The organism is Actinocrinis sp. (assembly GCF_035605935.1).
In the GTDB taxonomy this organism is placed as follows: domain Bacteria; phylum Actinomycetota; class Actinomycetes; order Streptomycetales; family Catenulisporaceae; genus Actinocrinis.
Window position 1 is genome coordinate 1 of the sequence record NZ_DATNGK010000062.1, and the last position, 57,278, is coordinate 57,278.

Here is a 57,278-nt window from a genome sequence, read left to right on the forward strand (position 1 = left end):
ACTCCGGGTGCACATCGTGCTTCTGCGCCGCCTCGGCGTCGTGGAAGAGGTCGAACATCCGCTTGCCGACCAGCATGTGCTGCCACAGCGGCACCGGACGGTGCTCGCTGACCATCACCCCGGTCTCGCCGCGGACGGTGACCAGCCAGTCGGCGAACTCCTCGGCGTTGGACACCGTCGCGGAGAGGGAGACGAGCGTCACCGACTCGGGCAGGTGGATGATCACCTCCTCCCAGACCGCGCCGCGGAACCGGTCGGCGAGGTAGTGCACCTCGTCCATGACCACGTAGCCGAGTCCGTCGAGCGCCGAGGAACCGGCATAGAGCATGTTGCGCAGCACCTCGGTGGTCATCACCACCACCGGCGCGTCGCCGTTGATCGAGTTGTCGCCGGTCAGCAGGCCGACATTGTCCGCGCCGTGCCGCTTGACCAGGTCGCCGTACTTCTGGTTCGACAGCGCCTTGATCGGCGTGGTGTAGAAGCACTTGCGGCCCCGGGCCAGCGCCATATGCACGGCGAACTCGCCGACCACGGTCTTACCGGCACCGGTGGGGGCCGCGACCAGCACCCCGTGCCCCTCCTCAAGGGCCCGGCACCCGTCGAGCTGGAACTGGTCTAGGCCGAAGGGATAGAGCTGGGCGAAACCGCTCAGCTGCGTCCGCTCCTCGGCCTGGCGGCGGCGGGCGGCGGCAAACCGCTCGGCGGGCGAGGTCATGCCTCAATCCTAGGCGACGCCGCAGACAGGCCGCTGATCGTTTTGGAAGCGCGCCGTTCTGAAGCGCAGTCGAGGCTCGGTCAGGCCGCGGGCGCCGGGCCGGGTACGTACGCGCGCAGCGCCCGCGGAACAGTCTCGACGCGTGCGGGCAGCACCCCGGCCCACTCGCCGTCGGCCCAGATCGAGACGATCTGCTCTGGTCGCCCCGGCTCGGTGCGGCAGGAAAGCTCGACGGCGCTCGCGTTCTGGACGTGCACCCGCGGATGGGCGACATGCCGCCCGCTGAACACCTTCGGGAAGATCCGCAGCAGCGTCAGCTTGGCGACCCGGTCAACGCTGGTGATCTGGAAGATCCCGTCGCGCGGATCGGCCTGCGGGCAGATTTGCATGCCGCCGGCATAGGACGGGCCGTTGCCGACCGCGATCAGCATCCCGTCGAATTCGACGCGCGTCTGGCCATCGGCTTGGAGGGCGAACGGGATCGCCCTGAACGGGCCGAGTTCGGCGAGTAGCGCGAGGGTGTAGCGCGACGGCCCGCGCGGTCGGCGCATCCGGTTGGCCCGCTCGTTGACCTTCGAATCGAGACCGCAGGCGAGAACCGTGCCGAACCAGCGCGCAGTCAGCGAGCCGGGGCCGCTGATCCGGCCGAGGTCGAAATCGTCGGTGTGCCCGGCAGACACGATGCCGACCGCAGCCTCCGGGTCACGCAGCGGCAGGCCGAGGTACCGCGCGACGTCGTTGCCTGTACCGGCTGGAATCACGCCGAGCGGGATGCCGGTCCCGGCGACCAGTTGCAGGCCGAGGCTGACCATGCCGTCGCCGCCGACCACAACGACGCTGTCCGCATCATCGTCGAGAAGCGCACGGGCGGTCTTCGCAGCCTGCTCAGCACTTTGCTCCATGACCAACCGAACGTCATGTCCCGCGGCTTCAAGCGCGGCTCGCGCACGCTCGCCGTACTGGCGGCCCCTCCCCTTGCCGGAGGTCGGGTTGACGACGAGCGCGAGCCGACGTGGCGCGCTCACCCACGACCCGCGGTCACGAGATGTCTTCGAGGCTGTCGGTCCGCTCTACCGGCGCGGGCGTCAGGTCGAGCGACGAGGCTTCGTCCGGGGAGAGCTGGTGGATCGGGTCGGCGGCCCGGCGCGCGGCGCGGCGCTTGTCATTGGCCAGCGCGATGCCGATGGCACCGAAGTACAGCAGGCAGATCGGGACGGCCAGCACGCTCATGCCGATCGGGTCGCCGGTGGGCACCGCGATGGCGGAGAACACGAAGATCGCCAGCACGACGACTCGCCAGGACTTGCGCATCCGATCACCGCTGAGGATCCCGATGAAGTTGAACAGCACCAGGATCAGCGGCAGCACGAAGGAGGCGCCGAAGACCACCATCATCCGCAGGAAGAACACCAGGGTGGTGTCCAGCGGCAGCTGCGCGGCCACACCCGCGGGCACGAAGCCCATCAGGACTCGAAGGATGGTCGGGAAGAAGATGTAGCAGAGCGTCGCACCGGCGGCGAACAGCGGGATGGCCGCGCCGATGAAGGTCAGGCTGTACTTCTTCTCCTTCTTGTACAGCCCCGGCGCGAGGAACGCCCACAGCTGGTACAGCCACACCGGTGCGGCCAGCACGATCCCGGAGAACATCGCGATCTTGAACGCCAGGGTGATGCCCGCGCTCGGACCGATCAGCACCAGCACGCCGTTGCGGCAGTCCTTGGTGGGCTGCCCGACCCCGTGGATCGACTTGATGTTGCAGATCGGAGTCTCGAGCACGTTGACGATGTGGCGGTAGAAGATGAAACCGACGATCCCGGCGACCACGATCGCCAGCGCCGACCTGACCAGCCGCGAGCGCAGCTCTCGGATGTGCTCCATGAGCGGCATCCGCGCCGCGTCATCCGCCGAGCGTCCGGCCTTACCAGTCACGTCCGGTGCCACCCGTTCTCGTCGTCGTGATGGTGCTGCCTGTCATTTCTTCGGGCGTCCGGAAGCCGGGTCGACGACATCCTCCGGGTCCGCCACGATGGTGCGCTTCGGCGGCGGCGGGACATCGTCACGCAGCGCCTGCGCCTCGGCTTTGAGGATACGGCGAGTCTTGCCGAGATCGCGCATCGCACCAGGTAGCCGCTTCCATCCGAACAGGATGAGGCCGATTGCGATGAGAACGAACAGCCCTTCAGCACGAAGCAACATCGTGACGCGCCCTTTCAACGGCAGGTCCGCGGGCACGGCGGACCGATTCGCCATGCCGCCTTAACGTTTCAGCCGGTCGCGGACCTTGTCAACGGTCGGGCCGGGAGCCGTTGCCGAGCTGTGCTTGTGCGAGACCGGCCTTGATCGGCTCGGCGGCCTGCGACACCACCCGACTGGCTCGGCCCAGTTCCCGGGAGAGGTCCTTGGCGGCGCGGAACACACCGAAAGCGAAGAAGCCGATCGCGGCGAGCGCTGCTACGGCGAGACTCGCCCCAACGATGACCCAGACCATCACGGAGACGACCCTACCGGCTATCGGCCGTCGTAACGCAGCGGCGTCTCCACGTGCACCACGCTACGCATCCGGTACAGCGCATGCGCTACTTGCGCCGCCCTCACCAGCCACACTCAACTCCGCCGCTCCGGCATCGCGCAGCGCGTCGCGCAACGCCTCGTCCGCCGACCTACGCACCCGTAGGCCGCAGTCCGGACAGCTGAACATGTACTCCCAGCGCCCGGACCGCCCCACCAGCCGCACCGAAGCGAGCGTGACGACGCGCGGCCCGCATACCTCGCAACGCACGCGCACCGCCGTCGCGCCGTCCGGACTCTCGGTCACGCCACGGCGTCCGCTCCGTAGGCAGCCAGCGCCGCTGAGGCCGTGTCGCGCACCCGCGCGGCGAACTGCTCCGGCCCCAGTACCCGGGCCGCGCCGCCGAGCCGCAGCACCAGCCTTCTGATCCGATCCTGGTCCGCCGCGCGCAAGGTGACCCGCAGCCAGCCGTCGCGCTCCGCGTCCTCCTCGACGGTTTCGCAGGGGTAGTACTCAGGCACCCAGCGAGCCTCCGGCGCCAGCTCCAGCGTCACCAGCGGAGCGTCCTCGCTCACGCGCAGCGCCGAGGCCGGCGCCTCCTCGGTGAGGTCGAGACCCTTGGCGTCCGCGGGCGGCTCGGCCGGAAGGTCCAGCACCTCGATCCCGACGACGCGGTCGAGCCGGAACACCCGCACCGCCTGCGAAACGCGGCACCAGCCCTCCAAGTACGCCCGGCCGGCCAGCAGCGCGACGCGCATCGGGTCCACGTCCCGCTCGGTCACCTCATCGCGAGATGGCACGTAGTAGCGCAAGTGCACCAGGCGCTTGTCTGCCAGTGCCCGCTGCGCCGCCTCGAAGACCACGTCGCGTGCCTCGAAGGCCACCGAGAGCCGCTCGGCCACCCGCCCGGCCTCACCGGTCGCGCTCTCCAGCTTGGCCAGTGCGCGGTCCAGCGCGTCACGGTCGGCGATCCCGGGCACCTGCGCCAGCGCCCGCAGCGCGACCAGCAATGCGACCGCCTCCCGGGTGGAGAGGCGCAGCGGCCTGACGATCGGCTTCGCGGCGTTCTCCAGGTGGATCGCGCCGCCCTCCTCGACGTGCGCCTCCATCAAGTCGTCGGCGAAGCCACCGGGCAGCCCGCAGAACCACAGCACGTTGAGGTCCTTGGCGACCTGCTTTGTGGTGACCCCGAACTCCTCGGCGACCTGGTCAACCGTGCTGCCAGGGTGGCTGAGCAAGTAGGGCACGAGGTTCAGCAGCCGCTCGACCTGCGAGACCGCGGTGCTCACGACGCCACCTCAAGCCGCTTGTGATGCTTCCCGGTTCCGACCCCGTCGACCGGCAGCACCGGGCCGTTCTCCTGAGCCAGCGCGCCGGCCGGAGTCGAGACCGACGCCGCGATCGCACGCAGGTTGCTGATCACTGCCGCGCGCAGCGACGGCGGATCCAGCACCACCACGTCCGCACCGTACTCGGCCAGCCAGCCGGCCGTATCGGCGTAGGCGGTGATCACGATCGTGTCCCAGCCATCGTCGCCCTCGGCGATCGAGGTGGCGCCCCGACGCAGCGGAAAACAGGTGCCCTCGCGTACCCGCAGGGTCGCGGGGCCAAGGTCCGCGCTGCTGCGCTCGGCGAAGGTGTCCACGTGCGCACGCACGTCGAGCCGGTCCGGCACCTTGTGTTCTGGCGCGCGGCCGGTCAGCAGCACCGGACTGGTGATCCGGTCGAGCCGGAACACCCGCGCGTCATCGCGGCCGAGGTCGAACCCGGCCAGGTACCAGCGTCCGCGCCAGGAGTCGATGGTCCACGGCTCTACCTCGCGTACCCGCACCTCGCCGTCCGAGCGGCGATAGGAGAATCGCACCACCTGACGGTCATACACGGCCTCGAGCAGTGGCTCGAAGGCCGGGGCCTCGATCCGCACCCGTGGCTCGATCCCGGCCGGCGCGGCCTCCCCGATGTCCAGCCCGGCTGCCTTGAGCTTGAGCAACGCCGAAGACGCGGCTTGCGCCAGCGTCGCCTGCTGCCAGAACCGCGCGGCCACCCCGATCGCCGCGGCCTCGTCCGGCTCCAGGTGCAACTCGGGCAGCGCGTACTCCCCGGGGGCGATCCGGTAACCGACCTCGTCCTCGAAAAGCGCGCTGACGGTGCCCACTTCAAGCGGGATGCCGAGTTCCCGCAACTCCTCCTTGTCCCGTTCGAACATCCGCTCGAAAGCCTCATCAGTCGGACAGTTGCGATACGGCTCCAAAGTCGCGCGCAACCGCTCCTTCGTGACGAAGGTCCGCGACGCGAGCAGGCAGATCACCAGGTTGACCAGCCGCTCGGTCTTGCTCGCTGGCATACGCCGACTCCCTCCTCGTCGTCGCTGCACCCCGTTGCCAACGGTGCGCCTCCGACGCTACTGCGTCCGTACGGACTTCCGCATCAAAGGCACTTCGAACGCAACCAAGGGACGCACAATACCCAATAGGCTTGACCGCCGTGATCAGTTGGCGAGCAGGACGCGTTACCGCCCTCGGCCGCGCCTGGCGCGGAGCACGGGAGTTGACCGCCGACGTGGACGGTACGTCAGTCAAGGCGCTGGCTTATCCGCTGCTGACCGGCGAGCCCGCGGTCGGCGACCGCGTACTGCTCAACACCACCGCGCAGACGATGGGCCTCGGAACCGGTGGCTATGCGATGGTAGTCGCTCTGCCCGATCGGCTGCCCGAGGACGCGCCATCGGGGCCGGGCCATCTGGTCAAGGCGCGCTACACGCCGCTCCAGGCCATTGTGTTAGGAGCGGACGAACAGGACTCCCCGCACCACGAACTCCTTCGCGACGCCGATTCGCTCGACGGCATGCCGGTCGTCGCCGCCGACCTGCACTCGGCGCTGCCGGCCGTGTGCGCCGCGATTCTGGCCGATCGGCCCGGCACCCGCATCGCGTATGTGATGAGCGACGGCGGCGCGCTACCGCTGTGGTTCTCGCGCACTGTCGCAGGGTTGCGGGACGCCGGTTGGCTGATCGGCTCAGTGACGGTCGGCCAGGCACTTGGCGGCGACCTCGAAGCCGTCACCGTGCACACCGGCCTGCTCGCCGCGCATCTGATCCTGCGCGCGGACATCGCGATCGTCACCCAAGGCCCTGGGAACCTCGGGACCGGCACCCGCTGGGGCTTCTCCGGAGTGGCCTGCGGCGAGGCGGTGAACGCGGCCGGCGTGCTCGGCGGCCGGCCGGTCGGCGTGCTGCGGATCTCCGAAGCCGACGCGAGGGATCGGCACCGCGGCCTCAGCCATCACAGCCTGACCTCATACGGCCGCGTTGCCCTCTCCCCTGCTGAATTAGCCGTGCCTTCAGAGTCCGGTGCGTTCTGGGATGCGGTCCGTGAGCAGGCCAAGGAACTGACGCCGCGTCACACCGTGCACGAGATCGACTGCACGGGTCTCGACGAGGCGTTGGCAACCAGCCCGGTCGGCCTCTCCACGATGGGCCGCGGGCCGGACTCCGATCGGGCGAACTTCCTGGCCGCGGCCGCCGCGGGGCGTCTGGCGGCGAGCCTGCTGGATCGCTGATCCGGCCGAACGCTGCCGCGTCCGCGCGCCCCTGGCGGTGCGACCGTCCCTGCCCGCCGGCCGCCCGGCTATGGCAGGGTAGGACGGACAGATGATCGACCGAGAGGAACGAGCCGAGATGGCACTGCAGAAGCCGGAGATCGACTTCCCGGACGGCCCGCCGCCCGCCGACCTGGAGATCAAGGATCTGTGGGAGGGCGACGGCCCGGAGGCGGCCGCCGGTCACAACGTCACTGTGCACTACGTCGGCGTCTCGCACGCCAGCGGCGAGGAGTTCGACGCCTCCTGGAACCGCAACGCCCCGTTCCAGTTCCCGCTCGGCAAGGGCCGGGTCATCGCGGGCTGGGACCGCGGCGTGGCCGGGATGAAGGTGGGCGGCCGCCGGCAGCTGACCATCCCCGCACACCTCGCCTACGGGGACCGGGGCGCCCCGCCGGTCATCAAGCCGGGCGAGACGCTGATCTTCGTGGTGGACCTGCTCGGCGTCAGCTGACACCAACACCAGGCGCCCTCGGCGGCCTTCATGGCCGGCCGAGGGGCCCGAAGTCTCACAGCGCGTCGATGATGTCCACGACGAAGACGAGGGTGTCATTCGCGCCGATTCCGGCGTCGGCTTGGCCGCCTGACGGCCCGTAGCCCAACGCCGGCGGGATCACCAGCAGCACCCGGTCGCCGACATGCTTGCCGACCAGGCCCTGATCCCAGCCCTTGATCACCTTGCCGGCGCCGATCACGGTGCTGAACGCCTGCTTGTGGGTGAATGAGGAGTCGAAGTTCTTTCCGGTGTTCCAGTCCACGCCGGTGTACTGCATGACCAGGGTCCGGCCGCTTTGCACCGTCTCCCCGCTGCCGTGGATCAGCGTGTCCGAGACCAGCGAAGCCGGCGGTTTGGTGCCAGACGGAATCGTCACCTGGGGATTGCCGGATCCGGGGTCACCAGTCACCTTGGGCAGCGCCGCGCCGGCCTGACCGCTCTGCTTGCCGGTGATGTCCGCGGTCGGCTGGTAGCCCCCGACGACGTCGAGCACGAACACCAGGTCGTCAGTCGGGCCGACCCCGGCCTGCGCATTGCCCTGGCTGCCGAAGGCGTCGGCGGGCGGCGCGACCACTTCGATCCGGCTGCCGATGCGCGCGCCGGTCAACGCCGTGTTCCAGGCGGGCAGCAGGCTGTTGGAGCCGAGGGTGACCACCTGCGGCTGGTTCGGCGTCTTGCCGCCGTCAGTCGAGTAGGTGTTGCCCAGTTCCTTCGCCCCGGTCCAGTTCAGGACGGTGTAGTTGACCGCCGCGAGCTGCCCGTTCGCCAGGGCCGCCCCGCTGCCCTGCACCAGAGTCTTGGTCTCCAGCTTGGCCGGCGCGGCAGTACCGCTCGGCAAAGTGATCGCGGCCTTCTGTCCGACCGGCCCGCTGACTTGCGGGAACGCTCCTCCCGAGGCCTGAGTTGAACTTGGGCTCGAGCTGCATCCCGCCGCGAGCGCGCCTGCCAGCGCCAGTGGCAAGACCGACAGCGCGGCCTTGGTGAGGGCGGCCGTGCCGCGATGCGCCGTGGACCGGGCCCGCTGACTGATCATCCGTCTTTCATCCAACACGGGCCCAACCCTACAAGGCCGCTACATCGACGCGATAAGTTTCTCCACACGTTCGTCCACGGAGCGGAACGGGTCCTTGCACAGAACCGTGCGCTGAGCCTGGTCGTTCAGCTTCAGGTGCACCCAGTCCACGGTGAAGTCCCGGCGCTGCTCCTGCGCCCGCTTGATGAACTCGCCGCGCAGCTTGGCCCTGGTGTTCTGCGGCGGCACCGACTTAGCCGCGAAAATGTCCAGGTCACGCGCTGTGCGATCAACCATCCCACGCCGCTCGAGCAGGTAGTACAGGCCCCGGCGGCGGCTGATGTCGTGGTAGGCCAAGTCCAGCTGCGCCACTCGCGGGTGCGAGATCGGCAGGTCGTACTTCTCCTGGTAGCGCTGGATCAGCCGGTACTTGATCACCCAGTCGATCTCGCGCTCGATCTTGGACAGATCACCCATCTCGATCGCGTCCAGGGTGCGCTCCCACAGGTTCAGCACCCGCGCTACCGAGTCCGTGCGCAGATCGCGCCGGTCGGCGAAATCCGCGGCCTTGCTCAGGTACTCGCGCTGGATCTCCAGCGCGGAGACCTCGCGTCCATTGGCGAGCCGGATCCGGCGCTGCCCGGTCAGGTCGTGGCTGACCTCGCGGATCGCCCGGATCGGGTTCTCCAGGGTCAGATCGCGCATCACCAGCCCGGCCTCGACCATGCGCAGCACCAGGTCGGTGGCCCCGACCTTGAGCATCATCGTGGTTTCGCTCATATTCGAGTCGCCGACGATGACGTGGAGGCGCCGATAACGCTCGGCATCAGCGTGCGGCTCGTCCCGCGTGTTGATGATCGGGCGGGAACGCGTGGTCGCGGAGCTGACGCCTTCCCAGATGTGCTCGGCCCGCTGGCTGACGCAGTAGACCGCGCCGCGCGGGGTGGGCAGCACCTTTCCGGCGCCACAGATCAGCTGACGGGTCACCAGGAACGGGATCAGCACGTCGGCCAGCCGGGAGAACTCCCCGTGCCGGGTCACCAGGTAGTTCTCGTGGCAGCCGTAGGAGTTTCCGGCCGAGTCGGTGTTGTTCTTGAACAGGTACACATCCCCGGCGATGCCCTCTTCGTGCAGGCGGCGCTCGGCATCGACGAGCAGACCCTCCAGGATCCGCTCGCCCGCCTTGTCGTGCACGACGAGTTCCTCGATCGAGTCGCACTCGGGAGTCGCGTACTCAGGGTGCGAGCCGACGTCCAGGTACAGCCGGGCGCCATTACGCAGGAACACATTGGAGGAACGGCCCCAGGACACCACGCGGCGGAACAGGTATCGGGCCACTTCGTCCGGGGACAACCGCCGCTGCCCTCGGAAGGTGCACGTGACGCCGTATTCGTTCTCTAGTCCGAAGATCCGACGGTCCATCGGTTCCCCACCGCCCTCAACTGTCCTAGGGGATATGTGGACTCTTACAAATACCTATCCATTGCCGCGCACTGCCAACCCGCCACGTCGCCAGCTGGGGTGATGCCTCAGCCGCGCGAACCGGCCTCGTCGTCTCCGTCCTCGAGCACGTCGTCGATATCGTCCAGAATGTCGCCCTGCTCGGCCGAGGCACCGGACTTCGCACCACTCTTGCCGCCACCGGAGGCGGGAGCGGTGCCACCCTCGCCAGCCGTCGGCGCACTCGCGGCCGCGTCGGCTCCATCTGCGTCGCCGCCGTCGCCGGTCCCGTTGTCGCCGTTCCCGTTGTCACTGACGGCAGCCTCATCCGCGCCCGGCTCGTCCGCTAGCAGCCGGGACAGTTGCGCGCCGACCAGGCGACGGAACTTGCGGTCCCGCTTGCGGCTTCGGTCGAGGACCGCGACCTCAAGTTGAGTCGGGGACAGCTCGCGGGTCTCCGTACCGTCACGCCCGAGCGCCGCGACGGCCGTTCGCAGGGCCGCACCGAGGTGAGCGCCCTCGGCGTAGCTGCCCTCAAGCACCCGGCTGACCTCGTCGGCCGCGCCGCCGATCACCACGAAACCGTGTGCGTCGGCCACCGAGCCGTCGTAGGTAAGCCGGTAGATCTGATCCTGCTCGGGGCGGTCGCCGACCTCGGCGATGATCAGCTCGACCTCGTACGGCTTGCCGCCCGCCTCGGAGAAGATGGTGCCGAGGGTCTGCGCGTAGGCATTGGCCAACCCGAGCGCCGAGACGTCGCGCCGGTCGTAGAGATAGCCGCGGGTGTCCGCGAGCCGCACCCCGGCCTGTCGCAGATTCTCGAACTCGTTGTACTTACCGGCCGCCGCGAAGCCCACCCGGTCGTAGATCTCGCTGATCTTGTGCAGCACCCGGGAGCGGTTCTCCGCAACGAAAAGGATGCCGCCGTCGTAGTTGAGCACCGCCACCGAGCCGCCGCGCGCGATGTTCTTGCGCACATAGTCGGCCCGGTCCTTCATCAACTGCTCGGGCGACACGTAGAACGGGGTCGTCATGGATTCCTCGTCGTCTGTCGGTCTGAGAGGGAGTGAGGCGCGCGGCGTTTAGCGCAGCGGGGCCTGCGGACCGTCCGGGGAGCCGTAGCGCGCCTCGACGATCTCGTGGACCAGTACGGAGACCTCGTCCTCGGGCAGCCGGCGGTAGCCCTCCTCGGTGACGACCGCGACCACCGGGTAGATCTTCCGGGTCAGGTCCGGGCCACCGGTCGCCGAGTCGTCGTCGGCCGCGTCATAGAGCGCCTGGATGGCGGCCGTCGCCGCGCCCGTGGCGTCCAGGTCGCTGCGGTAGAGCTTCTTCAGCGCACCGCGCGCGAACACCGAACCGGAGCCGACGGAGAAGAAGCCGTGCTCGGGGTACTGCCCGCCAACCGGGTCGTAGCTGAAGATCCGGCCCTCGCCGCTCTCCAGGTCGTAGCCGGCGAACAACGGCACCACCGCGAGCCCTTGCATGGCCAGGCCGAGGTTGCCGCGGATCATGGTCGCGAGCCGGTTCGCCTTACCGTCCAAGGACAGCTCGACGCCCTCGATCTTCTCGTAGTGCTCGAGCTCGACCTGGAAGAGCTTGACCATCTCCACCGCGATGCCGGCCGTGCCCGCGATGCCCACGACCGAGTACTCGTCGGCGGGAAAGACCTTCTCGATGTCGCGCTGCGCGATCATGTTCCCCGCGGTAGCGCGCCGGTCCCCCGCCATCAGCACGCCACCGGGGAAGGTGAGCGCCACGATGGTGGTCCCATGCGGCAGATCGAGAGGCACGGAACCTCCTGTCCTCCCGAGCGCGGCCATTCGCCGCCCGGGCAGATATTCGGGGTTATACGCCGCGAGGAACTCGGTGAACGAGGATGTACCGGATTGCATGAAAGCGCCGCCCATCAGGCCGCCGCCAGTCCCGGCAGCCTGCCCTGGAAACCGTCCAGCCCCTTGCCCTTCCACGAGCTCCCTCTCATCAGGTAGTTGACCGCACGCATCAGACTACGTATGTCGTCCGGAAGTTGCCGAGTCCTTGGTTGCAGTTGAAGCACAGGATGCCTCGTACCTTACCCGTCTCGTGGTCGTGATCGATGTGTCCGGGCCGGGCCGCTCACAGATCAGGCAACTGTCGCAGAGTTCCGAAGTCCGAAGCGGTCACGGCAGTACAGCGCGTGGCTGTCCTCGGACGCCTTCCGCTGCAAAACTCCACGATCGGCTTCGTCTCGCCGCAATCCCTACAACTTTTCTCCCCGTACCTTCCGTCTCGCATCCCCGCTCATCAGCTTCCTGATTACCTAGCGCTACACTCGCAGTTCATAGCGTCATTGGCCGCCCTTCTGTACGAACGAGCGGACGAACGACTCCGCGTCCGTCTCGAGGACCTCGTCGATTTCGTCCAAGACGTCGTCGACATCCTCGGAGAGCTTCGCGTGACGCTCCTTCAGATCACTGGTCTCGTCGACGAATTCCTCGTCGACCTCTTCGCTCTGCTTGGAGGCGCGCTCCTGCCCGCCGCTGTCCTTGGCCGCCACGGTGATCACCCGCATTCATCGAGAAAAACAGACACTGTGAGAAGAACAGACACTGTCGTGCCAGGTCGTTGCGACGCTTCCGGGCCGTACGAAGGGACCGGAGGCCATGATCAGACACTACGCCGCAGCACCGACAAAAGCAGGGGCGAAAATCGGTCCCGCGGCGGCCCACCCACGGCCTTTGATCACAGCTTCCCCCGGCGCGTCCGGTTCACACGTTCGGACGCTGTGGGCGAACTCGGCTGTGTCGAGGAGACTGGCCGGGGTGGTCGATGGGCTCTGGGCGCGTTCCGGCTCAGTTGCCGGTGATCTCGCGCACTAGATCGGTAGCGGTACGGCAGCGGTCGATCAACGCTTCGACGTGCTGCTTGGTGCCGCGCAGCGGATCGAGGGTCGGCACGCGCTGCAACGATTCGCGGTCCGGCAGGTCGAAGATGACCGAGTCCCAGGACGCCGCCGCGACCGAGTCCGCGTACTTGTCTAGACACCGGCCCCGGAAATAGGCGCGGGTGTCCGCTGGAGGCTGGTCTACGGCCCTGCGGATCTCCGCGTCGGTGGTGATGCGCTCGAAGCGGCCGCGGGCCGCCAAGCGCTGGTATAGGCCCTTTGCGGGCCGCACATCCGCGTACTGGAGGTCGACCAGATGCAGCCGCGCGTTGTCCCAGTCGATCCCGTCCCGCGTGCGGTACCCCTCGAGGATTTCCAGCTTGGCGACCCAGTCCAGTTCCCGGTTCAGCGACATCGGGTCGGTCTCGAGCCGGCTCAGCACGGATTCCCAGCGGTCGAGCACGTCCCGGGTGACCTCGTCAACGTCCGTGCCGTACTTGTCCTCGACGTACTTGCGGGCCTGCTCGAAGTACTCCATCTGCAGCTGAACCGCCGTCAGCTTCCTTCCGGAGCGCAGCGTCACCAGATGCTTGAGGCTCGGGTCGTGGCTGACCTCATGCAGCGTCTTGACCGGCTGGTCGACCGAGAAGTCGACGGACATGAACCGGTCCTCGATCATGGCGAGCACCAGGCTGGTGGTGCCCATCTTCAGGAACATCGAGACTTCGGCCAGGTTCGCGTCGCCGATGATGACGTGCAGCCGGCGGTAGCGCTCCGGGTCCGCGTGCGGTTCGTCGCGCGTGTTGATGATCGGGCGCTTGAGCGTGGTCTCCAGGCCGACCTCGACCTCGAAATAGTCCGCGCGCTGCGAGATCTGGAAGCCGTTGGCCCGGCCGTCCTGGCCGATGCCCACGCGGCCGGCTCCGGCGACCACCTGGCGGCTGACGAAAAACGGGGTGAGGTGCCGCACGATGTCCGCGAACGGCGTCGTACGCGCCATCAGATAATTCTCGTGGGAGCCGTAGGAGGCGCCCTTGTTGTCCGTGTTGTTCTTGTACAGGTTGATCGGCAGCGAGCCGGGCACGGTCGCGGCGTGCCGAGCCGCCTCGGCCATGATCCACTCACCCGCCTTGTCCCAGATCACCGCGTCGCGCGGGTTGGTGACCTCGGGGGTGGAGTACTCGGGGTGGGCATGGTCGACGTACAGGCGGGCGCCGTTGGTCAGGATGACGTTGGCCAGACCCGAGTCCTCGTCGGTCAGCTGGCTGGCGTCGGCAAGTTCCCGGGCCAGATCGAAGCCCCGGGCGTCACGCAGCGGGTTCTCCTCCTCGAAGTCCCAGCGTGCGCGGCGGGCCCGGTGCATCGCGGTCGCGTAGGCGTTGACGATCTGCGAGGAGGTGAGCATCGCATTGGCATTCGGGTGCCCTGGTACCGAGATCCCGTACTCCGTCTCGCTGCCCATCACGCGCTGTACGCTCATGACGACAAGCCTATGCCGACGCACGGACGATCGGGACCAAGTACGGGCACGAGTTCTCCCCGGGTCGAGCCGACGTGGGACGGCTTCGCCCCACGTCGGCGACGGATGTGACACCGCGGCACGATTGCGCCTACCGGTACAGGCGCCGCGGGTTCACAAGTACTCCCCGGCACCTCACAGGTACTGCCCGGTGTTGCTGACGGTGTCGATCGAACGGCCGGTCTCAGCACCCTTCTTCCCGGAGACGAGGGTGCGGATGAACACGATCCGTTCGCCCTTCTTACCGGAGATCCGGGCCCAGTCGTCCGGGTTGGTGGTGTTGGGCAGGTCCTCGTTCTCCTTGAACTCGTCCACGCAGGCACCCAGCAGGTGTGAGACGCGCAGGCCCTTCTGCCCGTGGTCGAGGAAGTCCTTGATCGCCGACTTCTTCGCCCGGTCCACGATGTTCTGGATCATCGCGCCGGAGTTGAAGTCCTTGAAGTAGAGGACCTCCTTGTCGCCGTTGGCGTAGGTGACTTCCAGGAAGCGGTTCTCGTCGGTCTCCGAGTACATCCGCTCCACGGTGCTCTGGATCATCGCGCCGACGCACGCGCCCTCGTCGCCGCCGTGCTCCTTGATGTCGTCCGGGTGCAGCGGAAGCGTCGTGGTGACGTACTTGGAGAAGATGTCCTTGGCCGCCTCGGCGTCCGGCCGCTCGATCTTGATCTTGACGTCCAGGCGGCCGGGCCGCAGGATCGCCGGGTCGATCATGTCCTCGCGGTTGGAGGCGCCGATGACGATGACGTTCTCCAGGCCCTCGACGCCGTCGATCTCCGAGAGCAGCTGGGGCACGATCGTGTTCTCGACATCGGAGGACACGCCGGAGCCGCGGGTGCGGAACAGCGAGTCCATCTCGTCGAAGAACACGATGACCGGGGTGCCCTCGCTGGCCTTCTCGCGCGCCCGCTGGAAGACCAGGCGGATGTGCCGCTCGGTTTCGCCGACGTACTTGTTGAGCAGCTCGGGGCCCTTGATGTTGAGGAAGTAGCTCTTGCCCTTGTCCTTGCCGTTGATCTCGGCGACCTTCTTGGCCAGCGAGTTCGCCACAGCCTTGGCGATGAGCGTCTTACCGCAGCCGGGAGGGCCGTAGAGCAGCACGCCCTTCGGCGGACGCAGCTCGTGCTCGCGGAACAGGTCCGCGTGCAGGTAAGGCAGCTCCACGGCGTCGCGGATCTGCTCGATCTGGCTGCTCAGGCCACCGATGTCGTGGTAGTCGATGTCCGGGACCTCTTCGAGGACCAGCTCCTCGACCTCGGACTTGGGCACCCGCTCGTAGACGTAGCCGGAGCGCGGCTCGAGCAGCAGCGCGTCGCCGGCCCGGATCACCGAGTCGAGCAGCGGCTCGGCGAGGCGCACCACGCGCTCCTCGTCGGTGTGCCCGATGACCAGGGCCCGCTCGCCGTCCTCGAGCAACTCCTTGAGCATGACGATCTCGCCGACCCGCTCGTAGCCGAAGCCGGCCACGATGTTCAGCGCCTCGTTGAGCATGACCTCTTGGCCGGGGCGCAGCTCGGACAGCTCGATATTCGGTGTGACGGTCACCCGCAGCTTGCGTCCGCCGGTGAAGATGTCGGCGGTGCCGTCCTCGTTGGCTTCGAGGAAGACGCCGAATCCGGAGGGGGGCTGGGCGAGCCGGTCGATTTCCTCCTTGAGCGCGACGATCTGGTCGCGCGCGTCGCGGAGAGTGGCGACCAAACGCTCGTTCTGCGCGGTCAGTCCGGCGACCGTGGCCTGGAGTTCGCCGACGCGCTCTTCGAGCGCGCGGCCACCCCGGGGAACCTCGGCCAGGCGGCGCCGCAGTACGGCGATCTCCTGCTCGAGGTACGCGACCTGGGCCATCGGATCGGGATCGGAACCCATCGGTCCGCCGCGACCAGACCGGGAACCGGGGGTGCGCAACGGCTTGTCGTCTTCGTGGGCTGGCACGGTCCTCACCTCCTCGCGGAGTGTTGCGACGTTACGACCCTACCTGGAGTACGCCCGGCCCAAACTGAAGACTCGCTTACAGCTTGGGTACCGGCGGATCCGGGGACTCCTCGTGGCCGGGTCGCCACCTCGGTCGTCCCCCGTTGAGTCGGCAACACTGCCATCAACACGATTCCCCCTTCAGTGCTCGTTCATGTGAAATGGCGGGCACCCGTTCGGATCAGTGCACCGGAACTCCGGCGGGCGTGATCGCTTGCGGGACTCGATCATTACTCCCCCGTCCTCTACGTGTCCATGCTTATTGTTTCGGCGGGCCCGCCTGTACATGACACGCGGGCGACGCCTACCGGGTTCGACTTGTTAGGGTCGTTGGTAGACCACAACGCGGATGGGATGGTTGGCGTTCCTGATGAGCGGCGAACAGCTAGAAGTTTGGATCGATCAGGACCTGTGCACGGGTGACGGTCTGTGCGCGCAGTACGCCGCCGACGTGTTCGAACTCGACATCGACGGGCTCGCGTACGTGAAAGACGGCACGGGCGAGTTGCAGAGCGCGTCGGGCGCGCGGGTGGCCGTTCCGGCGGATCTGGTGCTCAATGTGATCGATTCGGCCAAGGAGTGCCCCGGCGAATGCATTCATGTGCGCCGGGTGACCGACGGCGCCATGGTCGCCGGCCCGGACGCCGAGTAGCGCGGGCTTAGGGAAGCTCGCCGCGGCGCGCGAGACGCGCCTCGCGGGCAGCGCTCTGGGCTTCACGGTCCTCGCCGGCTCCAGCGGTCTCCGGCGCCCACAGGTCCTCGGCATCGGCGCCCTTGGCCGGACGGCGACGACGCGGCGGCAGGTCGACATCGTCCGCGATGCGGCGCGCAGTGACCAGGAAGCCGGTGTGCCCGACCATCCGATGATCGGGGCGGACGGCCAGTCCCTCCACATGCCAGGTGCGCAGCAGGGTTTCGGTGGCGGCGGGTTCGGCGTAGCGGCCGTGGTCGCGGATGGTCTCCACGGTGCGGGAAAGCTGCGTCGTGGTCGCGACGTAGCAGATCAGGACGCCGCCCGGGGTCAGCACCTTGGCGACCGGGTCGATGCATTCCCACGGGGCCAGCATGTCGAGTACGACGCGGTCGACCTCATCCGGTCGAATGGCGGATGCGAGGTCTCCCACGGTGAGGGTCCACGCCGGGTGTTCCCCACCGAAAAACGTGCGCACGTTCTTCGCGGCGATTTTGGCGAAATCCTCGCGCCGCTCATAGGAGTGGACCGCGCCGCTGTCGCCGACCGCGCGCAGCAGGGTGCAGGTGAGGGCGCCCGAACCGACGCCGGCCTCCAGCACACGCGCGCCGGGGTAGATGTCGGCCAGCGCGACGATCTGCGCGGAATCCTTCGGATAGACCACGGCCGCGCCGCGCGGCATCGACAGGACGTAATCGGCGAGCAGCGGCCGCAGCGCGAGGTAGTCCATACCGCCGCTCGAGCGCACCACGACGCCTTCGGGCTGGCCGATGAGCGAGTCGTGGTCGAAGGAACCCTTGTGAGTGTGGAACTGCTTGCCCGGCTGGAGCGGGAAGGTGTGGTGGCGCCCCTTCGTGTCGGTCAGCTGGACCAGGTCGCCGGGTTTGAAGGGCCCGCGGCGGTGCTCGGCTCCGTGCGGTGCGCTGGGGGTTTCACTCACGGGCGCGAGTCTACCTGCGGTTCGCGGATGTCAATGCGCGGATACCTCGGTTCGTAATATCGCCTGGCCGGCTCTCGGCGAGCCGGCTTCGAACGCGCCGTCAGCCGCGCCGGAATGAGCCGGGTAGGAATCAGCCATGCAGGAAGGCGTGCTCGACGTCGGCGGCGGCAAGTACGCCGAAGATCGAGCCGCCGGGTTCGGTGACGAGGTATTCGGGGGCGGGAACGGCTCGCAGCGCGGTCAGGAGGCGTTCACCGGTCAGTTCGGTGGTCAGCGTCATTCCGGGGCGCAGCGCCCGCGAGAGCGCCCCCACTTGGACCCACGGGTGCCGCTCGGGCGGAGTCGCGGTGACGGAGGCTTCGTGCACGATCGCGGTCGGACGGCCGTCGTGGTCCACGATCACGACGGCGCGTGCTCCGGCGATGGCGGCGCGGCGTAGTGCCTCGGCCAGCGGGAGGTCGGCGGTGACCGGGATGGCCCGCCGGGTCAGTGACCGCACCTGGAGTCGCGGGATGCGGTCGCGCAGCCGGGCGACGGTGAGTGACTGGCTCGCGCCGATCCAGATGAACGAGGCGATGAAAGCGGCCCACATGATCGTGTAGAGGTCGGCGCCGGCGCCGTTCTGGCTGTGCCCCTCCCAGATCGAGGAGAGCAGCACGACCACGGCCAGTGCGCGACCGGTCCAGGCCGCGGCGACGGTGCCGCTCATCGATTTCTTGGTCAGCGCCCAGACGGCCGACCGCAGTACTCGGCCGCCGTCCAGAGGCAGCCCGGGGAGCATGTTGAACACGCCGACCACCAGGTTCGCGGTCCACACCGCGAAAACCAGGTAGATGGCCACCAGCAGACCGGTCGAAGACTGCTCGGAGGTGGAGGGCAGCGCCTCCCAGATGCCCCAGAACGCGGCCGCGAGGATGAAGGAGAGCGCGGGCCCGGCGATGGCCACCGCGAATTCCTGGCCGGGCGACTCGGGTTCCCGCTCGATTTCGGAGACGCCGCCGAGGAAGTAGATGACGATGCGCCGCACCGGCAGGCCGAAGTGCTTCGCGACGACCGAGTGGGCCAGTTCGTGTAGCAGCACGGAGAGGTAGAGCAGCACGGCGAAGCCGAAGGCGACCAGGTAGCGGCCCTCGCCGAGGCGGTCGCCGAGCCGGGTGTTCTTGAACTGGTCGCCGAAGTAGAAGGTGATGAAGGCGGCGATCAGGAACCAGGTCGGCGAGACGACGATCGGGATCCCGAAGGGGCGGCCCATCGCCAGTCCGCCGCCGGAGGGGCGTCCGCCGCCGGGTGGCGGGGACTGCTCCTGATGGCCGCTGGGTTCGCCCTCGTTCGGGTTCGTGTCGCTCACATAGGCGATGCTACGTGGATACGGCGGCGTGGGCGGTGCGGGACCGGGTTTGTCGGTGCTCTGAGCTAGTGTTCCCGGCATGGACGGCACGGTGGCGGCGAGTGGTGCGCTGGACGGAGGCGCCGCGGTGGACGGGGTCGTGTTGGCAGCCGAACCGGCAGATTCGGGCGTGGATACGGCGGACGTGTCTGCGATGGACGTGGCTGCATCGGACGCAGATGCGGTGCGCGTGGCCGAATCTCCAGTGGCTGGGTCGGATTTGAATGGATCGCCGGCGGCAGGCTCGGGCGCCGCTGGATTGGATATCGCCGAGTTGGAAGTCGCGGCGTCGATCAGCACTGGGTCGATCGACGCACTGCCGGACGGCGTGGCGCTCGAGGAGCCGGGCACGGGCTCCAACCCGGCGGTCATCGGAGAGCCCGGATATGGCGGCACCGAGTCCGGGGCGCTCTTCGACGTCGACATGCCGGTGCGGTTGCCGTCGGCGATTTCCCCTTCGCGCGCCGGGGATTTCATGCAGTGCCCGCTGTTGTTCCGGCTGCGCGTAGTGGACAAGGTGCCGGAGCCGCCGAACGCGGCGGCCACTCGCGGGACACTGGTGCACGCGGTACTGGACCGGCTTTTCGATCTGCCCGCCGGCGGCCGCACTCCGGACGAGGCGGCGGCGCTGTTGCAGCCGGAATGGGACCGGCTGCTCGCGAAGACTCCAGGGCTCGCCGAGCTTTTCGCCACCCCCGAGGACCTGGCCGAGTGGCTCGCTTCGGCGAAGTCACTGGTCGGCATGTATTTCACCCTGGAGGATCCCAATCGCCTAGAGCCGGCTGAGCGGGAGTGGTTCGTGCGCACGGTGGTCGGCGACGGCGACGACCGGTTCGTGCTGCACGGCGTGGTGGACCGGCTCGATGTGGCTCCGAACGGGCTACTGCGGGTCGTGGACTACAAGACCGGGAAAGCCCCGCCCGCGGCATACGAGGCGAAGAACCTCTTTCAGATGAAGTTCTACGCCCTTGTGCTGTGGAAGTTGCGCGGCGTGGTGCCCAAGCGGCTCCAGCTGATCTTCCTCGGTAGCGGCGAGGTGCTGACCTACGATCCCGACGAGCGCGACCTGCGCGGCGTGGAGCGGAAGATCACCGCGGTATGGGCGGCGATCCGGGCTGCGGCGCAGCGCAGGGAGTGGCCGCCGAGCCCGTCCCGGCTGTGCGACTGGTGTTCGTTCAAGGACGGCTGTCCGGCGCACGGTGGCGAGGTGGCTCCCGCACCGATTGTGGAGTTCACGCCAGTCCCCTCGGGCAACGCGGGCGCGTCGTAGCCGCGTCGCTAGCGGTCGCCGCGAAACGGAGGGCTATCGCGCCGCGCCGTCAGCGGGAGCAAAGAGCGCACGCAATCGATTGAGGTCCACGTCGGCCAGTGAGTCGGCGACCGAGATCAGCGGATGCGGATCGATGGGCGCTCCATGCGGAATCACCAGCACCGGGCAGCCCGCGGCGGCCGCCGAGCGGGAGCCGTTCGGCGAATCCTCGATCACCGCACACCGGGCCGGTGTCACGCCGAGACTACGCGCAGCCTTCAGGTAGGGCTCGGGATGTGGCTTTCCGTGCGTGACATCGTCCCCTGAGACGATCAGCTGGAAGTGGTCCGCGCCGATCGAGCTGAGGCATGCCTCGACGATGCGTCGGGAGGAGGCGGTGACCAGTGCGGCCGGAATGCCGGCGGCGTCCAGTTCGGTGAACAGCTCCTTGGCGCCGGGTACCAGTTCGATTCCGGCACCGAGGCGCTCCACCATCGCTTCCTCGATCCGCTGGTTGAGCTGCTCGGGGGTCAGCGGGACGCCGCTGACGTCGAGCAGATACTGCACCGCGATCTCGTTTGGTTTGCCGAGCACGTTGACCACGTGTTCCTGGCCGAGCAGATAGCCGTAGTCGGCCAGAATGGAGATCTCGGTGTCGAACCAGATCGGCTCGGAGTCGATCAGGGTGCCGTCCATGTCGAACAGGACGGCCTCGGGTGGTATCGGCACGGTTCTCTTTCTGGTCAGGCACGCCGAGCGGCTCCCGGTTCGGTCGGCGAAGTATTCGCCTCGGCGAGCGGGAACCGCCCGGTTGGTCTCGCGGGATCAGGTGTTGAAGTACTTGGCCTCGGGGTGGTGCACCACGATGGCGTCGGTGGCCTGCTCCGGGTGCAGTTGATACTCCTCGGAGAGGGTGACGCCGATGCGTTCGGGCTCAAGCAGCTCGACGATCTTCGCCCGGTCCTCGAGATTGGGGCAGGCGCCGTAGCCGAGTGAAAAGCGCGCCCCGCGGTATTCGAGCTTGAGCATTCCGTCGATGGTGGCCGGGTCCTGTCCGGCGTAGCCGAGCTCGGCGCGCACGCGGGCGTGCCAGTACTCCGCGAGCGCCTCGGTCAGCTGGACCGAGAGGCCGTGCAGTTCCAGGTAGTCCCGGTAGGCGTTTGCCGCGAACAGTTTTCCGGTTTCCTGGGCGATCAGGCCGCCGACGGTGACCAGCTGGAACGCGACCACATCGGTCTCGCCCTTCGCCTCCTCGGCGCCGTCCTGCGGACGGAAGTAGTCGGCCAGGCACAGGTGCCGGTCGCGTCGCTGCCGCGGGAAGGTGAACCTGGTGCGCTCCGCGCCGCGCTCGTCCAGGACGATCAGGTCGTCGCCCTTGGAGACCGCCGGGAAGTAGCCGTAGACAACGGCGGCTTCGAGCAGGTTCTCGGTGTGCAGCCGGTCGAGCCACATCCGCAGCCGGGGTCGGCCTTCGGTTTCCACGAGCTCTTCGTAGGAGGGGCCATCATCGCCGCGGCTGCCGCGCAGACCCCACTGACCGAGGAAAGTGGCGCGCTCGTCGAGCCAGGAGGCGTAGTCGGCCAGCTGGATGCCCTTGACCACGCGGGTGCCCCAGAACGGCGGGACCGGGATCGGGTTGTCCGTCGCGACATCGGAGCGAGCCGGCAGCTCCTCCGGCTCGGTGAGCACCGCCGAGGCGCGCGGCGCCACCCGGCGCTTGCGCAACTCCGGCAGACTCGCGCCCGGTGCGCCGGTCTTGACGGCCGCGACCGCGTCCATGAGCCGCAGGCCTTCGAAGGCGTCGCGGGCGTAACGCACCTCGCCCTCGTAGATCTCGGCGAGATCCTGTTCCACGTAGGCCCTGGTGAGGGCGGCGCCGCCGAGCAGCACCGGCCAGCGGGCGGCCACGCCGCGCTGGTTCATCTCCTGCAGGTTCTCCTTCATCACCACGGTGGATTTCACCAGCAGGCCGGACATGCCGATCGCGTCGGCGCGATGTTCGTCGGCGGCCTGGAGGATGGCGGAGATCGGCTGCTTGATACCGATGTTGATCACGGTGTAGCCGTTGTTGGTCAGGATGATGTCGACCAGGTTCTTGCCGATGTCGTGCACGTCGCCCTTGACCGTGGCCAGCACGATGGTGGCCTTGCCCGAGGAATCGGTCTTCTCCATGTGCGGTTCGAGGTAGGCGACGGCGTTCTTCATCACCTCGGCGGACTGCAGGACGAAGGGCAGTTGCATCTGGCCGGAACCAAACAGCTCGCCTACCGTCTTCATGCCCTCCAGCAGCACCTCGTTGACGATGGCAAGGGCCGGGCGGCCGGCCAGCGCCTCTTCGAGGTCTGCTTCGAGTCCGTTGCGGTCGCCGTCCACGATCCGCCGCTGCAGCCGCTCCTCCAGCGGCAGCGCGGCGAGTTCCTGTGCGCGGGTGGCCTTGGCCGAGGCGGTGGAGACGCCCTCGAACAGTTCCAGGAACGTGGCCAGCGGGTCATAGGCGGGCTCGTCCGCGGTTTCCGGGCGGCGGCGGTCGTAGATCAGGTCGAGCGCGACCTTGAGGTGCTGCTCCGGAATACGGGAGGTCGGCACGATCTTCGAGGCGTGCACGATTGCTGAGTCGAGGCCGGCTTCGACGCATTCGTGGAGGAATACCGAATTGAGCACCTGGCGGGCGGCCGGGTTCAGCCCGAAGGAGATGTTGGACAGGCCGAGAGTGGTCTGGACGTCCGGGTGGCGGCGCTTGAGCTCGCGGATCGCCTCGATGGTCTCCAGCCCGTCGCGGCGCGATTCCTCTTGCCCGGTGGCGATGGTGAAGGTGAGGCAGTCGATCAGGATGGAGGATTCGAGGATTCCCCAGTTGCCAGTCAGATCCGCGATCAGCCGCTCGGCGATGGCCACCTTGTGGTCGGCGGTGCGCGCCTGGCCCTGCTCGTCGATGGTCAGCGCGACGACCGCGGCGCCGTGTTCGGCGGCCAGGGCGGCGATCTTGGCGAAGCGTGAGTCTGGGCCGTCTCCGTCCTCGTAGTTGACGGAGTTGATGACGCTTCGGCCGCCCAGTAGTTCCAGTCCCGCTTGGAGTACCGGTGGCTCGGTGGAGTCCAGCACGATTGGCAGCGTGGAGGCGGTGGCCATCCGCCCGGCCACCTCGCGCATGTCCGCTACGCCGTCGCGGCCTACGTAGTCGACACACAGGTCGAGGAGGTGGGCGCCGTCGCGAATCTGCGTGCGGGCGATCTCGATGCAGGCGTTCCAGTCCTCGGCCAGCAGCGCTTCACGGAACGCCTTGGAGCCGTTGGCGTTGGTGCGCTCGCCGATCGCCAGGAAGGAGCTGTCCTGACGGAACGCAACAGTCTGGTAGAGCGATGAAGCCCCCGGCTCGGGCCTGGGCGAGCGGCGTGCCAGCTCGCGGCCGCGGACTCGTTCGACGACCTGCCGCAGGTGCTCTGGCGTGGTGCCGCAGCAGCCGCCGACGAGTGAGAGCCCGTATTCGCGAGTGAAGGTGTCGTGGGCGTCGGCGAGCTCGACCGGGCTGAGCGGGAAGTGGGCGCCATCGCGGCCGAGGATCGGCAGGCCGGCGTTCGGCATGCAGGACAGGCCGACGCGCGCCTGCTTGGCCAGGTACCGCAGGTGCTCGCTCATCTCGGCGGGACCGGTCGAGCAGTTAAGCCCGATCAGTTCGACTCCGAGGGCTTCCAGACTCGACAGGGCCGCACCGATCTCGCTGCCGAGCAGCATGGTCCCGGTGGTCTCGACCGCGACCTGAGCGAAGATCGGCAGATCCGCTCCGGCGGCCTTGAGTGCGCGGCGTGCACCGACCACCGCGGCCTTCATCTGCAACAGGTCCTGGCTGGTCTCGACGAGCAGCGCGTGCACGCCGCCGGCGATCATTCCGGCGCTCTGCTGCTCGTAGCCGTCGCGCAGTGCCGCGTACGGGAGGTGCCCCAGGCTGGGCAGCTTGGTGCCGGGGCCGATCGAGCCGATCACCCAGCGCGGCCGGTCCGCCGTGCTGTAGCCGTCGGCGACCTCGCGGGCGAGGCGGGCGGCGGTCTCGGAGAGCTCGTAGATCCGGTGCGAGATGTCGTACTCTCCGAGCGCGGTCAGGTTCGCGCCGAAAGTGTTGGTTTCCACGCAGTCCACGCCAACGGCGAAGTAGGCGTCGTGTACCGAGCGGATGATGTCCGGGCGGGTGGCGTTGAGGATCTCGGAGCAGCCCTCAAGCCCCTCGTAGTCGTCGAGGGTTGGGTTGTGGGCGTGGAGCATCGTGCCCATCGCTCCGTCGGCCACGACGACGCGCTCGGCCAACGCGCGGCGCAGTTGCGCTGCGGTGGAAACCATGGGCAGTCCTTTCCATGCGTGGGAACCCCCGTGCTTCGCTCATCAAGGGTAGCGGCGGGCGCGCACTCAGCGGCGAAGCGTCTCACGGGCGTAGGCTGAGAGCGGCGCGCGCCGTGGAGCGGAACGCCTGGCAGTGTGTTTGGTGTATGAGATCGTGTACTGCTGCTGCTGCCTTGGGCGTTCGTCGCGCAGGGCCGAGAAGGACGAGGAGGCGCGGGTGATCGAGCTCGAGGAGCTGCCCGAGCTGGTCGACCCGGTGATGGTCGCGGCGTTCGAGGGGTGGAACGATGCCGCCGACGCCGCGTCCAACGCGATTCGGCATTTGGCCGAGGTCCTGGACGCGGACCTGTTCGGCGCGATGGACGCCGAGGACTACTACGACTTCCAGGTAAATCGGCCGGTACTGGCCCTCGACGATGAGGGCGATCGGGAGATCGTCTGGCCGACAACCCGGTTCTCGGTGGCCCGGGTGCCTGTGGCGAGTGCGCGTTCCGAGGCAGCGGAGTCTGAGACGGAAGTGGTCGCGGCGGCAGTCGCGGGCGCCGGGTTCCGGGATGTGGTGCTGGTGCACGGCATCGAGCCGAACATGCGCTGGCGCTCCTTCTGCGAGGAGTTGTTCGATCTCGCCCGCGATCTGGGAGTCCGGACGATCGTCTCGCTCGGCGCGCTGCTTGCCGATGTACCGCACACCCGCCCGGTGCCGGTCAGCGGTTCGTCCAGCAACGAGGATCTGCAGGGCGCGCACGGTCTCGACAAGCCGACGCTGCAGGGGCCGACCGGTATCAACGGCGTGCTGCAGGAGATGGCCCGGCACGAGGAGATCGACCTGGTCTCGTTCTGGGCGGCGGTTCCGCACTATGTGGCGCAGGCTCCGTGTCCAAAGGCGACTCTGGCGCTGATCCGGCGGATCGAGGACGTGCTGGATCTGACGATCCCGCTCGGTGATCTGCCGGAAGAGGCACGGGCCTGGGAGACCGGCGTGGACGAACTGGCGGCGGAGGACTCTGAGGTCGCTGAGTATGTCCGCACGCTGGAGGAGGCGAAGGACACCGCCGAACTGCCGGAGGCCAGCGGTGAGGCCATCGCCCGCGAGTTCGAGCGTTATCTGCGCCGGCACGAGCGTCGTCGCCGCGGCGGCAGCGCGGAGGACGGCCCCTCGTAACGGGTCGTACCGCTCTGGCTCTGTTCGCTACATCCGACGTTCGCTATATCCGACGCCAGCGCCCCGCGCCGCGCGACTGAGCATGCAGACGTGGAGAAAACGCTATTCAGTAAAGAAACACTGCTGTGGAACGGCCTGCGATCAGACCGTCCGCGGCGATCGGCTCGCCTGCCCTTTGGGGCGTGCGCGGGAATGCGGCGGCCGCGCGTCAGCCTTCGTATTCGAACGGGTTGAGCAGCCGGACACCGGTGCGCTCGAAGTCCTTCACATTGCGTGTCACGACGGTCCAGTCACGTGCCAACGCCTGCGCCGCGATCAGCGCGTCGGTCTCTGGCAGTTGTTTGTGATCGGCTGTGATACGCCCCCAAATGAGCGCGTCTTCCAGGTTCACCGGCAACAGTCGATCTCCGAACCCGTAGTTGTCGATCAGTTCATCGAGCCAGAGGTCCAGCCGCTGGCCGGCCTGGACATTGGCCCGCGCCCGGAGGCGGGCTCCCCGCCGAATCTCGCCGATGACGACCACGCTGAGGTGGAGCCGGTCGTCCGGCACGGAAGCGAGCCATTCGAGCACGTTGGGGTTGGGCCTGGATCGTCTAACCTCCGACAGAACGTTGGTGTCGAGCACGTACATGGTCATTCTTCCAGGTCGAGGTCCATGAAGAGGTCGAGGTCCTCGTCGGAGGGGTAGTGCTTGGGCCGGTCGTTTATCAGCTCGATCGTCTCGTCGTCGAGCGTCGGTCCGTTCAGCAGCCAGGACTTGAAGGTCTTTTTCGGTCCGTGGGCCCCGTGCAGGCGGTTGTACTCCTCGATGTCGATCACGACGGCGATCTCCTCCCCGTGCTTGGTGACGAACTGCGGGCCGTCCGCCTGGACGGACCGGATCAGTTCGCTGAACCGCTGCTTGGCTTCCTGAATCTGCCAGTGTGCGTCCGATTTCGCAGTGGTGGTCATCGCGAACCTCCCGGCTTCCGAGTTCTAGGTTCTATCTAGACAGACTAGACAGCATTTCGGGATGCCCGCAAGAGCGGACGACTAAGTGTGATTATTTGACTACGCAATGCGAACAAACAGCGCAGGCTTGGCCCTAGAGCGCGACGCCGAGCAAGGCGTCCACCGCACGCGAAACGAGGCCTGGCGCGCTGCTATCGCTCTCGGCACCGCTGAACGTGCCACTTGCGAGAACAGCATCCACCCAGCCATCCACCGCAGCTAGCGCCCCAGGCGTGTCCAGGTCGTCCGCAAGGCGCTCGCGCAGCGTCGCGAGCAGGGCGTCCGCCGGGAGCGCGTCAGGTCGCGACACTGCGGCGCGCCACTTCGCCAAGCGCTGCTCCGCGGCCTCCAGGTCGGCGGGGAACCACTCCCAGTCCGCGCGGTAGTGGTGCGCGAGGATCGCCAGCCGAATCGCCGTCGGCTCGTGGCCGGCGGCGCGCAGCTTGGAGACGAACACCAGGTTGCCCTTGGACTTCGACATCTTCTCCCCGTCCAGCGCGACCATGCCGGCGTGCGCGTAGACCTTGGCGAATGGCCGCTCTCCGGTGACCACCTGGGCTTCGGCCGCGCCCATCTCGTGGTGTGGGAACGCGAGGTCGGAACCGCCGCCCTGGACGTCGATACCGCTGCCCAGGTACTTCAGCGCGATCGCCGCGCATTCGATGTGCCAGCCGGGACGCCCGGCACCGAGCGAGGTCTGCCAGGACGGCTCACCTGGCCGCGCCGCAAGCCACAGCAGGCAGTCGAGCGGATGCCGCTTTCCAGGACGGTCCGGATCTCCGCCACGCTCCGCGAAGACCTTCTCCTGGAGGGCGGGATCGAGCCCTGAGACCGCTCCGAATTCGGAATCGCTGTGCACGTCGAAGTAGATGTCCTCGTCGACGTGGTACGCCGCACCACTGTCGAGAAGCCGTTCGACGAGTTCGACGACGAGCGGTATCGCCTCTACCGCGCCGATGTACCGGTAGGGCGGCAGAATACGCAGCGCGGTCATGTCCTCCCGGAAAAGCGCGGTTTCGCGCAGGGCGAGCACCTGCCAGTCGGCACCGTTCTTGTTCGCGCGCTCAAGCAACGGGTCATCGACATCGGTGACGTTCTGGACGTAACGCACCTGTTCGTGCCCTGCATCCCGCCACACGCGCTGGACGAGGTCGAAAGCTGTGTACGTCGCCGCGTGCCCGATATGGGTCGCGTCATAGGGGGTAATCCCACACACGTAGATGCGGGCCGGGCTCCCGCTGTCCGCGCTCCCTGCCGGGGTGGGGACGAGCGTGCCGGTGGACGTGTCGTAAAGGCGAAGGGTGTCGCCGCGTCCAGGCAGGGTCGGCGGGTTGTTCGTCGGCCAGGCATCCATGCTTTCCACTTTACGGTCAGGCCGCGATCAAGAGCGAGCGCCATCCGACCAGCAGATTATGTGCACGGCTCCTGCGCGCGGCGCGGCGGCTACCAGCGCGGCTCGACGATCAGACGAGCGGCCACGGGATCGGCCGGCGGCGGCCTTCCGGGCCGGGGAATCGACCGGCTGCGAGCAATGCCTCGATCCGCGCGTGAAAGGCGAGGGTTTCCGGCTCGCTGAGCAGCGCGGTAAGGCGGTCCGCGAGCGCGCTGTCCGTGTGTATCCGCTTGAGCTCGGTCGCCTCCGGCTCATTCAGCGGGCGGCCCGCGAAACCCCACAGTAGCGTGCGCAGCTTGTCGTCGACGTGGAAGGAGACGCCGTGGTCGATTGCGTAGACACGCCCCTTGGCATCAGGCAAAAGGTGGCCGCCCTTACGGTCGGCGTTGTTGATTACCACATCGAAGAGCGCGATACGCCGCAGTACTTCGCTGTCCTGATGCGCGAGGATTCCCTGTTCGTCGTCGTCGAGTCCTACTGTGATGATCGGGCACCAGCCATCCAACGCGCTTGGCTCGACGGTCGCCGGCAGAATGGCGAGCAGCTGCGTCTCATCTTCGGTTTCAATCCAGCGCTGGCACATACCCAAGCCGTACGGGCCGTCACGCAGCACGGTTTCCGGCACGAGGTCCCAGCCGAGAGCGGAACTGACTTCGTATGCCGCGACTTCGCGCGCGGCAAGAGTGCCATCGGGGAAATCCCACAGCGGGCTCTCCCCCGCTATCGGCTTGTACACACAGGTGACGCTGCTCTGCTCAGCTCCATCGCCGAGCACCGCGACACAATAAAGCGTGGCGTTCGAGGCGTCGGTGAGTCGGCCTTCGACCTTCAGCACGCCCTCGCGCAGCGCGTCGCTCACGCCGCCGTCCGGCGCCGGTAACCGTTCTGGCGCGGGCACACGTGCCCCTCGGGATCCAGCGGCAGCTCACACAGCGGGCAGGGCGGCCGGCCGGCGGCGACTACGGCTTGAGCGCGGGCCGCGAAGGCCCGGGCCTGGCCGCCGGTAAGCCGCACGCGTAGCACGTCGGGCGCTTCCGCGGTCTGATCATCGGACAGCGGCTCGGCCGGGTTTTCGTCCTCGGTGATGGCTCCGGCTTCGATCACGATCCGGGAGTGCGGCTCGTCCCAGGCCAGCGCCAAGGAGCCGACCCGGAACTCCTCGAGGACGGGCTGGTCCAGCGGTTCGTTGTCGCTGAGGTCTGAGGGCACGGCAGCGGGCACGCTGGTGCTGCCCCCGGTGCGTCGCACGATTTCGTCGAGAAGTTCTTCCAGCCGCTCGGCGAGCAGGGCTACCTGCTCCTTTTCCAGGCCGACCGAGGTGACTCTGGGGCCGGAGCGGGCTTGCAGAAAGAAGGAACGGGAGCCGGGCTCGCCCACAGTGCCGGCTACGAACCGCTCCGGCGGGTCGTACACGAATAGATGCCTCGGCACTGTGTCAGCCTCCCTCTCACTGCGCTGCACATCCAAAATGCGTGTAGCAAAAATGCGTGCCTCGATATGCCCGCGTCTCACGTCGAGTCTGAGCCTACGCGGTTCCGTCAGGAGCCTGCACCGCCGCCTACCACCGCGTCGCTGTCGGTTGACCGCGAGCGCGCGGGGGCACGCTTTGAACGCCGCTTGGGCGGGATGAGAGCGGCTACGTCTCCGCCGGTGTCGTTAAGCCGAAGGACAAACGGGCGCGTCGCGGTGTACCGGATGACCGTTACCGAGCAAGGGTCCACCTGAAGGCGTTGGAACAGGTCCAGGTGCATGCCGAGGGCGTCAGCTGCGATGGCCTTAATGATGTCGCCGTGGCTGACTACCGCGTACGTGGCGTGCTCGCCGAGTTCTGCGTTCCATCGGCGGATCGCGGTAACTGCGCGCGCGGACATCGCGGCCATGGCCTCGCCGCCGGGGAAGACGGCGGCGGCTGGATGCGCCTGGACCGTTTTCCAGAGCGGTTCCTTGGTCAAGGTCTTCAGGTCGCGACCGGACCAGTGCCCGTAGTCGCATTCGGTGAGCTGGTCGTCGAGGTGCAGCGAGATGTCGGAACGACCGACCATCAACGCTTCAGCGGTTTGGTGCGTGCGTTCAAGCGGGCTGCTCACCACGGCGGCCAACGGTACGGCGGCCAGCCGCACGGCGAGGGCTTCGGCCTGGCTGCGGCCTCTCTCGTCCAGTTCGACCCCTGGGGTCCGGCCCGCCAGCACTCCTGATGCGTTCGCGGTGGTGCGGCCGTGCCGGATCAACAGGACAGTTGTCATCGCTCAAACGTACTCGCTGGTAGCCGCGGCCTCGAATCGGGTCCGAGCGGGATGCGAGTCGACATCGTGTGTTTATCGAGCCGACTGCGTGCGGTTCGAAAAACGCAGTGACCGGTTTAGCTATGACTCCTCGAGGCCGGCTGCTCGCAGCGCTTCCAGGGAGACGCGTAGGGCATTGACGCGGTCGTCGACCGTTGCTGCGAAGGGCGAAAGACTGAGCGTTGTGACGCCGGCGGCTGCGTAATCCTTCATGCGCTCGGCGATACGTTCCGGCGAGCCCAGCAGACTGGTGGCGTCGACGAACTCGAAAGGCACCGCTGCGGCTGCGTTGCGGTGCTCTCTGGCCAGGTATAGCTCTTGTACGCGTGCAGCCTCGTCGGCGAAGCCCATGCGGCAGGCGAGCTGATTGTAGAAATTCTGCTCTCGGCTGCCCATTCCGCCGATGTACAGCGCCGCGTACCAGCGGATCTGCTCGGCGGCGCGCTCCAGGTCGTCGTCGATCACCACGGGCACGGTGGGCACCACGTCGAAGCCGGACAGATCCTTGCCGACCTGCTTACGCCCGGATTCGATCGCGGCCAGTTGCTCGCCCGCGTACTGCGGGGAGAAGAAGACGGCCAGCCAGCCGTCGGCGACCCGGCCGGCCAGTTCCAGGTTCTTTGGGCCGACCGCGGCCAGGTAGACCGGGATGTGCTCGCGGATCGGATGGACTGTCAGCTGGAGCTTCTTGCCCGGACCGCCGGGCAGCGGCAGCTTGAAGTGCTCGCCGTCGTAGGAGACGCGCTTGCGGCTGAGCGCGAGGTTGACGATGTCGATGTATTCGCGAGTGCGTGCCAGCGGAGCCTTAAACGGGACGCCGTGCCAGCCTTCTGAGACCTGCGGGCCGGAGACGCCGAGGCCGAGGCGGAATCGCCCGCCGGACAGCGAGTCGAGCGTCGCGGCGGTCATCGCGGTCATGGCCGGGGTGCGGGCGGGGATCTGGAAGACGGCGGAACCGATGTCGATGCGCTCGGTCTGCGCGGCGACCCAGGCCAGAATCGTGGCGGCGTCGGAGCCGTAGGCCTCGGCGGTCCAGCAGACCGCGTAGCCGAGCCGGTCGGCCTCGCGGGCCAGGGCCAGATTGTCGGCGTCGTTTCCAGCGCCCCAGTATCCGAGGTTCACGCCCAGCTTCATCGCTGCTCCGCTTCTGGTGACCGGTATCGCCGCTAACCCTACCCGCCGGTAACAAGCTCGTCGAGCGGCGGCCGGGCGTGCCGCCGAACGGGCGATGAGCCCCGGTTTGTCCACAGCCGAACAGGTGAGGGGCCAGCGGCGGAGCGGCCGCAGCCACTACATTCACAGCTATGGAGCAGCGACATCTGGGGCGGACCGGGTTGCGCGTGTCGCGCCTGGGTCTGGGGACGATGACCTGGGGCAGGGACACCGACGAGGCGGACGCGGGCGATCAGCTTAAAGCCTTCCTCGACGCCGGGGGCACGCTGGTGGACACAGCGGACGTCTACGCGGACGGGGAGTCAGAGGCGTTGCTGGGGCGGCTGATCGAGGGCATCCGCTCGGATGTCGTGATCGCCACGAAGGCGGTCTCAGTGCCGCACAGCCCGCGCCGGTTCGATGCGTCGCGGGGACATCTGCTGTCCGCATTGGACGCGTCGCTCACGCGGCTGGGCACGGATTACGTGGATCTCTGGCAGCTGCATGCTTATGACGATCACACTCCGATCGAGGAAACACTGTCGGCTCTCGACGCGGCGGTCGCCTCGGGCAAAGCCAGATATGTCGGTGTGTCCAACTACTCTGGTTGGCAGCTGGCGGCTGCGGCCTCGTGGCAGCGGGCGGTGCCCGGGCGGGCGCAACTGGCCTCGGTGCAGATGGAGTACTCGCTGCTGCAACGTGGCGTGGAGCGGGAGGTCGCCCCGGCGGCGCTCGCGCTCGGGATCGGGCTGCTGCCATGGTCGCCGCTCGGACGGGGCGTGCTGACCGGCAAGTACCGCACCGGGACCCCCTCGGATTCGCGAGGGGCCTCGGATCGATACGGCGGCTTCGTCGAGCCGTACTTGGAGGGGCCCGCGCGCCGGATCGTCGACGCGGTGGCCACCGCCTCGGACGGGCTCGGGGTCGCGCCGGTGGAGGTCGCGCTGGCCTGGGTGCGCGACCGACCCGGGGTGACCGCGCCGATCGTGGGCGCGCGTACCGCGGCGCAGTTGCGCGGGGCGTTGGCGGCGGAGGAACTGGCGCTGCCTCAGACGATCCGCGAGGCGTTGGACGACGTGTCGGCGCCACAGCTCGGATATCCGGATCACGGTTGGAACAGAGGGTAGGGCGCGATGGACGAGGGGGGCCGGGAGGCCGATGCGGAGCAGAAGGGCGGCTCCGCTGCCGATGAGCGGTCGCCGCGTGCCGGCGTAGGGCCGGGCGCGAGGCCGAACGTCGGTGGCGACTCGGCGGGCGAATCAGGACGGCTTATGGCCTGGCTCTCCGCCGCGGGAGCGCCCGAACCGATGATCACACGGATCGCAGCCACGCTCGGCGACGGCGCGGCCGAGCAGGTCGCAGCGGATCCGTGGTGTGTGCTCGAGGTGCCGGGGATCGCGCCGCAGGCGGCTGACGCTCTGGCCAAGGCGGTCATCGAGGACGCGCAGCCGGGTGACCCGCGGCGTACCCGCGCGCTGATCTCCTGGCTGCTGCGGCGGGCCGCCGCGATGGGCGGCCACACGGTACAGGGCGCTGACACGATCGCTGAGGCGCTCGGCAAGCTCGGCGTCACCGACGCGACCGGCGCGATCGCCGATGCCATCGAGCATGGCGCGGCCCTCGCGTTCGCCGAACCGGTATCTCTTTCCGAGGACGCCGACGAAGCGGAGATCGAGGACTTCGAGCGGCTGGACGCCGAGGATGACGACGATCCGGTCTCGATGCTGACGAGCGGTCACACGCTGCTGGCGGTCGAGCGGTGGGCTTTCGCCGAGCAGTCCGCGGCTGAGGCGGCTCAGCGGCTGGCGGCCACTCCGGAGGCGGTGGAGTCGAAGCAGGGTTCGGAGTCGGTCGACGGGCTGATCGCCGCGGTGGTCGAGCACGGCTTGACGCTGGTGACCGGCGCGAGCGCGCAGCGGGTGGCCGACCTCGCCGAGTCCTTTTCGTCGGCCGTGCTGGCCAGTGCCTCCGCCGCGGGATTGCGAGCGCTCGCGGCTGCGGGCGCCGAGCCGGTCGACGCGCGGGCATTGGCGCAGGATCCGGCGCGAGTCGGCGCGGCGGACGTGCTGGTGATCGCGGACGCCCAGCTGCTCGGGCTGGAGGCTGGGGCGGCGCTGCTGGAGGCGACGCGCGACGGCGCCCACGTGGTGTTCGCCGGCGATCCGGCGACGCTGTCGTCGACCGATCCGGGACTGCTTTTCCGCGACCTGCTGGAGACCGAGGATCCGGGTTTCGGCGGGCGACTGCCTCGGGTGGAGCTAAAGCAGCGCCCGACCGGTCCGCTCAGTGCTCTCGCCGATGCGGTGCGGCATGGTGGGCTGCCGCCGCAGGAATTGCTTCAGGGCCCGGACGGCGCGTCCAAGGAAGTCGTGATCGTGCCGGTGCGCGAGGCGGGAGAGGCGGTGCATCGCGCGGTCCAGGTGGCCGTCGATTCGATCCCGCGCGCCTTCGGGTTGAGTGGGCCGCAGGTGCAGGTAGTCACCGTGGATGCCGATTCCGCGGCCGGGGCCGTGCCGGTGAACGTGGCACTGAAGACGCGCCTTAACCCGGGCCCCGGTGTGTGCGGGGGCTTCGACGCTGGAGATCGGGTCGTCGTGAGCACGCCGCTGCCGGAACGCGGGCTGTTCGGTGGCGAGACCGGGACGGTGCAGACCGCGGATGCCGATGGTCTGTCAATTGAGTGGGACGCGCCGCATGGAGCGGGCGACAGCGAGCCGGCCGACGTGTTCACCACGAGCCAAGTGCGAGCTCTGCGGCACGCTTGGGCACTGACGGTCGCCGAGGCGCAAGGCGGGCGCTGGCCGGCGGTGGTGGCGGTGTTCGACGGGGATTCGGCACCTAAGCTGACCCGGGCACTGGCGCTGGGCGCGATAACGCTGGCGACGCAGCACCTGACGGTGGTGCACGGAGCTGGCCGCGCGCTGGCCGACGCGGTCGAGAAGATCCCGGACCGTGTGCGCCGCACGCGACTCAAGCATGCGCTGCGGGACTGAGCCCCAAAAGAGCCGTAAAGAGCGAGTGCGGCTGCGCTGGCTCAGGAGGTGACCGGGGCGTCCACTGGCGTCGGCTGCGACGGGCGGTTTCGAACGTCCGCGCGGTCGCCCGCCGCGCCCGCGCCCGGATCCAGGCTCAAGTACGCGGGTCGGCCGAGCCACCAATTGCCCGGGGCGTCGAGATCGCGGCTGGTCCAGAACTCGACGATCGAGCTGGTGAACTGGATGCGGGAGAGGTAACCGTCGCGGTCGGTGTCCAGGTGATCGAAGGCCTCGGAGAGCACGGCGCGGGTCAGTTCCGGGAAGTGCCCGTGCTGGAAGGCCCAGAATTCCTCGCGGTTAACCCGTCCGTCGCCGTCCACGTCCGCGAGGCAGAAGAACGTATCCGCGAGCGCGCCGAGGATCGCCTCACGATCGGCCGGGGACCCGTCGGCCAGCGCCAGATTCGAGCGGACGAATTCCTCGCGGGTCAATCCGCGTGATCCCGCGGGCAGATGCGGCAGGTGCATCAGGCGCCAGACGTTGAGGTACGCCTCGATCATCTGGGCCTCTTCCTCGGAGCCCAGCGCGTATCCGATCGCGGCCGCCGCGCGCCGACCCATCGCCACGTGCGAGGGGCCGTCAAGGACCCCGCCGCTGCGTGCCGTGAGCTGGTCGAAGCCGAACTCGATCTTCGCGGTGAGCATATCCGCCGGCAAGGGGCGCCCTCCTCGGGATCGACGGCGGTTCCCGCCTATGATCCCGCCATTCTGCCACGTAGTCACCGAGCTTTTGCTCAATGTGACGAATGGACTTCAGCAGATTGGCATCACCGTCTCGCGCCCACAGCTCGGACGGGGCGGATCTATCTCGCGGCGTCGGCTCCGCGCCCGTGCTCTACCTCGCCGTCCTCATCTTCAGCGTCGTCCTCATCTTCGCCGTCTTCGCCGTCATCCTCGTCCTCGGCATCACGCAGCACAGAGCCGGTCTCGGCGTCGGCTTCCTCGTCCTCGTCGTCGAGTTCCTCTTCATCGACCAGGTCCACCCGATAGAGCAGCTTCTGCAGATCCACCTCGGAGAACGGATCGTCGTCCCAGCCGCCAACCGCCTCGGGATCCGTGGCGACGACCCAGGTCGTTGCCTCGATCGCCTCGAGGCCGATCTCCTCGGCCCGGTACGAGATCTCGTCCGCGTCGAACGCGTCGAACAGTTCAGCGACCGCGGCGCGGCTGTCGCCGAGCTCCGGGTCGAAGTCCTCCGAGACGTTGCTGGCCGCCGCGGCCAGCGCGTCGGCGTCGGTGATCAGGAAGTCGCGCCGGGTGAACACCGAGAACGCCTCGACCTGTTCAGGACCGGCGTAGACCGCGTCCGACTCGGGTGGCACCACGTCGAACGGGGTGACCTCGTCGTGCACCGTGTAAAGCAGCTCGTCGTACTCTTCGGCCGCGGAAGCCAGGGCGTCGAAGGCCTCCAGCACGGAGGGGTCGAGCTCGTCGGTCCGCGCCTCCACCGCCGCCAGGTGCCGGTCGATTGCGATCTTGAGCGCTTCGGCCGCCGCGCGCACCTGCGCGGCCGTGGGCTGAGTGCCGTTCAGCGAGGGCGGTGCGGACGGCGTCGTCTCGGACATGGTGACGACGGTATCGGAGTCGGGGCCTGGTTGGCACGTGCGTTCCGCCCCGGCTCGCGGCGTTGCGCCGAATGTGCCGGGTAGGTCCGTTCTCGCGGGCCGCACCCCGAGTCCGCCGTTGCCGATTCGGGCGATTACGCTGCTTTCAGCGTCCCGTTCCGCCGGTCCAGTCCCGTGAGGTGTCCCGATGGCAGTCGACAAGCCCGCAAAGCGCTCGCCGCTCGTCAACGCCTACGTGGCTTTCGCCTGGGCTACCGGCGTGATGATGGTGGTCCTGGTGTTCATCGGGATGCCGCTGAAGTACTGGGCGCACTCCGGCGAGGTCGACAAGATCGTCGGCATGGTCCACGGGATGGGCCTGTACCCGATCTACGTCATCCTGTGCATCGCGACCGCGTTCGTCTACCGGCTTTCGATTCCGCACATGGCGCTGATGGCGCTGGCGGGGCTGATTCCGGGCCTCTCGCCCTACGTGGCGGGCCGCACGCTGAAGCACATCGACGCGCGCCAGGCCGCGCGGATTCCGGGGCAGGCTCAGCCGGCTGACTCGCCGATCTCGCGCTGAGCGGCGGCCGCGGTAGACCGGACGTCCTCCTGCTCGGGCGCGCCGGAGCCTCGCTCCAGGCCCGGCATCGGCCGTGACTCCGCCTCCTCCTCGGCGAGCGCGGCAGAGGCACGCAGCTCGCGGCGCCAGTGCAGCAGGTACCAGCCGACGGTGACGATCGCGAACAGGCACCACTGGAACGCGTAGCCGATGTTCAGCAGATCCCAGCTCGTGCCGTGCGGGGGTAGCGGGGCCGGGATCGCTACCAGCCCGCCGGAAAGAGACCCAGCGTCCGTAGCGGACACATAGCCGTCGGGCAGGTGGTAGGGCCACAGATTCACTAGCTGCGCCGCGGAAATGACGCTGACCTCGTGCGGTCCGGACACGGCGCCGGGCGCCTGCGTCTGCACGATGCCGTTTTGATTGACCGATCCGGTCGCGGATTCCGATGCGGCGGCCCAACCGGTGACGGTGACCTGGCCGGCCGGCGGAGCGGGCATGCTTGGCTGCGCGGTCCCGTCGGCGGGCAGCCAACCTCGGTTGACCGCGATGGCCTTTCCCGACCCGGTGACCAGTGGCGCGATCAGGTAGTAGCCAGTGTGACCGTTGAACGCGCGTCCGGGCACGAGAAGCTGGCGCGTCGCGTCGTACCTGCCTTGGGCCGTAACAGCCTGGCCCACCTTCGTGCCGTCCATGCCCTCCGCGGTGATCAGGGACGCGGCGGGCACCGGCGTGCGCCATGAGGCTAGCTGTTGCTGCGTGAGCGGGGCGACCTTGTGCCCGGCGTGCCATTGCCAGCGACCGAGCAGCAGGAATGCGACGACCAGCACGACGATGCCGACATGCGCGGCGATCCATCGCGGCGAGCGCAGATCGTCGGTGGTGAGGTGACGCTGAACCGCTGCGGGCTCGGAGACGGACGCGGACTCTGACTCGGACACGTCTGCCAGTATCCGTCGGGAAATCCGCGGCGTGTGAACCGGGGTCAGGTGACGGCTCGCTCAAGACAGCGGCCCAGCGTCTCGCCGGGCGACCGGCTCGAAATCTGCTCTAGCCGAAACGCCGAGCCAGACCCGGCCGATCCACGTCGGCGGCGATCACGGTCCACCCCTTCGCCGAGGGCTCGTCCAGCCGCAGGTCGAAGGCGAAGGTGACCGGCCGCCGCTTGTGCGCGTCACCGTCGAGGACCTGTTCGGTTCGGCGGTCGACCTCGTAGTAGATGCCCTCTGCTTCGACTGCGACATGGAAGACGATCGGGTCGCGTGAGACCAGCGAGCGCACTTCGATCGACGCGATGGCGGCGTCACGCATGACGGTTCGGTTGACGGTGCGCACGGATGTGAAGTCGAGGCTGCCGTCGTTCATGGCCCACTGCTCGAGGAACTGCTCGATCGCGACCTCGAGGACCGGCTTGTCGAACCGGGCGTCCAGGGCGCTCAAGTCACGGGCGGCGGCATCCGCATCGGTGCTCCACGAGATGGTGGTCAGCGAAAGGATGTCGTCGAGACCCTTGGCCGAGGTCTGCTCGGCCACGTCGAGCACGGCGTCTCGCGCGATCGCCTTCTGGTCCCAGCCATCCGTCTCGATGGAGTCGGTCAGGTGATGCGCGCCCTCGGCTGCCTGCTCAACGGACGCCACGATCCACGTTCCGGAGCCGTTCTTGCGGAGCGTCCAATACTCGACCGGGCGCGTCGAGCCGTCCGCGCGCACGGCGTGCGTGCGACCGTTGCGGCGTACGTAGTCGTTGAGCGTCGCGGTGATCCGGAAAGTGACGGTGTCGTTCGTCTCGCCTGCGCGGTTCGCGATGTCGATCAGCTCGACGGTCGGACCGGAGACGATCTCCACGACGTTGACCTCGCCACGCGACGCGTAGTCGTGCAGTTCGTCGGTCCACTTGCCGTAGAGCACCGGGGAAAGGATCTGCTTGAGGGTGGCGTGATCGCGGTCGGTCCAGGCCTTTTGGGCGGTCACGTACAGCGAGGCGGCGCGCTGCTTGAGCGCCTCCACATCGAAGCTCGCATCAGTGTCGGCGAGCGCGTTGACCTGCGCCTCGACCTGGGCAGCGCGCTCGCGCGCCTTCGCGTCCGAGCGGTGGGCCGTGCGGTCTGACACCGTGTTCATGCCGCGCCCGTTGCGCGCCTTCCGGAACCGGGAGTAGATCCACAAGCCCAGCACGAGCAGCACCACGAGCACCAACAAGCCGTCGGCGCCACCACCGCCGAACCCGCCGATGAAGCCCGGTCCGTGGAAGCCACCGCCGCCACCACCGAATCCACCACCGCCGCCTCCGCCACCACCGCCGCTGAATCCGTGACTACCGCCCCCACCGCGGGCATAGGCCGCTGTCGGGCTCATCAGCGCAGCGACTGTTGCAAGCACCAGCATCCGCCGAACGGCACGCACGGCGACCTCCTCGAGAATTACAAACACCCCCTACCAGAGTAGGGGGTCACGGACGTTCAGTGGCGCGTGCCGCCGGGCGGTTGTTGGGGCGCGACTTCGACGATGACCCTAGACTGGCGACCGTCCGGAACAACCAGACGCGCCGCAGGCGCACTGAGGCGGAGGAGACGCCATGGCAAAGGGCGGCAACAAGAAGCGGGCTCGCAAGAAGAAGAAGGCAAACCACGGCAAGCGTCCCAACTCCTGACCGTACACGGGTGACGCCGCGCTCCTGGAACATGCGGGAGCCGCGGCCCTTCTCAGCTGCTTGAGCAGCTGCCGTGAGACGCGGTGCAGCAGCGCCGCAACAGGGCTCGCTCCGCTTGCGGCGAACCACACCCGCTACGGGCCGAGCCGGCGTTGCAGCACCGCGAGTCTGTCGCAGTGGCAGCGTTCTTCTGTGTGGGCGAACTGTGCGGGGTCCCGTGAGACGCCGGGACGGAGTGGACATAGGACTGACCTATGCGGGTCGTGCGCGCTAAGAGAGCAGCATCTTGCCGAGGCGGCGCGACGAGACCGCGAGGCCGACGGCGCCGACGATCGCCAAGTACGCCGCACGGCCGAACAGCGCCGGCCCCACCGAGCCGAGCATCAGCCCTCTGACGATCTCGATGCCCTGGTAAAGCGGCGTGCACTCGACGAAGATCTGCAGCCCGCGCGGGTAGATGCCCAGTGGGAAGAAGGTCGTGGAGAACAGGAACATCGGCATCATCGCCAGGGTGACCCACTCGAAATCCTGCCAGGACCTCATGAAGGTCGTGCAGGCCATGCCGAGGCCGGCGAACGAGAAGCCGATGAGCACGGCGGCGGGCAGGGCGAGCAGAGCCCACCAGGAATGCGTCGCGCCGAACCCGGCCGTCACGGCGAGGAAGGTGGTCGCGTAGAGCGCGCCGCGCAGGAGCGCCCAGGTGATCTCGCCGAGCGCGATGTCGCCGACGCCGAGCGGAGTGGCCAGGATCGCTTCGTAGTTCCTGCCGTACTTGATCTTGAAGAAGATGTTGAAGGTCGAGTCGAACACCGCGCCCTGCATGGCGGCGGTGGCCAGGAGCGCCGGAGCGACGAATTCCACGTAGGTGACCGGCCGGCCGCCGGGCCCGGTGACGTTCGGGATCAGCTTGCCCAGGCCCACTCCGATCGAGAGCAGGTAGAAGACCGGCTCGAACACACCGGAGAGCAGGATCAGCCACATGCGGCGGTAAGCCAGCATGTTGCGCTCGATGAGGTGCAACGAGCGCTTGGTCCCGAATCCGAACGAGATCGGGATGGCGCGTGGCGCGAAGGTGGCGGCAGCCATCGGTGCGCTTCTCCCCTTTCAGCGGTACAGCCGTCGGCGATAGGTGATTCGGGCGACCGCGTAGCCGCCGAGGGCGAAAGCCAGCAGGTATGCGACGTGCACCAGCGATCCGGCCCAGGTGGCGGTGCCGAGCGTGAGCGAGCGGCACAGCTCGACGCCGTGCCACAGCGGGGTGGCGTAGGCGATCGGGTGCGCCCAACCCGGCAGTTGCTGCCACGGGAAGAACGTTCCGGAGAACAGGAACAGCGGGGTCATGACGAAGCGGAACAGCGTGTTGAGCGGCTGGTCGCTGTCCAGGGTGATGACGTAGGACATGATCGGCAGCATGAACGCCGCGCCGGTCAGCACCGAGGCGGGCCAGGCGAGGATGCCGAGCGGGGAGTGCAGCGTGCCGAAGCCGGCCATGAAGGCGAAGAAGATTCCGGTGACGCCGGAGATCCAGACCAGCGAGAGCGCGGCGTGTCCGGTCACGACGTCCTCCGGGCGTTGCGGTGTGTTCACCGCGGCCCAGTAGTTGCCGAACCACTTCACGCTGCCGAGCACCGAGTAGGTGCTCAGGCCGAAAGCGTTCTGCATCCCGTTTGCCGCCAGCACGCCGGGCGCGACGAAGTCGAGGTACCGTACGCCGCCCGGCAGGCCGCTGCCCCGGTCCACGAGCGTGCCCAAACCGATGCCCATCGCGGTCAGATAGAGAGCTGGGCCGAGGATCGCGGACAGCAGGCCGCCGCGCCAGGTCCGGCGGGTGTAGGTCACCCAGTAGCGGAACTGGCGGTAGCTGAGCCGCAGCGCGCCCGGAATAGGCGCGTCGATGGAGTGCGCCGCAGGAACCGCTGCATTCGGGGAGTCGATCGCGGTCATGATCGTGCGCCCGTCCTTCTAGTCGACCAGGGTTCGGCCGGTGAGGGTCAGGAAGACGTCTTCGAGCGTGGAGCGGCGTACCAGGGCGGTGATCGGTTCGAGCCCTCGTCCGCGCACCGCCTGAAGCGCTGCGTCGCCGTCGTCGGCGTAAAGCAAGAGGCGATCAGGTAGCACCTCGACGCGTTCAGCGATGCCGGCGGCTTTCTCAGCTGCCTGTTCCTGTTCGTCGAGTGGGAAGCGCAGCTCCAGCACCTCACGGGTCGAGTAGCTCTCGATCAGCTCGTGCGGCGCGCCCTCGGCGGCGATACGGCCCTTGTCCATGACCACCAGCCGGTCGCACAACTGCTCGGCCTCGTCCATGTAGTGCGTGGTGAGGATGAGCGTGGTGCCCTGCTGCTTGAGCCGGTAGAGCCGGTCCCAGACCACGTGCCGCGCCTGCGGGTCGAGTCCAGTGGTCGGCTCGTCGAGGATCAGGATCTCCGGCTCGTTGATCAGCGAGCGGGCGATGGTCAGCCGCCGCTTCATGCCGCCGGAGAGGGGTTCGACCTTGTCCCCGGCGCGGTCGGACAGCTGCACGAACTCCAGCAGCCGCTCGGTGCGCTCCCGGATCACCGGGCGCGGCAGCCCGAAGTAGCGGCCGTAGACATGCAAGTTGTCACGGACCAGCATCTCCGTGTCGAGGGTGTCTTCCTGCGGCACGACGCCGAGCCTGGCCCGGATGGCCGGCCCGTCGGCCATCGGATCCAGGCCGAAGATCCGCAGGGAGCCGCCCGTGCTCGGGGAGACGCAGCCGATCATGCGCATGGTCGTGCTCTTGCCCGCCCCGTTGGGCCCGAGGAAACCGAAGACCTCACCGCGGCGCACCTCGAAGTCCACGCCGGCCACCGCGGTGAACGGCGGCGCGCCCTTCTTGGTGAATTGCTTGCTTAGTTCGCGGGCCTCGATCAGGACCTCGCCCGGCACCGCCGGCCGCGGGTTTTGGGGAGGATGGGATCGTCCAGACACCCTATCGACGCTACTGGTACGCACCGACAACATTCGAATGGTTTTCCGCTCGCGGGCGGCGCACTGGAGCAGCCGAGGGAGTCACGGGTAAAGCCTGGCGCTAAGGGGGCGCTGCTAAGTTCGATCCATGGCGAAACTTGGGAACACAGATCTGGACGTCTTCGGGCTGTGCCTCGGCGGCAACGTCTTCGGCTGGTCGGCGGACGAGGACGAGTCGTTCGCGATCCTGGACGCGTACGCGGCGGCCGGCGGCAACTTCATCGACACCGCCGACGTGTATTCGCTGTGGGTGCCGGGGAACTGCGGTGGCGATTCCGAGCGGATCATCGGTCGCTGGCTGAAGGCGCGCGGCAACCGGGACGCGATGGTGATCGCGACGAAGGTGGCCAAGCTGCCGAGTCGGCCGGGACTGTCCGCGGCGAACATCCGCGCCGCCGCCGAAGAGTCATTGCAGCGGCTGGGGACGGACTATATCGACTTGTACTACGCACACCAGGACGACCCGGGCACGCCGATCGAGGAGACTCTCGGTGCGTTCGACGCCCTCGTACGTGAGGGCAAGGTGCGTTACATCGCCGCATCGAACTTCACCGCGCCGCGCCTTACCGAATCGCTCGCCGTTTCCGACCGCGAGGGCTTAGCGCGGTACTGCGCGCTCCAGAATCACTACAACCTGCTGGAGCGCGCCGAGTACGAGCGCGACTTGGCGCCGGTGCTGGAGCGCGAAGGCGTGCCCGGCGTGCCGTTCTACGGGCTGGCGCGTGGGTTCCTGGCCGGCAAGTACCGGCCCGGCGTGGAGGTCGACTCCGTGCGCGCGGGCGGTGTCGCGCCGTACCGCAACGAGCGTGGGTACCGCGTGTTGGGCGTGCTGGATCATGTGGCGGCGGCGCATAACACGACGGTCGCGGCGGTCGCGCTGGCTTGGCTTGCCGCTCAGCCGACGGTTGCCGCGCCGATCGCGTCTGCGCGAACGCCACAGCAGCTACTGGAACTGGTGCCGTTCACTGACCTGAAGCTGTCCAGCGACGAACTGTCCGCACTCAACGCCGCGTCACAAAACACTGCGTCGGTCTAAGCCTCCGAAGGCTCCTCTGGCGCGACCAGCCGCTGGATCATCTCCAGCATGGTGCAGACTTGCCGGTTCATCGCATCGTGCTGCTCGGCGAGCGCGCTGAAGTTGACGGTGAGGGTTTGCAGCAGCTCGTGCGACGCGACATCGGCTTCGTAGTCGTGTTGCGCGAGCTCGCTGGAGATCTGGTCGCTGCGCTTGGCGGCGATCAGCAGAATGGCGCCCTGCAGCGCGGCGACACAGGAGAGCACGAGGTTCAGCAGGATGAACGGGTACGGGTCGAACGCGCGGTGATGTGCGTGCGCGATCAGGCCATTGATTCCCATCCACAGCGCCAGGAACACGAGGGCGGCGAACACGAACGCCCACGAGCCCATGCCGTTGCGCATCTTGTCGGCGGCGCGTTCGCCAAGGCTGAGCTGGTCGCCGGTGCGCACATCCGGGTTCCATTTCCAGCCGCGCTTGATGACGCGGGCCGCGCCCTTGGCCGAGGCGGATATGCGCAGGCGGGCCTGGCCGCCGATGGAACTCGTACCCCCTGGTGAATTCATGGCCGAAAGTGTGGCACGTCCGGTGCCCGCCTCGAGGTCGGGGCACCGGACGTGAAGGCTCCGAAGCGAAACCCGTTACGCGACCGACTATTCGCGCCCGGCGCGCGAGCCGAAGCCGGCAGCGGGGGCGCCGCCGTCGCGCAGCGCGTCACGGATCTGGGCGAGCAGTTCGAGCTCGGTCTCCGCGGGCGGGGGTACGTCCGGGATGCCCTGGCGGCGCTTGCGCATCTTCTCCAGGTGGTTGAGCGGCATCACGATGAAGAAGTACACGCCGATCGCGATGAGCAGGAACTGGATGATCGCGGTGATGAACGATCCGTAAAGGATCTTCGAGTTGTGCACCGTCAAGACCAGCTTGTTGTAGTCAGGCTTGCCGAAGATCGCGGTGATCAACGGCATGATGATGTCGGCCACCAACGCGTTGACGATCGCGCTGAAAGCAACGCCCATGACAACGGCGACCGCCAGTTCGACGACGTTTCCGCGCAGGATGAAATCCTTGAAGCCTTTGATCATGGTGGGTTCCCTTCGGCACGGGCGCGGGCGCGCCCTCGTGTCTGTACAACAACCAGAGAAACGACCGCCCGCGCAAGGGGTCACCGGGCCCGGTGCTGAACCGAGACGGTCGGCGTTGTACCGTCGTTCGGTGCGCTCGTACCGCTTTGTCTTCACGCCGAAGTGGCTGGCTTTCCATGCACTGACCTGGTTCGTGCTGATCCCGGCCTTCATCGGGCTGGGCCAGTGGCAGCGCGACCTGTGGAAAGACCATGCCCGCTCGCAGGGCGTGGTGCTCGGCGCGCTGGCCGCCGCGCCGGTGCCGCTGGACTCGGTCAACCCGACCGGTCACACGGTCACGCGCGATCAGCAGTGGAAGATGGTCTCCGCGACCGGCCGCTATGACACGGCGCACCAGTTCATGGTCCGCAACCGCTCGCAAAACGAGCAGCCGGGCTGGTTCGTGGTGACGCCGCTGGTGCTCGCCGACGGCACGGCGGTCCTGGTCAATCAGGGCTGGGTACCTGAATCGAACACGAGCATGTCCAACGCGGCGCCCGCGTTCCCGCCGGTGCCGTCCGGGACGGTCACGGTGTCCGGTTCGCTTCAGCCGGATGAGACGACGGCGGACTCTCGGATCAAGGACGACACGGCGCAGCTTCCGGCCGGCGAGATCGCGCTGATCACCCGGAGCGACCTGGCCGCGCGAGTGCCGAATCCGCTGCATGACGGCTCGATCAGGCTGATGTCGAGCACTCCGGCGAACACGGCGGCCGCGGCCGCGCAGCCGGTGCCGAACCCCACCTACGACAACTCCATGTACATCGCCTACATGGTGCAGTGGTGGGTCTTCGCCGCGGTGATGCCGGTGACCTGGTTCCTGCTGCTGCGGCGGGAGGCGAACGATCGGCGGATCGCGGCGCAGGAGGCCGCGGCGGGCTCGCCGGACCCGACTGATAAGCCTGGCGCTGAACCGGCCGCATCGGAGTCAGCTGGCGTACTAGCGTCAGCTGGCGTCGGGGAGGCGGTCGTCGCCGGAGTAGCCGCCGACCCGGAGGCGGTCGAGCAGGGCCGCGAACCGGTCGCTGGGGAAGAGCTGGAGGGTCTCCCCCACGCTGTCGGAGGGTAGGCGGCTGAGCTTTCCGCCCTGCCACCAGTACAGCTGGTCGGAGATCGGTCCGGGACAGGTCTCGAACTGTCTTGCGGCGAAGCGCAGCATCGTTCCGGCGGCGGCGACCACGGCCGCCGATTCGATCGGGTGCACGGCGATCAGGTGCCGGTGCGGCAGCACAACCAGCGCGCCGTTGGCCTCGACGTAGCCGGGCAGGCCGGCCAGGTGCTCGGCGAGCCACAGCACGTGCGTCGCGGCGTAGTGGCTGGGGCTGAACAGCGCGACCAGTTCGGTGCCGTCGAGCGTGAAGCGCTCGACTTCCATCCTGGTGTCGCGCCGCACGTTGGCTCTGGCGGCATCGAACACGACGTGCTCGGCCACGCCCCAGCCGAGGGCCTCGCCGACCGACACCAGTTCGCCGCCGATCGCGGCGCCGTTTTGAGCGGTTCCCGGCCAACCGGGCGGGGCCTCGGTGACGATCGCTTCGAGCAAGCCATCGGCCACGATGCGCCGCAGGGCGCCGTCGAGGGTGGCGTCGGCGGAATCGGCCGGCAGGATCCGGGCCCGCAGCGGTTCCCGGATGCGGCGCCAGAGTGAGTCGTCCGCGGCCCGGGCCCCGTCGGCCGCGGCGTCTCGCAGGGTGCTGACGTACTGTTCGATCAGCTCGGGCCAGTCGGCCTTCGGTTTCTCGCGCATCCGCTCGCGCACCGGGGCGAGGTCGATCGCGGTGCCCGGCCACGGCCGGTCGGTGCGCCCGATCTCGAGCCGGTCGCGCGCGATCACCCGCCACCGCAGGCCCCGGCCGCGCAGCTCGACTTCGAGCAGGCCGAGCAACGCCGTGGCCACCTCGTCGCCGAGCGGCCACAGCGGATCCGCGAGCGGATCTGGATCGGCCTCTGAGCCTTCGTCAGATGCGGGCACGGGACGCAGTGTAACCGTCACTGTGCGCGCTCCCGCCGCGGTTTCTGTCACACGGCAACAGTTGGCCACGCGGCATGCGCGGAACCCGTTACCCACCGCCGGATTGCCCGTTGTACTGGTTGTGTCAGAGTCGTCTGCTGTTCCCAGCTTTTCGCCTGTCCGCCCGACCGAGCCGCCGCCCGCGCCGCAGTTGCGGCCGCGGGCTCCGCGCGGCCCGGCGGGACTGGGCCCGCTGAGCCCGAGCGGGATCGGCGCGCCGATGCTCGGTTCCGGCCTGCCGGGTGTGCCGCGGCCGCGCCGGGTCGGGCCGCCGCGGACCGACCCGGTCATCACGGACACGGTGTGGGAGCGGATCGAGCCGCTGATCCCGCAACGCACGCGCCGCCGCCGCTACCCAGGGCGCAAGCCGCTGGACGATCGCGCCGTGCTGACCGGGATCCTGGTCGTGCTGGCGCGCGGGATCGGATTCGAGCGGCTGCCTAACGAACTGGGCTTCGGTTCGGGCATGACGTGCTGGCGGCGGCTGCGCGACTGGCAGCAGGCCGGGGCGTGGAACGCGATCGCCGCGGAACTGGCGCGCGGGCTGCCGGACGGTGACCGGATCGACTTCGAGCGGGTCGCCGCTACCGCCGCCGATGCCGAGTCCGCGTCCCCGGTGACCCGGCGGCCGATCGCGGCGAAGGCGAAGCACCCCTCCCCCGTGGCCGCCGAGTTCGGTATGACGCTGCTGCGCTGACCCACCCAACCGTCGCGGTGTCAGTCTTTCCAGATCAGCCAATCGGCTGCGCCGCGGATTCCTGGTGGGCGAACTGGGTGCGATAGAGATCGGCGTATAGGCCGTCGGCGGCGAGCAACTGGGCGTGCGTGCCGTGCTCGACGATTCTGCCGCCGTCGACCACGAGGATCTGGTCGGCGTCGCGGACGGTGGAGAGCCGGTGCGCGATCACGAGCGAGGTCCGTCCGCGCAGGGCGCTGGCGAGGGCGTGCTGGACCGCGGCCTCCGACTCCGAGTCCAAGTGCGCGGTCGCCTCGTCGAGGACCACCACGTCAGGCGCCTTGAGCAACAGCCGGGCGATGGCGATGCGCTGCTTCTCGCCGCCGGAGAGCCGGTAGCCGCGGTCGCCGACGACCGTGTCGAGTTCGTCGGGCAGCGAGGCGACCAGGTCCCAGATCTGCGCGTCCTTGAGTGCCTGCACCAGCTCGGCCTCACTCGCGTCCGGGCGGGCGTAGAGCAGGTTGTTGCGGATCGTGTCGTGGTACATGTGCGCGTCCTGAGTCACCACCCCGATGCGCTCTCGCAGGGAGCTCAGTTGCGCGTCGCGCACGTCGAGCCCGCCGACGCGCACGCTGCCGCCGGTCACGTCGTAAAGCCTCGCGGCGAGCGCGGTGATCGTCGTCTTGCCCGCGCCGGACGGTCCGACCAGCGCGGTCATGGTGCCCGGCTCGGCGCGGAAGCTCAGGTCGTGCAGGACCTGCGCGGAGGGCGCCTGGTCGAGTACGGCCACTGATTCGAGCGAGGCGAGGGAGACCTCCGACGCGCTCGGATACCGGAAGGCGACGTGTTCGAACTCGATGACCGGCGTTCCCGGCGGAACCGGCGCGGCCTCGGCGCGCTCGGTGACCATCGGCGGCAGGTCGAGCAGTTCGAAGACTCGGTCGAAGGAGACCAGCGCCGTCATGACGTCGACACGCACGTTGGCCAGCGCGGTGAGCGGGCCGTAGAGCCGGCCGAGCAGCCCGACCAGCGCCAGCATGGTGCCGAGGGACAGGTGCCCGCTCACGGCCATCCGCCCGCCGATCAGGTACACCATCGCGGTGGCGAGCGCGGCGACTAGCGTCAGCGAGGTCATGAATCCGCTGCTTGAGACCGCGACCCGCACGCCGATGCCGCGCACCCGGTCGACCTTGGCCGCGTAAAGGCCGTCGTCCTCCTCGGGGCGGCCGAACAGCTTGGCGAGCAGCGCGCCGGAGACGTTGAACCGCTCGGTCATCATCGTGGACATGTCCGCGTTCAGCTGCATCTGTTCGCGGGTCATCTGCTGGAGCCTGCGGCCCATCCACTTGGCCGGCAGGACGAAGATCGGCAGCAGGATCAGCGCGAGCAGGGTGATCTGCCAGGACAGCACGAACATCGTGATCCCGGTCAGCAGCAGCGAGACCACGTTGGACACGACGCTGGAGAGCGTCGAAGTGAACGCGCGCTGCGCACCGAGGACGTCGCTGTTGAGCCGCGAGACGAGCGCGCCGGTCTGGGTGCGGGTGAAGAAGGCGATCGGCATGCGCTGCACGTGCGCGAAGACCTTGGTGCGCAGCAGCGCGATCAGGCCCTCGCCGATGCGCGCCGACAGGTAGCGCGAGACGAGGCCGACCGCGGCGTCGAGCAGCGCGATACCGGCCACGACCAGGGCCAGGACCACGACCAGGCCGCCGTTGTGCTTGAGGATGCCGTTGTCGACGATGCGCTGGGAGAGTAGCGGCGGCAGCACGCCGAGGACCGCGTCGATGACCGTGAGGATCAGGAATCCGGTGATGACGCGCCCGAACGGCCGGGCCAGGGCGCCGATGCGGCGAAGCGTGCCGGGTTTCAGCTTCTGGATCGACGACCCGTCTCGCATGTATGAGCCCATGGTCTGCCAGCCCGAGATGCCTGAGCCCATACCCATGCCACGCACTGCCCGCCGCCCGTCTTCCGCCGAGCCGGTTCCGACTCGTCTTCGCGCGACTTGAACGTATTACGGATCGGCCGAATTCCGCTGCATCGCTGCCGGACTACTGCGCGGTAGGACGGTGCCTTACGCGGCGCCGCTGCCGATACGCGCGGCCAGCACCCGATCCAGCGCGACGGCAGTGCCGCGGGCGATCGCGCCGACCAGCACCCCGGCCTCGCCGAGAGCGCTCACTTCGACGCGCGGAGGGTACGGGATGCGCTTGGCGAGTTCGGCGCGCACCGGCTCGAGCAGCAGATCGTCGTTCAGGCCGATGCCCCCTGCCAGGACCGCGAGCTCGACGTCGGCGACCGCGCAGATCGGCGCCAGGTACACCGCGATGCGCCGGGCCTCCTCGGCGACCAGCAGCCCGGCCAGCCGGTCGCCGGAGCGGGCGGCCTCGAAGATCTGCTCCGGGGTCACCGGGGGCCGCAGCGCGGTCGGCACGTCGCGGAACTCGGCCCAGTCCGCGGCCAGGCGCACCAAGGCCGGGCCGCACGGGTCGAACGGGTTCGCGTCGACGCCGCCCTCGAAGGCGAAGTCGATCTCGCCGGCCGCGCCGTTGCGGCCGCGGTGCAGCCGGCCGCCGAGGACCAGGGCCGCTCCGGTGCCGGTGCCGACCGAGAGCACCGCGAAGTCGTCCGCCTTCGCGCCGACGCCGCGCCACTGCTCCCCGATCGCCGCGAGGTGGATGTCGTTCTCCAGCAGCACCGCGACGCCGCGGCCGGAGGCGGCCGGTGCGGTGGACTCGAAGGCCTCGGTCAGCGCCGCGGCGAGAGCGAAGCCGTCCAGGCCGGGAATCGTCGTGCCCTGATAGACCCGGCCGGTGGACTGCTCGACGACGCCGGGCGCGGCGATCACCGCCACCTGCTCCGCTTCCGCGGGCACCGCGGCGCGCTGAAGCAGCCTGCGGCGCATCTGCGCGGCCTGCGCGACGACCGCGGCGATGGCGCCGGACCCGATGTCGACCTGCTCGCGGGCCCGTTCCTCGCCGTCCAGGGCGGCGACCACCCCGCGCAGGTAGCGGCCGCCGATGTCCAGTCCGACGACGAACCCGGCCTCGGGCACCGGCTCGAAGAACAGGGCGCCGTAGGTCGGGCCATCACTGCCCGGTGCGGTCTCGCGCACCAGGCCGCTGTCCAGCAGCGCGGCGAGCGCGGCGGAGACGGTCGGCTTCGAGATGCCGACCCGGCGGGAGATCTCGGCGCGGGAGATCGGGTGCTCGGCGCGGATCGTCTCGAACACCGTCCGCTCGTTGAGCGCCTTGAGCATGGGCGCGGTCGCAGCCTGGGAGCGGGACGGTTCGCCGGTCATGGCGACGAATATTACGGGACTGAGACGCGTGTGTGTCGAATCTTCCAGGGGCTAGGCAAATAGTCGCGCCGATACGGCGGCGATTGGGCGGCGGATCTCAAGGCCTCAGCGGCGCGCCAGCGCTCGGATGCGGCGCACCTGCGCGGCCCGCTCGGCGGCGCGCTGCGCGTCGTACTCGCGCTCCGTCGCGCCGCGGATCAACGCCTTGGTCTCGATCAGCGCGTCGCGGTCGGCGGCGAGCAGCTCATGCACGAGGATCTGCGCCTGCACGAGCAGGTCGGCCGTGGGAACGACCCGATTGGCCAGGCCGATGCGCTCGGCCTCCGGCGCGTCGATCCAGCGTCCGGTCGCGCAGATCTCCAATGCGCGGCCGTAGCCCACCAGGTCGGTCAGCGGTTTGGTGCCGCCGAGATCCGGTACCAGGCCGAGGCTGATCTCACGCATCGCGAAGCGCGCGTCCTCGGCGACGATACGCAGATCGCAGGCGAGCGCGAGCTGGAAGCCGGCTCCGATGGCGTGGCCCTGCACCGCCGCCACGCTGATCAGATCAGGCCGGCGCCACCAGGTGTACGCCTCCTGAAACGCCTCGATGGTCAGCTCCGCGTCGACCGGATCGCTGGAGGCCAGATCTATCAGAGTCTTGGTTTTCCCTCTGGCGCCGTCCGCCTGGTCCTCGCCGACGAGCACGGAGCGGTCGAGGCCCGCGCTGAACGACGGCCCTTCGGCGCGCAGCAAGACGGCGCGCACCGATCCGGGCAGCGCGCGGCCCATCTCCGCCAGCTGCCACCACATCGTGGGCGTCATGGCGTTGCGTTTGGCCGGGCGGTTCAAGACGATCGTGGCGACTTCGCCCTCGACCGTCAGGCCCAGTCCGGCCTTGGCCGCGGCGGCCTGACGTTCGGCGGGCCAGAAGTCGTATACCGGCGCGGGCTCGGATCCGAACTCGGACGGCGAGGCGTCGGCACGAAGGTCGTCGATCCGGGGTTCCATCGGTCTGCCGCCCCCTGGTGGTGAAGGTGTGGAGATGCGATGGACCCTATCGGAGAGCGCCCGGCGCGCACCACGCGCCCCTCACCTGGCCGGTCGGCTGCAGTGCGAAGACAGCAAGCGCAGAGACGACAAGCCCCGGCCGCCGATGCCGTGCGGCATCGGCGGCCGGGGCTACGTCGCCGAGTCGGCTCGGGCTGCCGCTAAGCGGTCTTCGCCTTGCCGCGGGTCGCGCCGCCGCGCCCGCGCAGGGTCACCCCTGACTCGCTGAGCATCCGGTGCACGAATCCGTACGAACGGCCCGTCTCCTGGGCCAGGGCGCGGATCGATTCGCCCGACTCGTACTTGCTCTTCAGATCGGTCGCGAGCTGCTCTCGCGCGGCGCCGGTAACGCGGCTGCCCTTCTTGAGAGTCTCGGCCACACGTGCCTCCTATGAGGGGTGCGGGAGCCTTGCCCCCGCAATATTCACTGCGTGATTCGGATGGGTTGGGTCGGCGGAGTATCGCGCTTCCGCCGGGAACCGCAGGTGGGCAGTCCCACCGTGTGCTGCGGTAGTGCGCTCTGATGACCCATGATCACCCCTCCCGCTCGAGTTGACCACCGATTCGGCGAACAAAGTCGCCGGTTATTCCCGGCCCGGGCGGCGGATTCGGCCGGTATTCAGGGGGTTTATCAGCATTTAGCCCAGGTCCCGTTATCGGACTGTTACGGTGTGCTTCCGACGCTGTGTCGGATCACCGCGCGGCACGATCGGTTCACGCGAGCGCGACCAGATCCCGATAGCTCTCGTTCCACAGGTCCTCGACCCCGTCGGGCAGCAGGATGAGCCGTTCAGGTGCCAGCGCGTCGACCGCGCCCTCGTCGTGTGTGACCAGCACGACCGCGCCTTCATAAGAGTTCAGGGCGCTGAGGATCTCGGCGCGGCTGGCCGGGTCGAGGTTGTTGGTCGGCTCGTCGAGCAGCAGCACGTTCGCGCTGGAGACCACCAGCGTGGCCAGGGCGAGCCTGGTCTTCTCGCCGCCGGAGAGCACGCCGACCGGCTTTTCCACGTCGTCGCCGGAGAAGAGGAAGGAGCCGAGCACCTTGCGCACCTCGACCAGGTCGAGATCCGGGGCGGCGGTGCGCATGTTCTCCAGGACGGAGCGCTCCGGGTCGAGGGTCTCGTGCTCCTGGGCGTAGTAGCCGACCTTCAGGCCGTGACCGGGCTCGATCTTGCCGGTGTCCGGGTCCTCCACCCCGGCCAGCAGCCGCAGCAGCGTGGTCTTGCCGGCGCCGTTGAGCCCGAGCACCACCACCTTCGTGCCTCGATCCACGGCCAGGTCCACGTCGGTGAAAATCTCCAGCGAGCCGTAGGACTTGGAGAGGCCGGAGGCCATCAGCGGGGTCTTGCCACACGCGGCCGGCTGCGGGAAGCGCAGCTTGGCCACCTTGTCGGACTGGCGCACCGCCTCGAGGCCGGAGAGCATCCGCTCCGCGCGCCTGGCCATGTTCTGCGCAGCCACCGTCTTCGTCGCCTTCGCGCGCATCTTGTCGGCCTGGGAGAGCAGCGCCCCGGCCTTCTTCTCCGTGTTGGCCCGCTCACGCTTGCGCCGCCGCTCGTCGGCCTCGCGCTGCGCCAGATAGTTCTTCCAGTCCATGTTGTAGACGTCGATGGTGGTGCGGTTGGCGTCCAGGTGGAAGACCTTGTTGACGCAGTACTCGACGAGTTTGACGTCGTGCGAGATGACGATGAAGCCGCCCTTGTAGCTCTTGAGGTACTCGCGCAGCCACCCGATCGAGTCGGCGTCGAGGTGGTTGGTCGGCTCGTCGAGCAGCAGCACCTCGTTGTCGCCGAACAGGATCCTGGCCAGTTCCACCCGGCGACGCTGCCCGCCGGAGAGGGTACCGAGTGGCTGAGTGAGTACGCGTTCCGGCAGGCCGAGGCTGGCGGCGATGGTGGCGGCCTCGGACTCGGCCGCGTATCCGCCGTTCGCGAGGAACTCGGCCTCGGCATTGCCGTAGCGGCGCATAGCCCGCTCGTGCTCTTCCGGGTTGGTCGAGCCCATCTTCGCTTCGGCCGCGCGCATCCGGCGTACTGCCTCATCGAGGCCGCGCGCCGACAGGATCCGGTCGCGGGCCAGCACGTCGAGGTCACCAGTACGCGGGTCCTGCGGCAGGTAGCCGACCGGGCCCGAGCGGGAGATCGTGCCGGCCGCGGGCAGCGTTTCGCCGGCCAGCGTCCTGGTCAGCGTGGTTTTGCCCGCGCCGTTACGCCCGACCAGGCCGATGCGGTCGCCGGGGCCGACGCGGAAGGACACCGGCTCGAGCAGGACGCGGGCGCCCGCGCGCAATTCGACCTGGGAAGCGGAGATCACCGGGCCATATTACGCGAGGCGCGCCGAGCACCCCTGACGCGCAGTCGGCCTTGATGTAGCATCCTTACTTAGCGCTGCACTTGCGCGTCGGCGGCGTGGCAGGACGTGCATGCTCGGCAGCGAGGCGTCAAAGGCAAGGGGCTACGGTCGTGACCTCGTCGTTCCCCGCTTCGGCACTGCCGCGGCTGCGCTCTCCCTTCGCCGCGCGGCTGCACCTGCAGACCGGCGTCGCCGAGTCGGCGACCCTGGCTTGGGCCGACCGGTTCGGGCTGGCCCGCGACCCCGTGGTGCGCCGCAGGCTGGCGGTGACTCGAAGCGCGCGGCTGGCGGGGCGGGTGAGCCCGCAGGCCACGCTGTCTGGGCTGCTGCTGAACGCGGATTGGCAGACCTGGCTGTTCCTGTTCGACGACGCTTACTGCGACGAGTCGGACCTCGGCCGCCGGTCCGCCGACACCGCAAAGACAGCAAGCCGGGTAGCGCAGGTGCTGGAGACCGGGCAGCTGTCGCAGCGGGATTCGGACCCGTTCCTCGTCGCGCTCGCCGATCTGCGTGTGCGGATGGTGCAGATGGCGACGCCGGAACAATTCGACCGGTTCGTCGCTCAGGCGGTCTTCTATCTGCTGGCCCTGACCTGGGAGGCGGCGCACCGGGAGCAGGGCACACTGGCAGGCTTCGCGGAGTATGTCGCCATGCGCCGGCACAGCGGGGGCGTGCCGACCTGCCTGGCGCTGATCGATGTGATCAACGGCTTCGAACTGCCGGGGTCGGCCTGGAGTTCGCCGCGCCTGCGCGCGCTCACCGAGGCCGCGACCGACATCACCTGCTGGGCCAACGACATCTTGTCGTACCCGAAGGAGGTGCGCCGCTCGACCGATGTGCTCAGCCTGCCCGCGGTGCTTTCCCACGAACGCGGGTTGCCGATCGCGGAGGCGATCGCCGAGGCCGCGCGGCTGCACGACGAGCGGATCGGCGAGTACCAGCGGCTCGAGGCTGCGCTGCTGCGGGACGGCGACGAGCAGACCCGCAGGTACCTGGCGGATCTGCGCCATTGGATCTCCGGGAATCTCGCGTGGTCCTATGAGACGGGGCGGTACGCGCTCGGGATGGCTGCCTGACGGTGTGTGGCGGCCGCATGGCGCCCGGCCGCGCAGTCACCGGGCCATGAGTAGCAGGGGTACCGAATCGGGATGCAGCGTGGTGCGCGCCACCGGCCGCACCACCGCACCGGGCTGCGCGGTGAACGAATACTGCGACGCGACGGCTGCGATGGTGGTCAGCATGAGGCTCCAGGCGAACGCCTCGCCGATGCATCCTCGCGATCCGAGGCCGAACGGCAGATAGTGGCCGCGCAGCGGTCCGGGATCTGGGCTGCGCCAGCGCTCCGGGTCGAAGCGGCCGGGGTTCGGATATACCGCCGGGTCGTGCTGCAGACCGTAGAAGTTGAGCAGCACTTGGGTTCCGGCCGCGATCGGCGTCTCGCCAAGCCTTACGTCCTCGATCGGGCGCCGGCCGAGGATCCAGCCCGGCGGGTAGCACCGTAAGACCTCTGATACGACGCGGCGGGTCAGCGGCAGGCTCCTGAGATCCGCGGCGGCCGGCTTGCGGCCGCCGAGAACCGCATCGATCTCCTGCTGGACTTCCCGTTGCAGACCCGGCTCACGGGAGAGCACGTGCAGGCTCCACGCGAGCGTGCCCGCGGTCGTTTCGGTGCCGGCCAGCAATACCGTCATGATCTCGTCGTGCGCCTGCGCGTCGGTCATGCCGCTGCCGTCCTCTTCGTCCACGGCCGCGAGCACGGTGCTCAACAGACTGGGCGTTTCGCCGGGCGCGGATACCGCCGTCGGCGTCCCGTTCTGCCGCGCGCGGTGCTCGGCGACCATCCGGTCGACCATGGCGTGCAGCGCGGCGCAGGCCTGGTCGAAGCGGCGGTTTCCGGATGTCGGAACCCTGTTGAGGAAATCCAGCGGCAGCAGCGCGCGCCGCCCGATGCCGCCGAGCAGCACCGGCAGCGAAGCCATGATCTCGCGCAGCGCCGCGGAATCGGCGCCGGGCGCGTCGTCGGCGTCGGCGTTGGAGCCCTCGAACATGGCCCGCACCGTCGCGTCCATCGCCAGGATCCGCATCTCGTGCGCCGCGTCGATCCGCGTGCCGTCGCGCCATTGCTCGATGGTGCGGCTCACGGACCGGTTCATCGCCGCGACGTACCCCTCGACGTGTCTGTGATCGAACGCGGGGTGCATCAGGCGTCGTTGACGGCGGTGTTTCGCGCCGCCGGAGGTGCCGATGCCGTCGCCGATCAACGTTCTGAGTTGATCGAACTGGAAGCCCTTGTCGTAGGAGGAGGCGTCGGCGACCAGGATCTGGATGACCCGCTCGGGGTCGTTTACCAGCAGCGCCGGTTTCGGGCCAAGGCGTATCGCGACGACGTCCCCGAGCGGATACGCTCGTTCGAGGAAGCCGAGCGGGTCACGCAGCAGCGCCCCGGCGTGTCCGAGAAGCGGCCATGAACCTCGCATCGACACAGGCGAGCGCACCGGTCGCGGTATGAGTTCGGTCGGAGTCGACATCATTACCCCCAGTCGCGCAATCCCGACACTCGGTCACAATAGCGACGGCGCGACGGCGCAGTAAGGGCGCACGCGGGCGATACAAACCGGCCATCGTGTGCGATTCTTGAGAAACACCACCCCGTAGAGCTACCGCGCGACTACTGTATGCACGACGGTGGACGATACGCCTGTGTCTGGAGTGAGCAATCAGGCCGCGAGAATACGGGAGCGGCGCAAGCGCGATCGGCGGGAGGAACCGATGACACCGCCTCAACAGCAGGACGCTACACCAGATTCGGACGGGTTCGACGAGGTGAATGAACCGCTGCGGCACTCCAAAGTGACGAACGACGCCACGCACGACGCCTCCGACGCCGCGGCGGTACGTCCCGAAGCGCCGCCGCGCCCGGCGGACACGACGCCGGCCAAACCGGCGGTGCGCGTCTCATCCGGCGCGTATCAAACCTCGAGCCGGCCGCTGGCGGCCTGGGACGACCCCGGTTCGGCGTCTAATCTGGTCGGCTCCTCCACCGGTTTTTTCAACTGGGCGCTGCCCTCTGGCGAGGTGTTCTGCGATGAGCAGACGCTCCGCTTGCACGGCCTGCCGCCGGATGCCGCGCCGCAGTTCGAGACCTTCCTCGGCCAGGTGCCACAGGAGGACCTCGAGCAGTTGCTCAGCCTGCTGCGGCCGATGCTTTCCACCGTCGGCGACTACGTGCTCGAATACCGGGTGCTCTGGCCGGACGGCGTCATCCACACCCTCGAGACGCGCGGCCGGGTGG

Annotated in this window: 56 protein-coding genes (1 of these 56 running past the window's edge); 14 read left to right on the plus strand and 42 right to left on the minus strand. The window is 68.5% G+C overall.

All coding sequences use genetic code 11. The features are described 5' to 3' along the window. The 8 genes from VN779_RS05420 to VN779_RS05455 all read right to left on the minus strand — a co-directional run. Positions 1–715 (minus strand): DEAD/DEAH box helicase (locus VN779_RS05420; RefSeq protein ID WP_325720763.1); only part of this gene is annotated, 715 nt, incomplete at its 3' end. 80 nt (positions 716–795) lie between these two features. After that, entirely contained in the window at positions 796–1,740 is a 945-nt protein-coding gene (locus VN779_RS05425; RefSeq protein ID WP_325720765.1) for a diacylglycerol kinase, read from the minus strand. Positions 1,741–1,753: 13 nt separating this feature from the next. Then, positions 1,754–2,656, minus strand: coding sequence for a twin-arginine translocase subunit TatC (gene tatC / locus VN779_RS05430; RefSeq protein WP_325720767.1), 903 nt, complete (start codon positions 2,654–2,656; stop codon positions 1,754–1,756). 30 nt (positions 2,657–2,686) lie between these two features. Then, positions 2,687–2,947, minus strand: a complete 261-nt coding sequence (locus tag VN779_RS05435) for a twin-arginine translocase TatA/TatE family subunit (RefSeq protein WP_325720769.1) — start codon at positions 2,945–2,947, stop codon at positions 2,687–2,689. A gap of 52 nt (positions 2,948–2,999) precedes the next feature. Continuing rightward, positions 3,000–3,206: a hypothetical protein gene (locus VN779_RS05440; RefSeq protein WP_325720771.1), complete on the minus strand. Its 207-nt coding sequence runs from the start codon at positions 3,204–3,206 to the stop codon at positions 3,000–3,002. A 60-nt stretch (positions 3,207–3,266) separates the two neighbouring features. Further along, the gene (locus tag VN779_RS05445; RefSeq protein ID WP_325720773.1) at positions 3,267–3,530 is read right to left on the minus strand and encodes a hypothetical protein; all 264 of its coding nucleotides are present in this window, start codon (positions 3,528–3,530) and stop codon (positions 3,267–3,269) included. Continuing rightward, positions 3,527–4,513: a helix-turn-helix transcriptional regulator gene (locus tag VN779_RS05450; RefSeq protein WP_325720775.1), complete on the minus strand. Its 987-nt coding sequence runs from the start codon at positions 4,511–4,513 to the stop codon at positions 3,527–3,529. Before VN779_RS05450 ends, VN779_RS05445 begins: the two co-directional genes overlap by 4 nt. Beyond that, positions 4,510–5,568 (minus strand): helix-turn-helix transcriptional regulator, encoded by a 1,059-nt coding sequence (locus tag VN779_RS05455; protein WP_325720777.1) that lies wholly within the window; start codon positions 5,566–5,568, stop codon positions 4,510–4,512. The genes VN779_RS05450 and VN779_RS05455 overlap by 4 nt, the downstream gene beginning before the upstream one ends. A 140-nt stretch (positions 5,569–5,708) precedes the next feature. Between VN779_RS05455 and VN779_RS05460 the strand changes: the two genes are divergently transcribed. Together VN779_RS05460 and VN779_RS05465 are read left to right on the plus strand one after the other, a co-directional pair. Continuing rightward, positions 5,709–6,782: a DUF3866 family protein gene (locus VN779_RS05460; RefSeq protein WP_325720926.1), complete on the plus strand. Its 1,074-nt coding sequence runs from the start codon at positions 5,709–5,711 to the stop codon at positions 6,780–6,782. Between the two features lie 118 nt (positions 6,783–6,900). Further along, on the plus strand, positions 6,901–7,275 hold the full coding sequence (locus VN779_RS05465) for an FKBP-type peptidyl-prolyl cis-trans isomerase (RefSeq protein WP_349260656.1): 375 nt from the start codon (positions 6,901–6,903) through the stop codon (positions 7,273–7,275). Between the two features lie 55 nt (positions 7,276–7,330). Here the strand turns inward: VN779_RS05465 and VN779_RS05470 are convergent, their stop codons facing one another. The 8 genes from VN779_RS05470 to arc form a co-directional block, all read right to left on the minus strand. After that, positions 7,331–8,368 carry an FKBP-type peptidyl-prolyl cis-trans isomerase gene (locus VN779_RS05470; protein ID WP_325720781.1) on the minus strand — a complete coding sequence of 346 codons (1,038 nt, stop codon included), beginning with the start codon at positions 8,366–8,368 and terminating at the stop codon, positions 7,331–7,333. Between the two features lie 21 nt (positions 8,369–8,389). Beyond that, a complete protein-coding gene (pafA, locus tag VN779_RS05475; RefSeq protein WP_325720784.1) occupies positions 8,390–9,751 on the minus strand; it encodes a Pup--protein ligase in 1,362 nt (453 codons plus the stop codon). Positions 9,752–9,858: 107 nt separating this feature from the next. Continuing rightward, the gene (gene prcA / locus VN779_RS05480; RefSeq protein WP_325720787.1) at positions 9,859–10,803 is read right to left on the minus strand and encodes a proteasome subunit alpha; all 945 of its coding nucleotides are present in this window, start codon (positions 10,801–10,803) and stop codon (positions 9,859–9,861) included. Positions 10,804–10,851: 48 nt separating this feature from the next. Beyond that, positions 10,852–11,679 carry a proteasome subunit beta gene (prcB, locus tag VN779_RS05485; RefSeq protein WP_349260655.1) on the minus strand — a complete coding sequence of 276 codons (828 nt, stop codon included), beginning with the start codon at positions 11,677–11,679 and terminating at the stop codon, positions 10,852–10,854. Positions 11,680–11,773: 94 nt separating this feature from the next. Further along, positions 11,774–11,869 carry an endonuclease domain-containing protein gene (locus VN779_RS26315; RefSeq protein ID WP_349260657.1) on the minus strand — a complete coding sequence of 32 codons (96 nt, stop codon included), beginning with the start codon at positions 11,867–11,869 and terminating at the stop codon, positions 11,774–11,776. Between the two features lie 229 nt (positions 11,870–12,098). Beyond that, positions 12,099–12,308 carry a ubiquitin-like protein Pup gene (locus VN779_RS05490; RefSeq protein WP_349260658.1) on the minus strand — a complete coding sequence of 70 codons (210 nt, stop codon included), beginning with the start codon at positions 12,306–12,308 and terminating at the stop codon, positions 12,099–12,101. A gap of 295 nt (positions 12,309–12,603) precedes the next feature. Then, positions 12,604–14,115: a depupylase/deamidase Dop gene (gene dop / locus VN779_RS05495; protein ID WP_325720793.1), complete on the minus strand. Its 1,512-nt coding sequence runs from the start codon at positions 14,113–14,115 to the stop codon at positions 12,604–12,606. Positions 14,116–14,289: 174 nt separating this feature from the next. Beyond that, positions 14,290–16,080 carry a proteasome ATPase gene (arc, locus tag VN779_RS05500; protein ID WP_325720795.1) on the minus strand — a complete coding sequence of 597 codons (1,791 nt, stop codon included), beginning with the start codon at positions 16,078–16,080 and terminating at the stop codon, positions 14,290–14,292. A 409-nt stretch (positions 16,081–16,489) separates the two neighbouring features. Here arc and VN779_RS05505 point away from each other — a divergent pair, with 409 nt between their 5' ends. Further along, positions 16,490–16,771 (plus strand): ferredoxin, encoded by a 282-nt coding sequence (locus tag VN779_RS05505; protein ID WP_349260660.1) that lies wholly within the window; start codon positions 16,490–16,492, stop codon positions 16,769–16,771. A 7-nt stretch (positions 16,772–16,778) separates the two neighbouring features. On the opposite strand, the gene VN779_RS05510 is transcribed toward VN779_RS05505, so the two are convergent. Both VN779_RS05510 and VN779_RS05515 read right to left on the minus strand, forming a co-directional pair. Then, positions 16,779–17,750: a tRNA (adenine-N1)-methyltransferase gene (locus VN779_RS05510; RefSeq protein WP_325720801.1), complete on the minus strand. Its 972-nt coding sequence runs from the start codon at positions 17,748–17,750 to the stop codon at positions 16,779–16,781. A gap of 130 nt (positions 17,751–17,880) precedes the next feature. Next, positions 17,881–19,098, minus strand: a complete 1,218-nt coding sequence (locus tag VN779_RS05515) for a site-2 protease family protein (RefSeq protein ID WP_325720803.1) — start codon at positions 19,096–19,098, stop codon at positions 17,881–17,883. A gap of 79 nt (positions 19,099–19,177) precedes the next feature. Between VN779_RS05515 and VN779_RS05520 the strand changes: the two genes are divergently transcribed. Then, entirely contained in the window at positions 19,178–20,407 is a 1,230-nt protein-coding gene (locus VN779_RS05520) for a RecB family exonuclease (RefSeq protein WP_325720805.1), read from the plus strand. Between the two features lie 33 nt (positions 20,408–20,440). Here the strand turns inward: VN779_RS05520 and VN779_RS05525 are convergent, their stop codons facing one another. Next, positions 20,441–21,115 carry an HAD family phosphatase gene (locus VN779_RS05525; protein WP_325720807.1) on the minus strand — a complete coding sequence of 225 codons (675 nt, stop codon included), beginning with the start codon at positions 21,113–21,115 and terminating at the stop codon, positions 20,441–20,443. A gap of 96 nt (positions 21,116–21,211) precedes the next feature. Then, the gene (metH, locus tag VN779_RS05530) at positions 21,212–24,718 is read right to left on the minus strand and encodes a methionine synthase (protein ID WP_325720809.1); all 3,507 of its coding nucleotides are present in this window, start codon (positions 24,716–24,718) and stop codon (positions 21,212–21,214) included. 217 nt (positions 24,719–24,935) lie between these two features. Between metH and VN779_RS05535 the strand changes: the two genes are divergently transcribed. Next, entirely contained in the window at positions 24,936–25,880 is a 945-nt protein-coding gene (locus tag VN779_RS05535; protein WP_325720811.1) for a PAC2 family protein, read from the plus strand. Positions 25,881–26,088: 208 nt separating this feature from the next. Here VN779_RS05535 and VN779_RS05540 read toward each other — a convergent pair whose 3' ends face one another. From VN779_RS05540 to VN779_RS05570, 7 genes are all read right to left on the minus strand, one after another. Beyond that, entirely contained in the window at positions 26,089–26,511 is a 423-nt protein-coding gene (locus VN779_RS05540) for a type II toxin-antitoxin system VapC family toxin (protein ID WP_325720813.1), read from the minus strand. 2 nt (positions 26,512–26,513) lie between these two features. Next, positions 26,514–26,831, minus strand: a complete 318-nt coding sequence (locus VN779_RS05545) for a type II toxin-antitoxin system Phd/YefM family antitoxin (protein WP_325720815.1) — start codon at positions 26,829–26,831, stop codon at positions 26,514–26,516. A 133-nt stretch (positions 26,832–26,964) separates the two neighbouring features. Then, a complete protein-coding gene (gene mshC / locus VN779_RS05550) occupies positions 26,965–28,224 on the minus strand; it encodes a cysteine--1-D-myo-inosityl 2-amino-2-deoxy-alpha-D-glucopyranoside ligase (protein WP_325720818.1) in 1,260 nt (419 codons plus the stop codon). A gap of 109 nt (positions 28,225–28,333) precedes the next feature. Further along, complete coding sequence (locus VN779_RS05555) at positions 28,334–29,161, minus strand: SCO1664 family protein (RefSeq protein ID WP_325720820.1); 828 nt, start codon at positions 29,159–29,161, stop codon at positions 28,334–28,336. Next, on the minus strand, positions 29,119–29,694 hold the full coding sequence (locus VN779_RS05560) for a DUF3090 family protein (protein ID WP_325720822.1): 576 nt from the start codon (positions 29,692–29,694) through the stop codon (positions 29,119–29,121). The genes VN779_RS05555 and VN779_RS05560 overlap by 43 nt, the downstream gene beginning before the upstream one ends. Before the next feature lie 107 nt (positions 29,695–29,801). After that, a complete protein-coding gene (locus VN779_RS05565) occupies positions 29,802–30,506 on the minus strand; it encodes a histidine phosphatase family protein (protein WP_325720824.1) in 705 nt (234 codons plus the stop codon). A 120-nt stretch (positions 30,507–30,626) separates the two neighbouring features. Continuing rightward, complete coding sequence (locus tag VN779_RS05570) at positions 30,627–31,679, minus strand: LLM class F420-dependent oxidoreductase (protein WP_325720826.1); 1,053 nt, start codon at positions 31,677–31,679, stop codon at positions 30,627–30,629. 170 nt (positions 31,680–31,849) lie between these two features. On the opposite strand from VN779_RS05570, the gene VN779_RS05575 reads away from it, so the two are divergent. Beyond that, entirely contained in the window at positions 31,850–32,824 is a 975-nt protein-coding gene (locus VN779_RS05575) for an aldo/keto reductase (RefSeq protein ID WP_325720828.1), read from the plus strand. 6 nt (positions 32,825–32,830) lie between these two features. Further along, entirely contained in the window at positions 32,831–34,690 is a 1,860-nt protein-coding gene (locus VN779_RS05580) for a helix-hairpin-helix domain-containing protein (RefSeq protein WP_325720830.1), read from the plus strand. A 41-nt stretch (positions 34,691–34,731) separates the two neighbouring features. Here VN779_RS05580 and VN779_RS05585 read toward each other — a convergent pair whose 3' ends face one another. Together VN779_RS05585 and VN779_RS05590 are read right to left on the minus strand one after the other, a co-directional pair. Then, complete coding sequence (locus tag VN779_RS05585) at positions 34,732–35,388, minus strand: EF-hand domain-containing protein (protein WP_325720832.1); 657 nt, start codon at positions 35,386–35,388, stop codon at positions 34,732–34,734. A 146-nt stretch (positions 35,389–35,534) separates the two neighbouring features. Then, entirely contained in the window at positions 35,535–36,296 is a 762-nt protein-coding gene (locus tag VN779_RS05590; RefSeq protein WP_325720834.1) for a hypothetical protein, read from the minus strand. Between the two features lie 187 nt (positions 36,297–36,483). On the opposite strand from VN779_RS05590, the gene VN779_RS05595 reads away from it, so the two are divergent. Further along, positions 36,484–36,861 (plus strand): DUF3817 domain-containing protein, encoded by a 378-nt coding sequence (locus VN779_RS05595; RefSeq protein ID WP_325720836.1) that lies wholly within the window; start codon positions 36,484–36,486, stop codon positions 36,859–36,861. Here VN779_RS05595 and VN779_RS05600 read toward each other — a convergent pair. Together VN779_RS05600 and VN779_RS05605 are read right to left on the minus strand one after the other, a co-directional pair. Beyond that, positions 36,831–37,781, minus strand: coding sequence for an SURF1 family protein (locus VN779_RS05600; RefSeq protein WP_325720838.1), 951 nt, complete (start codon positions 37,779–37,781; stop codon positions 36,831–36,833). The two genes, VN779_RS05595 and VN779_RS05600, sit on opposite strands and share 31 nt — an antisense overlap. 109 nt (positions 37,782–37,890) lie before the next feature. Further along, positions 37,891–39,195: a Tim44-like domain-containing protein gene (locus tag VN779_RS05605; RefSeq protein WP_325720840.1), complete on the minus strand. Its 1,305-nt coding sequence runs from the start codon at positions 39,193–39,195 to the stop codon at positions 37,891–37,893. Between the two features lie 220 nt (positions 39,196–39,415). Between VN779_RS05605 and VN779_RS26635 the strand changes: the two genes are divergently transcribed. Next, positions 39,416–39,490, plus strand: a complete 75-nt coding sequence (locus VN779_RS26635; protein WP_414639585.1) for a 50S ribosomal protein bL37 — start codon at positions 39,416–39,418, stop codon at positions 39,488–39,490. Between the two features lie 270 nt (positions 39,491–39,760). Here the strand turns inward: VN779_RS26635 and VN779_RS05610 are convergent, their stop codons facing one another. The 3 genes from VN779_RS05610 to VN779_RS05620 are packed head-to-tail and all read right to left on the minus strand — an operon-like array spanning position 39,761 to position 42,439. Then, the gene (locus tag VN779_RS05610; RefSeq protein WP_325720843.1) at positions 39,761–40,576 is read right to left on the minus strand and encodes an ABC transporter permease; all 816 of its coding nucleotides are present in this window, start codon (positions 40,574–40,576) and stop codon (positions 39,761–39,763) included. Between the two features lie 18 nt (positions 40,577–40,594). After that, entirely contained in the window at positions 40,595–41,434 is an 840-nt protein-coding gene (locus tag VN779_RS05615; RefSeq protein ID WP_325720844.1) for an ABC transporter permease, read from the minus strand. 18 nt (positions 41,435–41,452) lie between these two features. Continuing rightward, positions 41,453–42,439 (minus strand): ABC transporter ATP-binding protein, encoded by a 987-nt coding sequence (locus tag VN779_RS05620; protein WP_325720845.1) that lies wholly within the window; start codon positions 42,437–42,439, stop codon positions 41,453–41,455. Positions 42,440–42,566: 127 nt separating this feature from the next. On the opposite strand from VN779_RS05620, the gene VN779_RS05625 reads away from it, so the two are divergent. After that, entirely contained in the window at positions 42,567–43,514 is a 948-nt protein-coding gene (locus tag VN779_RS05625; protein WP_325720846.1) for an aldo/keto reductase, read from the plus strand. On the opposite strand, the gene VN779_RS05630 is transcribed toward VN779_RS05625, so the two are convergent. Together VN779_RS05630 and mscL are read right to left on the minus strand one after the other, a co-directional pair. Beyond that, the gene (locus VN779_RS05630) at positions 43,511–44,059 is read right to left on the minus strand and encodes a DUF1003 domain-containing protein (protein WP_325720847.1); all 549 of its coding nucleotides are present in this window, start codon (positions 44,057–44,059) and stop codon (positions 43,511–43,513) included. The genes VN779_RS05625 and VN779_RS05630 overlap by 4 nt on opposite strands. 87 nt (positions 44,060–44,146) lie before the next feature. Further along, the gene (gene mscL / locus VN779_RS05635) at positions 44,147–44,575 is read right to left on the minus strand and encodes a large conductance mechanosensitive channel protein MscL (protein WP_325720848.1); all 429 of its coding nucleotides are present in this window, start codon (positions 44,573–44,575) and stop codon (positions 44,147–44,149) included. Positions 44,576–44,705: 130 nt separating this feature from the next. Between mscL and VN779_RS05640 the strand changes: the two genes are divergently transcribed. Both VN779_RS05640 and VN779_RS26640 read left to right on the plus strand, forming a co-directional pair. Further along, positions 44,706–45,683 carry an SURF1 family protein gene (locus tag VN779_RS05640; protein ID WP_325720849.1) on the plus strand — a complete coding sequence of 326 codons (978 nt, stop codon included), beginning with the start codon at positions 44,706–44,708 and terminating at the stop codon, positions 45,681–45,683. A 1,162-nt stretch (positions 45,684–46,845) separates the two neighbouring features. Then, positions 46,846–47,322 carry a transposase gene (locus VN779_RS26640; protein ID WP_325720850.1) on the plus strand — a complete coding sequence of 159 codons (477 nt, stop codon included), beginning with the start codon at positions 46,846–46,848 and terminating at the stop codon, positions 47,320–47,322. Between the two features lie 34 nt (positions 47,323–47,356). On the opposite strand, the gene VN779_RS05650 is transcribed toward VN779_RS26640, so the two are convergent. The 5 genes from VN779_RS05650 to VN779_RS05670 form a co-directional block, all read right to left on the minus strand. Continuing rightward, a complete protein-coding gene (locus VN779_RS05650) occupies positions 47,357–49,249 on the minus strand; it encodes an ABC transporter ATP-binding protein (RefSeq protein ID WP_325720852.1) in 1,893 nt (630 codons plus the stop codon). A gap of 129 nt (positions 49,250–49,378) precedes the next feature. After that, positions 49,379–50,605, minus strand: coding sequence for an ROK family transcriptional regulator (locus VN779_RS05655; protein WP_325720854.1), 1,227 nt, complete (start codon positions 50,603–50,605; stop codon positions 49,379–49,381). Between the two features lie 105 nt (positions 50,606–50,710). After that, a complete protein-coding gene (locus tag VN779_RS05660; RefSeq protein ID WP_325720856.1) occupies positions 50,711–51,595 on the minus strand; it encodes an enoyl-CoA hydratase/isomerase family protein in 885 nt (294 codons plus the stop codon). Between the two features lie 200 nt (positions 51,596–51,795). Next, entirely contained in the window at positions 51,796–52,014 is a 219-nt protein-coding gene (locus VN779_RS05665) for a helix-turn-helix domain-containing protein (RefSeq protein ID WP_211463416.1), read from the minus strand. Positions 52,015–52,348: 334 nt separating this feature from the next. Further along, the gene (locus tag VN779_RS05670; protein ID WP_325720859.1) at positions 52,349–53,947 is read right to left on the minus strand and encodes an ABC-F family ATP-binding cassette domain-containing protein; all 1,599 of its coding nucleotides are present in this window, start codon (positions 53,945–53,947) and stop codon (positions 52,349–52,351) included. Between the two features lie 149 nt (positions 53,948–54,096). Between VN779_RS05670 and VN779_RS05675 the strand changes: the two genes are divergently transcribed. Continuing rightward, on the plus strand, positions 54,097–55,062 hold the full coding sequence (locus tag VN779_RS05675; protein WP_325720861.1) for a terpene synthase family protein: 966 nt from the start codon (positions 54,097–54,099) through the stop codon (positions 55,060–55,062). Positions 55,063–55,098: 36 nt separating this feature from the next. Here VN779_RS05675 and VN779_RS05680 read toward each other — a convergent pair whose 3' ends face one another. Next, positions 55,099–56,463, minus strand: a complete 1,365-nt coding sequence (locus VN779_RS05680; RefSeq protein ID WP_325720863.1) for a cytochrome P450 — start codon at positions 56,461–56,463, stop codon at positions 55,099–55,101. 292 nt (positions 56,464–56,755) lie between these two features. On the opposite strand from VN779_RS05680, the gene VN779_RS05685 reads away from it, so the two are divergent. Further along, positions 56,756–57,278, plus strand: partial view of a SpoIIE family protein phosphatase gene (locus VN779_RS05685; protein WP_325720865.1) — the 5' end (the start) only. 1,298 nt of this gene lie beyond the right edge of the window; only the first 523 of its 1,821 coding nucleotides appear in the window; it begins with the start codon at positions 56,756–56,758; the stop codon falls past the right edge of the window.

Bases quoted from the DNA above. Each gene is read 5' to 3' on its own strand.
- VN779_RS05455 (WP_325720777.1), bottom strand. From the start codon at position 5,568: ATGCCAGCGAGCAAGACCGAGCGGCTGGTCAACCTGGTGATCTGCCTG.
- VN779_RS05465 (WP_349260656.1), top strand. From the start codon at position 6,901: ATGGCACTGCAGAAGCCGGAGATCGACTTCCCGGACGGCCCGCCGCCC.
- pafA (WP_325720784.1), bottom strand. From the start codon at position 9,751: ATGGACCGTCGGATCTTCGGACTAGAGAACGAATACGGCGTCACGTGC.
- prcA (WP_325720787.1), bottom strand. From the start codon at position 10,803: ATGACGACCCCGTTCTACGTGTCGCCCGAGCAGTTGATGAAGGACCGG.
- prcB (WP_349260655.1), bottom strand. From the start codon at position 11,679: ATGGGCGGCGCTTTCATGCAATCCGGTACATCCTCGTTCACCGAGTTC.
- dop (WP_325720793.1), bottom strand. From the start codon at position 14,115: ATGAGCGTACAGCGCGTGATGGGCAGCGAGACGGAGTACGGGATCTCG.
- VN779_RS05505 (WP_349260660.1), top strand. From the start codon at position 16,490: ATGAGCGGCGAACAGCTAGAAGTTTGGATCGATCAGGACCTGTGCACG.
- VN779_RS05520 (WP_325720805.1), top strand. From the start codon at position 19,178: ATGGACGGCACGGTGGCGGCGAGTGGTGCGCTGGACGGAGGCGCCGCG.
- metH (WP_325720809.1), bottom strand. From the start codon at position 24,718: ATGGTTTCCACCGCAGCGCAACTGCGCCGCGCGTTGGCCGAGCGCGTC.
- VN779_RS05540 (WP_325720813.1), bottom strand. From the start codon at position 26,511: ATGTACGTGCTCGACACCAACGTTCTGTCGGAGGTTAGACGATCCAGG.
- VN779_RS05545 (WP_325720815.1), bottom strand. From the start codon at position 26,831: ATGACCACCACTGCGAAATCGGACGCACACTGGCAGATTCAGGAAGCC.
- mshC (WP_325720818.1), bottom strand. From the start codon at position 28,224: ATGGATGCCTGGCCGACGAACAACCCGCCGACCCTGCCTGGACGCGGC.
- VN779_RS05565 (WP_325720824.1), bottom strand. From the start codon at position 30,506: ATGACAACTGTCCTGTTGATCCGGCACGGCCGCACCACCGCGAACGCA.
- VN779_RS05570 (WP_325720826.1), bottom strand. From the start codon at position 31,679: ATGAAGCTGGGCGTGAACCTCGGATACTGGGGCGCTGGAAACGACGCC.
- VN779_RS05575 (WP_325720828.1), top strand. From the start codon at position 31,850: ATGGAGCAGCGACATCTGGGGCGGACCGGGTTGCGCGTGTCGCGCCTG.
- VN779_RS05580 (WP_325720830.1), top strand. From the start codon at position 32,831: ATGGACGAGGGGGGCCGGGAGGCCGATGCGGAGCAGAAGGGCGGCTCC.
- VN779_RS05590 (WP_325720834.1), bottom strand. From the start codon at position 36,296: ATGTCCGAGACGACGCCGTCCGCACCGCCCTCGCTGAACGGCACTCAG.
- VN779_RS05595 (WP_325720836.1), top strand. From the start codon at position 36,484: ATGGCAGTCGACAAGCCCGCAAAGCGCTCGCCGCTCGTCAACGCCTAC.
- VN779_RS05605 (WP_325720840.1), bottom strand. From the start codon at position 39,195: ATGAGCCCGACAGCGGCCTATGCCCGCGGTGGGGGCGGTAGTCACGGA.
- VN779_RS05610 (WP_325720843.1), bottom strand. From the start codon at position 40,576: ATGGCTGCCGCCACCTTCGCGCCACGCGCCATCCCGATCTCGTTCGGA.
- VN779_RS05615 (WP_325720844.1), bottom strand. From the start codon at position 41,434: ATGACCGCGATCGACTCCCCGAATGCAGCGGTTCCTGCGGCGCACTCC.
- VN779_RS05625 (WP_325720846.1), top strand. From the start codon at position 42,567: ATGGCGAAACTTGGGAACACAGATCTGGACGTCTTCGGGCTGTGCCTC.
- VN779_RS05630 (WP_325720847.1), bottom strand. From the start codon at position 44,059: ATGAATTCACCAGGGGGTACGAGTTCCATCGGCGGCCAGGCCCGCCTG.
- mscL (WP_325720848.1), bottom strand. From the start codon at position 44,575: ATGATCAAAGGCTTCAAGGATTTCATCCTGCGCGGAAACGTCGTCGAA.
- VN779_RS26640 (WP_325720850.1), top strand. From the start codon at position 46,846: ATGCTCGGTTCCGGCCTGCCGGGTGTGCCGCGGCCGCGCCGGGTCGGG.
- VN779_RS05650 (WP_325720852.1), bottom strand. From the start codon at position 49,249: ATGGGTATGGGCTCAGGCATCTCGGGCTGGCAGACCATGGGCTCATAC.
- VN779_RS05655 (WP_325720854.1), bottom strand. From the start codon at position 50,605: ATGACCGGCGAACCGTCCCGCTCCCAGGCTGCGACCGCGCCCATGCTC.
- VN779_RS05660 (WP_325720856.1), bottom strand. From the start codon at position 51,595: ATGGAACCCCGGATCGACGACCTTCGTGCCGACGCCTCGCCGTCCGAG.
- VN779_RS05680 (WP_325720863.1), bottom strand. From the start codon at position 56,463: ATGCGAGGTTCATGGCCGCTTCTCGGACACGCCGGGGCGCTGCTGCGT.